The following is a 57,671-nucleotide window of genomic DNA, read 5'->3' as shown; positions in this document are numbered from 1 at the left end:
CCAGGGCCTTGGCTACGGCTTGCTGCGTCAACGGGGTGAACTTCCGGCCAGTCATGGCGATGTGCTGTTCAACTACCTCGGACATGAGCAGACGCCCGAGGGCTGGTTGCGCGCCAGCAGCCTGACCCCACCGTCGGACGTGTCGCCGGCCAACCGGGTGACCCATGCTCGCGAAGTGGTGGCGTGGCTGGAGGACGGCGTGTTGCGTGTCGAATGGCACAGCGTCACGCCGGAGGCCGACAGCCGCTTGCCCGCTCGCCTGTTGGAGCACCTGCAAGCGCTGGTCGAGCACTGCCTCGATCCGCAGGCCGGCGCGCTGATGCCCTCGGACTTCCCGCTCGCCAAGGCGCTGAACCAGAAGTCCCTGGACAAACTGCTGGGCAAGCTCAAGACCAAACCGAACTCCCAAAGCCAGTGAGTGGCGCAGCCGCCGCGGGGTCACTGCCTGACCACCGCGGCGCCAGCCCGACACCCACTGTTTTCAAGCCTTTGAAATGGACCAAGCAAGCATGAACAACATCGAAGACATCTACTCCCTTTCGCCGACCCAGCACGGCCTGTTGTTTCACAGTGTCTTTGAACCGGATTCGCGGGTGTACTACCAGCAATTGAGCCTGGAAATGAACGGCCCGCTGCAACTCAACGCCTTTCGCGGTGCCTGGCAGGCGCTGATACAGCGCCACGCCGTGCTGCGCAGCGCGTTTCTCTGGGAAGAGCTGGACGACGCCTATCAGGTGGTGCAGCAGGACGTCGACCTGCCCCTGACCGAACTGGACTGGCAGGACCGCGCAGACCCACAGGCCGCCCTGGAACAACTGGGTCTGGAGCAACGGGCGCAACCCCTGGAGCTGAATGAATCGCCACTGATGCGCGTCTGCCTGGTGCGCCTGGCACCCGAGCGCTGGCACCTGATCTGGACCTTCCATCACATCCTCATGGACGGCTGGAGCGTCGGCATCGCGGTGCAGGAATGGCTGGCGCTCTACTACGAGCAAGCCCATGGCCGCCCCGCCCACCTGCCACCGACCCGCGCCTACCGCGACTACATCGCCTGGCTGGCGGAGCAGGACATGGCAGCCACCGAAGGCTTCTGGCGCGAGCAGTTGCAGGACCTCAGCGAACCGACCCCGCTGCCCAGCTTTGCCGTGCGCGAGGCCGCGCCTGCTGGAGCGCCTTTCGCCGAGCGGGAAAGCCTGCTGGATGACAGCGAAACCGAGCAGCTGTCACAGTTCGCCCGTCGCCACGACCTGACCATCAATACCTTGATCCAGGGCGCCTGGGCATTGCTGCTGGGCCAACACGCCGGACGTGACGACGTAGTCTACGGCGTCACCGTCGCCGGCCGCCCGGAGAACCTGGCCGCGGTCGACAGCACCGTCGGGCTGTTCATCAACACCCTGCCGCTGCGGGTGCAGTGGGCCGACAGCCCGGCGCTGGTGGACTGGCTGCAGCAGTTGCAGCACGCCAACAGCGACCTGCGCCACCACGCCTACCTGCCCCTGGGCAAACTCAAGGCGATGACGCGCATCGCCGCCGAGCAGGCGCTGTTCGATTCGATCCTGGTGTTCGAAAACTTCCCGGTCACCGATGCGCTGAACCAGGACACCGGCGGCTTGAGCTTCAGCGCTCCGGCCAGCGAGCAGCGGGCCGACGGCATCACCCTGACCCAGGGTCGCAACCACTTCCCGCTGTCGCTGATCGTGATGCCGGACAAACAGTTGCACTACCTGATCAGCTACGACCGCAGCCGCTTCAGCGACGCCGAGGTCGCGGTGTTGTCCGCACAGTTGCGCGCGATTCTGTTGGCGATGACGGCGCAAGCCCAGTGCCGGGTCAACGAACTCGAGTGGCTGAGCCTGGAAGAACGCCAGCAGTTGTTGGTACAAGGGCTCGGCGCGCAACTGCCGGTATCCCAGGACTGCCTGCACCAGCGTTTCGAACAGCAAGTAGCCGCATACCCCGAACAACTGGCGGTACGCGATCGCCAGGTGGCACTGACCTACCGTGAACTCGATAAACAGGCCAACCGCCTCAGCCAATACCTGCGCGCCCAGGGCATCGGCCACGACAGCGTGGTCGCCCTGGCCATGGAGCGCAGTGCCGATTTCGTCATTGCCCTGCTCGCCACCCTCAAGGCCGGCGCGGCGTATCTGCCGCTGGACATCAAGCAGCCCGCCGGCCGCCTGGCTGACGTGCTGGTAGACAGCCGCGCCGCGCTGTTGATCGGCGCCAGCCCTTCGCCGCTGCTCAAGGGCCTGGCCGAGCACACACCGACGCTATGGCTGACCGAACAGGCCCAGGCCATCGCCGCCCAGCCAGACGTGCCACCCGCCGTGGCCCACAGCCCGAGCGATGCCGCCTACGTGATCTACACCTCGGGCTCCACCGGCACGCCCAAGGGTGTGGTGGTCGAGCACCGGTCCATCGTCGACTACCTGACGGCGGTGCAAGCCGTGCTCAACCCGCCAGCGGCCGCCCGCTACGGCTTGCTGTCGAGCATCGCCGCCGACCTCGGCCATACCCAACTGTTCGGTGCGCTGTGCAGCGGCGCCAGCCTGTTGCTGGTGGATGAAGACAGCGGTTTCAGCCCACTGGCACTGGCCGAACTCTTCGACCAGCATCCGGTGGATGTGCTGAAAATCACCCCAAGCCACCTCGCCGGCCTGTTGCAGGCACTGCCCGATGCCCGCCTGCTGCCCCGCGCGCTGCTGGTGTTCGGTGGCGACGCCCTCAGCCCGGCGCTGCTGGAACAGGTGAACCGCCTGGCACCGGGCTTGAAGGTGTTCAACCACTATGGCCCGAGTGAAGCGACCGTCGGCGCCATCGCGACCGAACTGCCGGCGGGCCTGCGCAGCATCGCTCTCGGCCGGCCGCTGCCGAACCGTCAACTGCAGGTGGTCGATGGCAATGGTCGCCTGGCCGCCATCGGCGTGTCCGGTGAGCTGCTGATCAGCGGCGCCCTGGCCCGGGGTTACCTGCACCGGGACGACCTCACCGCCGAACGCTTCCATGTCGATGCGAACGAACAGCGCTGGTACCGCACCGGCGACCGCGTGCGCTGGCAAGTCGACGGTCAAATCGCGTTCCTTGGCCGAGTCGACAGCCAGGTGAAGATCCGTGGCAACCGCCTGGAGCTGGGCGAAGTCGAGGCGCAGATCAAGCGCCTGTCACCGCTGATCGAGCAGGCACTGGTGCGCGTCGTCGAACTGGACGGCAGCCCACGCCTGGTGGCCTGGCTGGTCGCCAGCCAATCGATCTCACCCGCCAAGCTGCGCAACGACCTCAGCGCCCGCGTGCCGGACTACATGGTGCCGGCGCACTTCATCACCCTCGACGAACTGCCCCTCACCCGCAATGGCAAAGTCGACGTGCAGCGCTTGCCGACACCACAGAAACCCACCGACGACAGCGCCAGCCATGTCGCCCCGCGCAACGAAGTCGAAGCACTGCTGGCCGACATCTGGCAGGACGTTCTCAAGCTTGAACGGGTGGGTGTGCACGACAACTTCTTCGCGCTGGGGGGGGACTCGATCATCAACTTGCAGATCATCGCCCGCGCCAACCAGCAGGGACTGAAGCTCACGCCTCGGCAGTTGTTCGAAAACCGCACCATCGCCGACATCGCCCGGGTACTGGGTGCCGATGCCAGCCAGGGGGTGGCGGAAAACCTTGCCAACGGTTACGAGCTGCCACTGGGCGCCGGCCAACGGGCACGCCTGCAACAGGGCCCGCTCGAGGCCACCTGGCGCTGCGTGGCGCTGGCCCAGGTCATCGACAGCGACTTGCTGGGCCAGGCGATCAGCGCCTTGCAGCAACACCACCAGGCCCTGCGCCTGGCACTCAAAGCGTTGCCCGACGGGCAATGGCAGCAACGGGTACTGGGCTCGGCCAAGGCGCCGCTGATCGCCCACGAGAAACTGGCCGAGTGCGACCCGCTGCACTTGCAAGCCCTGGCCCAGGCCGGTGTCGACGCGCTTGAACTGGATGCTGGCCAGACCTTGCATGCCTGCCTGCTGGACGTGGCTGGCAAGCCGTCCCTGTTGCTGGCCGCTCACCCGCTGTGCGTGGACGAGGCATCCTGGTCGCTGCTGCTCACCGACCTCAACCTGGCGCTGGCACAGCTGATGTATCACCGGCCGGTCCGCCTGTCCTATGCCGGCGGCGATTTCAGCCAGTGGACGCGACACCAGCAGGCACACGCCCAAAGCGATGCCCTCGACGACGCCTGGGAACATTGGCTGCAATACGCCGGCATGGAGCCGCTGCAACTGCCGGAAAGCGAGCAACCCAGCAGCGTGGTCGAACACGCCCTGCCCGCCAGCACCTCCAGCGAACTCAAACGCGTGGCCGAGGTGCTGCAACTGGACTGGAACAACCTGCTGGCCGCAGCCGTGGTCGAACAATGCCGTGAGCTGGGCGGCGACGGCCTGGTTGCACTGAGCGTTCAAGGCACCCGCCCCGCCACCGAGCGCTTGCCTGTCGATGCGCCCATCGCCGTGGCCGACCTCGAACCGGCACGCATCCTCGGCCCCCTGGATCTGGCCGTGCCGTACTTCCTCCAGACCGAAGGCGACAGCCTGCTGCAACGCGTGCAGGCCCTGGTCGCGCAGATGCGCGCCTACCCGCAACAAGGCGTTGACTACGGCGCCTTGCGCTACCTGTCGGACAACACTTACCTGCAAGAGCCCCTGCGCGATCTGCCGGCGGCAGCGGTCGCCATTCGCTGGTTGGGCAACCTCGACAGCCATCGCGAGGAGCACGGCATCCTCACCGGGGTCGAAGCGGCAAATCCACTGGCGGCGTCTGCCTGTCCGCTGACCCTCGACGCCTGGTGGCAGGACGATTGCCTGCACCTGCGCAGCCAGGGCGGCCTCGCCGCGACTTGGGCACCACGGCTCATGCAACGCTTGAGCGAACTCGCCAGGCTGCACAGCGCAACCGACCTGCGCCCTGCCAGCCAGGCCTTCCCGCTGTGCCACACGCAAGCGACGACCCTGGCGGCCGAGCCCCTGGACTGGTCGAACATCGAAGACGTCTACCCGTTGTCGTCGATGCAACAGGGCATGCTCCTGCACACCCTGCTGCAACCCCACAGCGGCATCTACCTGATGCAGCAACGCTACAGCTGGGACGGCGTGTTGCAACGCCCGGCCATGGAAGCGGCCTGGCAATTGTTCCTGCAACGGCACCCGATGATGCGCACCGCGTTCTGGTGGCAGGAAGACCACGAGCCGTTGCAATGCGTCTACCGACAGACCCACCGGGCTTTCGACTGGCAGGACCTGCGCCATCTCGATGAAGAGCAGCAGCGCCTGGCAATGGACCAGGCCCTGGAAGCGCAACGCCTGCAAGGCTTCGACATGGCCTGCGCGCCGCTGACCCATCTGCGGGTGTTCCAACTCGATGAGCGCCGCTTCGCCGTGGTGCGCAGCTTCCACCATATCCTCACCGATGCCTGGTGCTTCGGCCTGTTGATGGAGGACCTGCTGGCGATCTACCAGGCCCTGGTGCGCCAGGAGCCCGTGGCCCGTCCGCGCCTGCGTTCGTTCCGAGGCTACATGAGCTGGCTGGAGCGCCATGACATGGCCGCCGCGCACGCCTTCTGGCAAGCGGAAATGGCCGGTTTCAGCGAGCCGACGCCGCTGCATGTGGACAGCCCCGTGGCCCGCCCCGAGCAGGCACCGGAGCAAGTCGGCGACTTCGACCAGACCCTGAGCATCGCCCAGACCCAACGGTTGCAGCAGTTGTGCCAGCAATATCAACTGACCCCCAACACCTGGATCCAGGGCGCCTGGGCGCTGTTGCTGTCGCGCTACAGCGGCAACCGCGACGTACTGTTCGGCGTGACTGTGGCCGGCCGCCCGACCGATCTGGCCGGTGTGGAGGAAATGGTCGGGCTGTTCATCAACAGCCTGCCGCTGCGGGTCGACGTCGACCCCGAAGCGCCGGTCGCCGACTGGCTGCAGGCATTGCTGTCGCACAACGCGCAGCTGCGCGAGCACGAAAGCGCGTCACTGGTGGACATCCAGCGTTGCAGCGAAGTGCCCCGTGGCCAGCAGCTGTTCGACAGCCTGGTGGTGTTCGAGAACGCCCCGCTGGACATCAGCAGCGTGCAACTGGACGCCTTCAGCATCGACATCTACGAAGACCGGGTGCACACCAACTTCCCGATGACGGTGGTGCTGTACCCTGGCGATCGCCTGGGCATTCGCCTGTCCTATGACAGCCAGCGCTTCAGCACCGACACCGTGCAGCGCATGCTCGGTCATCTGGTACAACTGCTGTCGAGCATGCTCGATCAGCCGCAAGCGCCCCTGGGCAGCCTGCACATGCTCCCCGAAGCGGAGCGCCAGCAGTTGCAGATCGAGTGCAACCGCAGCGCCGTGGACTTCCCGCTGGAGCGCGGCTACGCGGCGCTGTTCGCCGATCAGGTGCAGCGCCGTGCGCAACACCTTGCCGCGGTCTGCCAGGGCCAATCGCTGACCTACGCCGAACTGGACCGCCGCGCCAACGCCATCGCCCACTCGCTGCAAGCGTCGGGCGCCGGTCCGGAAACCCTGGTGGCGCTGTTTGCCGAGCGTGGCCTGGCCTTGCTGACGATGATGATCGCCACGCTCAAGGTCGGCGCCGCATTCCAGGCCCTGGACATCCAGCAACCGCCCGCTCGCCTGGCGGAACTGCTGAACCTCGGCGAAGCCCCGCTTCTGCTGGTCTGCGAGAGCGCGGCGGCGACGCTGGACAACGTCCTGCCGCAGCTGCGCCGGCAACCCACCTGCCTGATCGCCCAAGCGCTCTGGCAAAGCGGCGCACCAGCACCGGTCAGCTACGCCCATACCCCCGACCAGCTGGCCTACGTGATCTTCACCTCGGGTTCCACCGGCACGCCGAAAGGGGTCATGGTCGAACAACGAGGAATGCTCAACAACATGTTCGGCAAGGTGCCGAGCCTGGGCCTGGGCGAACACGACCGGATTGCCCAGACGGCGTCCGCGGCGTTCGACATCTGCGTGTGGCAGTTCCTCGCCGCGCCGCTGTTCGGCGCCACCGTGCATATCCTGCCCGATGCCCAGGCCCACGACCCGGTGGCCCTGCTCGACGCCGTTCAGGAACACGGGCTGACGTTGCTGGAAACCGTGCCAGCGCTGATTCGCGGCATGCTCCAGGAGAGTCAGGCGCATCACAACCTGGCAAGCCTGCGCTGGCTGCTGCCCACTGGCGAGGCCCTGCCACCGGCCCTGGCGCGGGACTGGTTCGCACGCTTCCCGGCCATCCCGTTGATGAACGCCTACGGTCCGGCGGAATGCTCGGACGACGTTGCCTTCCACCCGATCACCGAGGCACCGACCGACGACTGCCTGCACATGCCCATCGGCAAGCCGACCGCCAACAACCAGGTGTTCGTCCTGGATTCGGAGCTGCGCATGGTGCCCCTCGGCGTTCCCGGTGAGTTGTGCATCGGCGGCGTCGGCGTGGGTCGCGGTTACCTGCGTGACCCGCAGCGCACCCAGGAAGCCTTTGTCCCGCATCCGTTCCAGGCGGACGCACGCCTGTACCGCAGCGGCGACATCGGCCGGATGCGCGCCGATGGCGTGATCGAGTACCTCGGCCGCCGTGACCAGCAAGTGAAGATCCGTGGTCACCGTATCGAACTGGGCGAGATCGAAAACCGCCTGATGCAGCACCCGGCGGTGGACAGCGCTGCCGTCCTGGCGCTGCCCGACGCCCGTGGCGCCTTGCAGCTGGTCGCCTGGTACGTGCTCGACAGCGCTGCCGACCTGGGCGGCGAATCCGCGCAACAGGTGCTGAGCGCTTATCTGGGTACGCAACTGGCGCACTACATGGTCCCGGCCCGCTGGCTGGCGCTTGAGCAATTGCCGCTGAATGCCAACGGCAAGGTCGACCGCCGTGCACTCGCTGCCAAAGGCGTGCCTCAGGCCGAGAGCGCCGATGAGCTGTGCGTGGCACCGCGCACCGCCACCGAGCAGGTATTGGCGGAACTCTGGCAGGAGATCCTCGGCCTGGACAGCGTCGGTGTGCACGATGACTTCTTCGCCATCGGCGGCCACTCGCTCCTGGCTACCCAGGTGCTGTCGCGGATTCGTCGCCGCCTGAACGTCAGCCTGCCGCTGCGCACGCTGTTCGAACGCGGCACCCTGGAGCAACTGGCCACGGCGGTCGACCGGCAACGCGACGCCCAGGTCGTGGCCGAGGGCGACAATGAAATCGCCCTGGCGCCACGTCACCAGCCGCTGCCGTTGTCCTACGCCCAACAGCGCTTGTGGTTCCTCGATCGCTTCGAAGGCCCGAGTGCCGCCTACAACATGAGTACGGTGGTGAGGTTGCGCGGGGCGCTCGACATCCCGGCGCTGCAAGCAGCATTGCAAACTGTACTGGAACGCCACGAATCGCTGCGCACCGCCTTCCACCTCAACGGTGATCAGCCCTGCCAGGTGATCAGCCCGGCACCACGGGTCGACCTGACGCCGACCGAGTTGGCTCAGTTGACCGACGAGGCGCAGGCAGACACCCTGCAACGCCTGATCGATGAGCAGGCAAGCACCCCGTTCGACTTGCAACAGGCGCCGATGCTGCGCGCCAACCTGCTGCGCCTGGGCACGGATGATCATGTGCTGCAACTGGTGCTGCATCACATCGCCACCGACGCCTGGTCCATGGGCATCCTCGTCCAGGAACTGATCATCGGCTATCAGGCGTACACCAGCGGTTCGACGCCGACCCTGCCGGTGCTACCGATCCAGTACGCCGACTATGCCCACTGGCAACGCAGCGAAGCACAGCAACACCTGCTGGCACGGGCCATCGACTACTGGCGGCGCCAACTGGACGGCGCACCGACGCTGATCCCGCTGCCGCTGGATTACCCACGCCCGGCACGTCCCGATTACCAGGGCGCGGCCCTGGAGCAACGCTTCACACCGGCCCAGACCCAGGTGCTCAAGGCGTATGCGCAAGCGCAGCGGGCGACGCTGTTCATGGTCCTGCTCAACGCTTTCAACAGCCTGATGCAGCGTGCCACCGGGGCCAACGATTTCATCGTCGGCACCGACCTGGCCAACCGCGAACACCCGGCCCTGGAACACCTGATCGGGTTTTTCGTCAACGTGCTGCCGATCCGCGCACGCCTGACCGAAGGCGACACCTTCGACGCTCGCCTGCAACGCTTGCGTGAAGATTGCCTGTCGGCCTTCCAGCATCAACAAGTGCCGTTCGACAAGCTGGTGGAGGAGCTGCAACCGCCGCGCACGCCGGGGGTGAACCCGCTGGTCCAGGTGCTGTTCGTCATGCAGAACACACCGAGCGGCAACGCCAACCTGCCGGATCTTGAGGTGGAACACCTGGTCCCGCGCCAGGAGAGCAGCAAGTTCGACCTCGCGGTGTTTGTCGAGGAAGACGAGGAGCAGGGCCTGAACGTGCGCTGGGTGTATCGCACCAGCGTGTTGCAGGAAGCGACTGTCCGGCGTTTCGAGCAAGGTTTCGAAAGCCTGGTCGAGCAGATTGCGGTCTCCGGGCAGGCGCTGGACAACTGGTCCTGGCGCCTCGAGGAAGGCCAGGGCAGCACAGCGCCCGCCCTGCCCGACTCGCCCGCCGACGACGCCACGGCCCGTAGCGCCCGCAAGCTTTCCAAGCTGAGCAAGCTCAAGCAGACCCGCGCCACCGCCGTCAGCCAGCTGGCCCACGAACAGGTGCGCAGCCGCAGCCTGATCCCTGGACAACCCCTGCCGTTGGTGATCGAACCGTTGCTGGGTGACCTGGATCCGGTGCACTGGGCGCTGCAAGCCAGGGAATGGATCAACGGGCAATTGCGCACCCACGGCGGCCTGTTGTTCCGTGGCTTCAACCTGCCGGACGCCGCCGCGTTCGAACAGTTCGCCCAGGCCATCGAACCGGACCTCTATGGGACTTACGGCGATCTGCCGAAGAACACCTCCGGCAAGAACATCTACCATTCCACGCCGTACCCGGAACAACACATGATTCTCTTCCACAACGAGAGCTCGCACCTGCCGCAATGGCCGCGCAAGCAGTGGTTCTATTGCGAGACACCGTCCCCCGTAGGCGGCTGCACGCCCATCGTCGATTGCCGTCAGGTACTGGCGCGGTTGCCGAACGACATCGTCACCCGCCTGAAAACCCACGGCCTGCTCTATGTACGCCACTTCACCGACAAGCTGGACGTACGCTGGCAGGACTTCTTCAAGACCGAACAACGCGAGGAAGTCGAACGCCAATGCCGGGCATCGGGCATGCGCTGGGAATGGCTGGGGGCCGATAACCTGCGTATCGCCCAGCACTGCCCGGCGATTGTCGAGCACCCCGAGACCGGCGAGCTGTCGTTCTTCAACCAGGTGCAACTGCACCACACCGCCTGCCTGGAGCCTGAAGTGCGCAGCAACCTGATCAATCTGTTCGGCCCGGAGCACCTGCCGCGCAACGTCTACTACGGCGATGGCAGCGTGATCGAAGATGCGGTGATGGACGTGATCGGCGCGGCATACGAGGACTGCGCCGTGCGATTTACCTGGCAAAAAGGTGACATGGTGATGCTCGACAACATGCTGGTGGCCCACGCCCGGGACCCCTTTGAAGGCGAGCGCAAGATTTGTGTTGCCATGGGCCAGATGATGCGCCGCGAAGAACTGAAGGAGCATTTGCCTGAAGCGCAGGCGCTGCCGGTGGCGGAGGTGCAGGCATGACGGCTTACGAAAAGCGTGAAGAAGCCTTCGCCCTCTCGCCGCAGCAGCGCAGCCAATGGCTGGGCGGGTTGCCGCCGGTACGGCTGGAGCTGGAGATTCGCGGTGCGCTGGCGCTGGAGCGCCTGCAACAACGGCTCGCCGCGTTGAGTGCTTGCCATGAGGCCCTGCGCTTGCGGGTGCGGCCGGAGCCGGGGTTGCTGACGCCGTTGCAGGTCATTGAGTCCACCGTCACCGCAGCCGATGGGATCACCGTCGAAGTCCAATCGGTGGATGCCGACCGGCACCGGGTCGTGCTGCAACTGCAGGCGCTGAGCGCGGACCGCGGGACCTTGCTGCGCCTGGTGCAGGCACTGGCATCAGCGCAGGCACCGGTGCTCGACGACGAAGCCATGACCTACACCCAATACAGTGCCTGGCTCTACGAATTGCAGGCTGACGACGATGCCGAGCAGGGCCGGCGCTTCTGGGCTACCCAGGCGCTGGACGATTCGGCCGGCGAGTTGCTCTACCGCCAGGTACGCAGCGATCGCGCCGATGCGCCGGTGACCACCCGCCTGATTGCAAACCCGCAATTGGGCATGGCCCTGGACCGTTTTTGCCAGCGTCACGGGGCCTCCCACGAGCAGGTGCTGATGGCGGCCTGGGGCGTCCTGTTGCAGCGCTTGAGCAGCGGCGACAGCCCGGCGCTGACCCTGAACTGGGTGCATGACTGCCGTGACGACTACGAAGAACTCGCCGACTGCTGGGGGCTGTTCGCCAAGCCCCTGCCTTTGCGCTGGGAAGCGGCTCCCGAGCATTCCTTTGCCCAGGCGCTGGCAAAGCTGCAGACGCTCTGCGAACACGCCACCGAATGGCAGGAGTATTGCGGCGCCGGCACCGCCCAGGTGGTCGAAACCGCGCATTACGGCTTTCAATGGGGTGCTCGCCTGCCTGGGCCACTCGGAGTCTTCGGTAGCAGCGCATCGACGCTTGCCGTGCTGGACCTCCAAGCTGTCCCGTCGGGCATGGAACTGCTGCTGGTGGCCGAAACCCTCGGCGGCGACTATCGCCTGAACCTGTCTCACCCGCCGAGCCGCTACAGCGAACAGGCCGCCACGACACTGCTGGAACAGTTGCAGTCGCTGCTGCTCGACGCCCTCGCCTACCCGGACAAACCGCTGTCGGAACTGTCGTTGCAGGCCCCGGGCTTCGCGGCGACGCTGGCTGCCGTGCAGGCCCCGCTCGACGTGCCGCCGGCGTTTACCAGCGTGCCGGCGCGCTTTCGCGAATGTGCCGCACAATTCCCTGGGCACCTGGCCCTGCGCGATCACAACGGGCACTTGAGCTACGCCGAACTGGACGCACGCAGCAACCAACTGGCCCATTACCTGCGCGCCCAGGGTATCGGCCGCGAGGACCGTGTGGCGTTGTACCTGGACCGCTCGGTGCAAATGGTGCTGGCCATGCTCGCCGTGCTCAAGAGCGGCGCAGCGTTCATCCCGCTGGATGCCCAACAGCCCGCGCAACGCTCCCTGGCGATCCTGCAGCAGGCGCAACCGGCCTTCGTCCTCAGCGGCGCGGCCGGCAGCGCACCCGCCCTGCCGTCCGTCGTCAGCCTCGACCTGCGTAATGAAGCCGCCTGGCAACAAGGGCCGACGAGCGCACCGGACTTCGACATCCAACCCCAGGACGCAGCCTACGTGCTGTTCACCTCGGGCAGCACCGGCACGCCCAAAGGCGTCATCGTTGAACACCGGCAGCTTGGCAGCTATGTCGCCAGCGTTTCCCAGCGCCTGAAACTCATGGCGGGCGAGCGCAGCGCAGTGGTTACGTCGCTGGCGGCCGACCTCGGTTACACCCTGCTGTTCCCGGCGCTGCTCAGCGGCGGCGAATTGCACCTGTTGGACAAGGAAACCGCCATGGACGCCCAGGCCTGGGCTGCGTGGCAGACGCAATACCCGATCGATCACTTGAAGATCGTGCCATCGCTGCTCGACGCTTGGTTGATCCATGCCCAAAGCGCTGCCGTGCTGCCGCGCAAGCAATTGATCCTCGGCGGTGAAAGCTGCTCGCGACGCCTGTTGCAGAGCATTCGCAGCCATGCGCCGGCACTGACGATCTTCAACCATTACGGCCCTACCGAAACCACGGTCGGAGTGGTGATGCACGCTGTCGAAGCGGCGGTGGACTATCGTCGCCTGCCCCTCAGCGACCGTCTCGACGGCATGCGCCTGTACTTGCTCGACGACCAGCAGGCCCTGGCCGCTCCCGGCCAAAGCGCCGAGCTGTATATCGGCGGCCCGCAACTGGCACGGGGCTATCTGGACCCACAACAAAGCGCCGACCGCTTTATCGAACTGCCACAATGGCCAGGCGAGCGCCTGTATCGCACCGGCGACATGGCCCGTTATCTTCATGACGGCAGCCTGGAAATCACCGGGCGCGCGGATCGCCAGGTGAAGATCCGCGGCTTTCGCGTGGAACTCGACGAGATACAGGCACAATTGACCCGCCTGCCCGGCGTGGCCCAAGCCGCCGTGGAATGCATCCCTCGGGGCGAACTCGGCCAGCAACTGTTCGCCTTCATGACCCTGGCGCCCGGGCATTCGACCACCGTCGCCCGGCTGCACGGCCAGGCCCAGGATTGCCTGCCGGACTACATGCTGCCGACCCTGCGGATTGTCGAGGCGCTGCCGCTGATGGGTAATGGCAAGCTCGACCGCAAGACCTTACAGCAATGGGCGGACAAAGTGCTCGACACGGTCGGCAGTGCCTTGCCACGCACACCATTGGAAGCCCTGCTCGCCGACGTCTGGGCGCAAGTGCTGGGCCTGGAGCGGGTGGGCATCGACGATGACTTCTTCGAGCTGGGCGGCCACTCCCTGGCGGCGGTGACGCTTGCCAGTCGCCTGCAGACCGCGTTGTCGGCACCGGTGACGGTCAATGCGGTGTTCAACGCCCCCAGCGTCTCGGCCTTTGCGGCGCTGGTGCAGGCCGAGCTCAAGCTCTCGCCCCTGGTCAGGTTGTCGGCGCTCAATGCCGAGGCCGCCAATCTGTTCTGCTTCCACCCGTCCACCGGCCATGTGCAGGACTACCGCACGCTGCTGGCTCCCCTGCAATCCTGGAACCTCTGGGGTTTGCAGGCGGCCTACCTGGCCGAGGACAGCACCACGCTGGACGGTGATATCGAAAGCCTCGCCGCACTCTACGTCGAGCACCTGCGCCAACAGCAGCCCCAAGGCCCCTATCACCTGCTGGGCTTTTCCCTCGGCGGACTGCTGGCGATTGCCGCAGCCGCGCGCCTGGAAAGCCAGGGCGAGCAAGTGGCCTTTCTCGGCATCATCGACTCGCAGTACCAGCATCAGGCACCGGAAGACAGTGTCGAGGCGCTGCTGGAGTCGGCTGCGCAGGCGCTGACCCTGGACAGCCAGGTGCTGATGCGTCAGTTGCCGCCACCCGTCATCGCCGCGTTGACCGAGCAACTGGGCGCCCTGCCCCCTGCGGCACGCCTGGCGGAACTGGTGCAATGGGCCCGCCAGCAAGGCCTGCAACTCGATGGCGACAGTTGGGACCACTTGCAAACGCGGCTGCGCTACCAGCAACACACTCAGCGCCTGCTGGCCAGCTTCAAGCCTGCACGGTTAAGCTGCCCGGTTCATGTCTGGTGGGCCAGCGACACCCTGGCCCAGGCCGAATTCGTCGACCCGCATTGGGAACGCCTGAGCAGCGGGCCGCTGACCCGCGAAGTCGTCCAGGCGCAACACCTCACCATCCTCGAGCAAGGCGTCCTGCATCAGCAATTGGCGGCGCGTCTCGAGACATTTGCGACACACGGAGCGGTTTGAAATGGATCTGTTGTTACTCATGGCTAAACGCTCATGGCGCGCACTGCTGGTGGCGACCCTGACGGGCCTGATCTGCGGCCTCGCCGCGGCCGGGTTGATCGCCAACATCAACCACAGCCTGACGGTGTTCGATCAGTTGCGTCCGGTGGATGGCCTGTATTTCGGTGGGCTGGTGGTGCTGGTGGCGATATCGCGGGTGATCTCCGACATCAGCCTGCTGCGCCTGGGCCAGGGGGCGGTCAACGACATGCGCCTGCACTTGAGCGCCAAGCTGATCGACACGCCCTATGCGCAGTTGCAACGCCTGGGCAAGCACCGCCTGCTGGCGATGCTGACCGACGACACCCAGACCATCAGCCAGGCAGTGGAGCTGGTGCCGATCCTGTTGGTCAATGCCGGTATCATCGCCGCATGCCTGGCTTACCTGGGCTGGCTGAGCCTGCCGTTGCTCGGTTTGACGATGCTGTTGATTGCCCTGGGCAGCCTCAGTTTCAACTGGCCGCAGCGCCGGGCCTTGACCTCGATCTCCCGTGCGCGGGAGCTCAAGGACCAGTTGTTCGACCAATACCGCCTGCTCACCGACGGCAGCAAGGAGCTGCAACTCAACCACCCGCGCCGGCAGCACTTCTTCACCCGCCTGCTGATACCGGTGAGCCAGCAGTACCGCCGGGACTTTGTACGGGGCATGAGCATCTATGCCCTCGTGCTGAACTGGGGCAATGCAGTGTTCTACTTGCTGATCGGCGTGGTGCTGTTCGCGGCGCCGCAGTTCATTGACCTGAGCGCCAGCCTGGTGACCGGCTATATCCTGGCGATCCTGTACATGATCACGCCGCTGTCGGAACTGATGCACGCCTTGCCGACCCTGGGCCGGGCCAGCGTCGCGCTGAACAAGATCCGCGCCCTGGAAGGTGAGATGCAAACCGCTGAGGAAGCCGTCGGGACGATCTCGCCGACCCAGGTTCGCAGCCTGGTGTGCCGGCAGGTCAGCCATACCTACTATCGCGAGCGCGAGGACGGTCATTTCACCCTTGGCCCCATCGACCTGACCCTCAATGCCGGCGAAGTGGTGTTCATCACCGGCGGCAACGGCAGCGGCAAGACCACCCTGGCCTTGTTGCTGACGGGCCTCTACCGGCCGGAAGGCGGCGACATCATGCTCGACGAGCAAGTCTCCTCAAGCAATGACAACCACCACTACCGCCAGCACTTCTCAGCGATCTTCACCGACTTCTGCCTGTTCGAGAACCTGTTCGATGGCGACGACCCGCAGTTGGTGAAGCAGGCCCAGGACTACCTGATCCACCTGCAGCTGGATCACAAGGTGCACATCGAGGAAGGCAAGCTGACGACACTGGCGCTGTCCACCGGACAACGCAAGCGCCTGGCGCTGCTCAGCGCCTATCTGGATGATCGTCCGTGCTATCTGTTCGACGAGTGGGCAGCCGACCAGGACCCGGTGTTCAAGCACTTTTTCTACACCCGGATCCTGCCGGACCTGCGCGAGCGCGGCAAACTGCTGATCGTCATTTCCCATGACGATGCCTACTTCGGCCTGGCGGACCGGCTGATTCGTATCGAGCATGGCCAGCTCAGCGAAATCGCGCCCCAGACCATTGTGAAAACGCCGGCCATGCTCTCCTGAAGCAGTCGATAGACCTGTGGCGAGGGGATTCATCCCCGCTGGGCTGCAAAGCAGCCCCAAAGCCCTGGTACTCGATATCAAGTGGATTGAGTCACCTATGTTGGGGCTGCTGCGCAGCCCAGCGGGGATAAATCCCCTCGCCACAGGTTCATCGTTCTTCTTAGGTGAACAGCATTACCCCCTAACGGGGCTCACGCTTCTTCATAGATGTAATGCAGGTAGCTCACCTGCTCCGCCAGGGGCAGGCGATGCAGTTTGGGGCAGGACTCGCAGAGCACCGGCGGCTGGCCTTCGACGGGTTCGTGCAGTTGGTAATGCAGGCAGCAATGCCGGCGCAAGGGCAAACACGGGCAGATCTGCGGCGCGGGTGATTCGACCATGCGTTGCAGGCCCCGCAACTTCAGGCGCCCGTCATTCACCGTGACCGGTTCCAGCCACTGGTGCGCCTCGGCAAACCCATCCCGGGACAGGTCGGGGTCCATTCGCGCGAACGCACCATCCCAGATGGCAACCATGTTGCCCCACAGTATCTTCGGTGCCAGGCCCCCGGCGGCGGCCAGGGTCGCGAACAGCGGTGCCAGGTGCTCGTGGACCAACCGTGACCAGTAGGCCGCGTGCTCGTCCGGGCCCAAAGCCGGTAGTCGGCTTGCCAGCCCCAGGGCCGAAGGCTGACCGTCATCGTGCAACAGCACCGCCTCTTCGCCCCAGAAATCGATGGCGCTGTGGCGGGTCAACACACAGGCCAGGGTCGCTGGCAGGACGATGCTCATGTAGTTCATCGACCATTGCGACGCCACGGCGGCGCGATTCACCCCCGGATAACGCAGGGCAAAGCGGGCCAGCAGCGGTTGCAGCACCTCAGGGTCGGCAAGTCGGCTCAACGCAACGGAGGGCTGCTCGCCAGCCCCCTGCCGGATCACCCGCTGTATCGGCGGCCAGGCCTGATTGAGCCATTCTGGAAATTCGATGGCGGGTCTCCCTTTCCCTAATTAATGCAAACGATTAGCATTGGCTGATCCTATCCTTCCTCATCTGCAAACTCAACGTCGTCAGCGACCGGGCTTACCAAGACCACATGCACACACTCCGCACTTTCTGGCGTCTCGCGCGGCCGTTCTGGACATCCGAGGAAAAATACCCGGCCCTGTTGCTGTTGTTGGGCACTGTGTTGATGACCCTGTGCCTGGTGGGCATCAACATTCTCAACAATTTCTGGAACCTGCATTTCTACAACGCGTTGCAGGCCCTGGACTATCACGGCTTTCTCGTCGGCAGCCTGCAATTCATCCTGCTGCAAGTCGGCATGGCCGGGTTTACCGTGGGCGCGTTCCACTTCCAGCAGAAGCTGACCATACGCTGGCGCCGTTGGGCCACCCGGAACATGCTCGACCAATGGCTGGGCAGCCAGCGCTACCAGAAGCTGAGGCTGAGCGAGACCGAGGTCGATAACCCCGACCAGCGGATCGCCGAGGACATCGACCTTTTTATCGTCAAGTCGCTGAAATTGAGCCTGGGGCTGTTGACGTCGGTGGTGTCGCTGTTCTCCTTCCTGAATATTCTCTGGCAGGCGTCGAACCTGGTCAGCGTGCCGTTCGATGACCAATCGGTGGTCATTCCAGGGCTGCTGGTGTGGATCGCACTGGTGTATGCGTTGCTGGGCACCGGCCTGGCGTTCTGGCTGGGGCGCGCATTGCCAAGCCTCAACTTCATGCAACAACGGCGTGAAGCGGATTTCCGCTTCTCTCTCATCCGCCTGCGGGAAAACGCCGACTCGGTGGCCCAATACCGCGGCGAAGCGGTGGAGAACGAGCGCTTCAACCAACGCCTGGAGGCGGCGCTGGAGAACTTCTGGGAGCTGGTCAAGAAGCAGAAGCTGATCATGGGTTACTCGACCTTCTACCTGCGCAGCGCCACGGTCATCCCCATGTTCATCATGGCGCCGCAGTTTTTTGCCGGCGCGTTCCCCTTGGGTCGCCTGACACAGATCAGCGCAGCCTTCGGCGAAGTCCATGCGGCCATCGCCTACCTGGTCAGCGTGTTTCCGGAACTGTCGGAATGGAAGTCGGTGATCGACCGTTTGAACGGCTTCCAGGAGCGCCTGGATCACCTCGAAATCAAGTCCGAGGTCCGGCTCGAACAACAGGCCAGTGGCCTCGATATCAAGGACCTGGACGTCTGGCTGCCCAGCGGCCGGCAATTGTTCAAGGGCTTCAACCTGTCGCTCAAGCCCGGCGACAGCCTCATGATCAGTGCGCCGTCCGGCTACGGCAAATCGACTTTGCTTCGCACCATCAGCGGGCTTTGGCCCCATGCTCGCGGCACCAGCCGCTACGACCGTGAGCAGGCACTGACACTCTCGCAAAAACCCTATCTGCCGCTAGGCTGCCTGCGCGAAGCGCTCTGGTACCCCAACCCGCCACGGCGCGAAGAAGATGCCGCGCTGCGCCAGGTGATGGAACAGGTTGGCCTGCAACACCTGGGCGACCAACTGGATGAAGAACGGGATTGGACCCAGACCCTCAGCGTCGGCGAGCAGCAACGCTGTGCTTTCGTCCGCGCCCTGCTGGCCCGCCCGGCGGTGCTGTTCCTCGACGAAAGCAGCTCGGCACTGGATGCGGTCAACGAGCTGCGTTGTTATCAGTTGCTCAAGCAGACGCTGCCGCAGACGATCCTGATCAGCGTCGGGCACAACGCTTCGTTGGAGCATATTCACTGGCAGGTCCTGGAACTCAAGGACGGGGCGCGGTGGGTGCATCGCAAGGTTCAGCAGGCGGCCGTCAGCTAGCCGGGCTGCCGTCATCGCGAGCAGGCTCGCTCCCACAGGGCTTTCGGACGATTGCAAGATCTGTGGGAGCGAGCCTGCTCGCGATGGCGCCAGCGCACGCCACACCGACCCAAACTGACCCGCCGCTTTCGCGATGACCGCCAGTCCCCGCACCGCAAGATCTCTCTGAACTTCCATCCGGCATCTTCCCTCTGCCCTTTACCAGCACACTAATCAGAGAGAGGCAGGACATCATGAGAGCACTCACTTACCACGGTGCGCACACTGTAAAAGTCGACACGGTCCCGGACCCGATCCTGATGGACAGCGATGACATCATCCTGCGCGTCACGGCGACCGCCATCTGTGGTTCGGACCTGCACCTCTATCGCGGCAAGATCCCCTCGGTGGAACATGGCGACATCTTCGGCCACGAGTTCATGGGAATCGTCGAAGAGACAGGTCCCGCAGTCACCGCCGTTCAACCCGGCGACCGCGTGGTGATCCCGTTCGTGATTGCTTGCGGCAGTTGCTTTTTCTGCCAGATGGACCTGTTCGCGGCCTGCGAAACGACCAACACCGGTCGCGGCGCCATCCTCAACAAGAAAGCCATCCCACCCGGCGCAGCGCTGTTCGGCTTCAGCCACTTGTATGGCGGCGTACCCGGTGGGCAGGCCGAATATGTACGGGTGCCGAAGGCCAACACCGGCCCCTTCAAAGTGCCTGGGACCCTTTTGGACGAAAAGGTGCTGTTTCTTTCGGACATCCTGCCCACCGCGTTCCAAGCGGTCACCAATGCAGGGATCGGCAACGGCTCGAGTATCGCCATCTACGGCGCAGGGCCGGTCGGTTTGTTGAGTGCCGCATGCGCCAGGATGCTGGGCGCCGAGCAGATCTTCATGGTCGATCACCACCCCTATCGCCTCGCCTACGCACAGCGCACCTATGGCGTGATTCCGATCAACTTCGATGAAGACGACGACCCCGCCGACACGATCATTCGCCAGACCAAAGGCATGCGCGGTGTCGACGGCGTGGTCGATGCGGTGGGCTTCGAGGCCAAAGGCAGCACCACCGAGACGGTGCTCGCCACGCTCAAGCTTGAAGGCAGCAGCGGCAAAGCCCTGCGCCAGTGCATCGCGGCCGTCCGCCGTGGCGGGGTCGTGAGCGTGCCGGGGGTGTATGCCGGCTTCATCCACGGCTTCCTGTTTGGCGATGCCTTCGACAAAGGCCTGACGTTCAAGATGGGACAGACCCATGTGCAGCGCTATCTTCCCGAGTTGCTCGGCCACATCGAGACCGGTCGCCTGGCGCCAGAGGTCATCATCAGCCACCGGATGTCGCTGGAACAGGCCGCCGAGGGGTACGAGATTTTCGACAAGAAGCAGGAGGACTGCCGCAAGGTGATCCTGACGCCGGGCGACTCAGCCATCGCATTGCCGGAGGGTGACGGCCCGGCCCTGGTGCTGGGAACTTGAGTTCAGCGACCAGGGCAGCACTGGAGGCACTGGGCGAGCCCGTACGCGATAAACGGTCCGGTATTACTCCGCCTGCACCGTAACCTGGCGTTGCTCTCCCAGCCCCGTAATGCCCAGGCGCACGGTCTGCCCCGGGCGCAGGAACACTGGTTGCGGCTTGATGCCCAAGCCGACCCCGGGGGGTGTTCCCGTCGAGATCACATCCCCCGGCTGCAGGCTCATGCACCGGCTCAGGTAGGCGATCAGCTGCGGTACGCTGAAGATCAGCGTTCGCGTGTTGCCGTTCTGGTAGCGGTGCCCGTCTACTTCCAGCCATAGGTCCAGGTCATGGGGATCGTCGATTTCGTCCCGGGTGACCAGCCACGGTCCGAGGGGACCAAAGGTATCGAAGCCCTTGCCTTTGTCCCAGGTGCCGCCCCGCTCCAACTGCCACTCCCGCTCGGATACGTCGTTGATGACGCAATAGCCGGCAACATGCTCCATCGCCTTCGCTTCATCGATGTTGCGCCCGCCCTTGCCGATGACGACGCCCAACTCCACTTCCCAATCGGTCTTGAGCGAGCCGCGGGGGATCTGGATGTCGTCGTTCGGCCCGCAAATGGCGCTGGTCCATTTGCCGAAGATGATCGGCTCCTTCGGCACGTCCATATTCGACTCCGCCGCGTGATCGGCGTAGTTCAAGCCGATGCAGATGAACTTGCCGACGTCCCCGACACAGGCACCGAGCCGTGGCTGTCCGGCGACGATTGGCAGGCTGCGCGGGTCTAGGTCGGCCAGCGCTGCCAACCCCTCCGGACTCAGGACGTGCCCTGCGATGTCCGGCACGTGCCCCGAAAGGTCGCGGATCCGATTCTCGGCATCCAACAGACCGGGTTTTTCCGCGCCTTTTTCACCATAACGCAACAGTTTCATCGAGTGTTCCTCATTCAAATCCAACGTAAAGACGATTCAGAGGCTCATGCCGCCGTCGATGACATGCACAGCGCCGGTGGTATAGGTCGACGCATCGCTACCCAGGTACACCGCCAGTTGCGCGATTTCTTCGGTGCTGCCAATTCGGCCCATGGGCTGGCGCTCAAGGAACTGATGATAGATCTGTAATTCATCGACGCCCTGTTGCGCAGCCTGGGCAGCAATGCGCTGGCGCAACGAGGGCGAGTCCACCGTACCCGGACAGATCGCGTTGCAGCGAATGCCCTGGCCGACAAAGTCAATGGCGACGGCCTTCGTCAGGCCTATCACCGCGGCCTTGCTGGTCGCATAGGCGAAGCGGTTCGGCACGCCCTTGATACTCGACGCCACCGACGACATGTTGATGATCGAACCACCGCCACGGGCCAGCATGCCCGGCAGGAATGCGCGGATGGTCCGATACATCGCCGTGACGTTGAGGTCCATCGAGCGCGCCCAGGCCGATTCGTCGCACTCCAGCAGGTTGCCGCTGTGCACGTAACCGGCACAGTTGAACAACACGTCCAGGCCACCGATTCGTTCACAGGCCGTGTCGATGGCCTCGGCAGACGTAACGTCCAGTGTCATGGCTGTGACCCCTTCAATGCCCCTCAGTGCACTAATATCGATATCACTGGCGAACACCTCGGCACCGGCCCGGGCGAAGGCAATGGCGCTGGCCATGCCAATGCCCTGCCCTGCGGCCGTGACCAATACGCGCTTATTGAGCAGATTCAAGCGACCTCCAGTTTTGCTGACGTGACGGCGACCTTGGGGGTTCGGGCGAGCATCGAGACGGGGATGGCCAGGATCAGTCCACCGCTGACCAACAGACACAGGGCCAGTACATAGGTGCCGTTATTGATGTTGCCCGTGAGGGTTTCCGCTACCGCGGTGATCATCGAGCCGGTGAAGCCCGACAGGTTGCCAATGGCGTTGATCATGCCGATGCCAGCGGCTGCCGCGACGCCCGACAACAGCGTCCCAGGCAGAGTCCAGAAAATCGGCATCAGGCTGAGGATCCCCGAAGCGGCAACGCTGAGGAACAGTACGGACAGCACCAGATTGTTGGCGAAGAAAGCGCTGAGGATCAGGCCGACGCCGCCGATGAAGGCTGGAATGGCGGCGTGCAGGCGCCGCTCGCCGGTGCGGTTGGAGTGCCGCGCGTTGAGCAACATTGCCACGACGGCCACCGCGTAGGGAATCGCGGTCAGCAAGCCAATGTGCAAGCTATTGGTGATCCCGGTGCTCTTGATGATCGAGGGCATCCAGAACGCCAGGCCATAGAAGCCTGTGTTGAAGGTCAACAGGATCAGCACCAGCAACCACACCCGAGGGTTGAGGAACACCTCGCTCAAACGGCTGGCCTTGCCTTGGTTGTCTGTCTGCAGATTGGCCTTGAGCAGGTTTTTCTCCGCGACAGAGAGCCATTTTGCCTTATCGATGTTATCGGCCAGGCAGACAATCACCACGAACGCCATGATGATCGAAGGGATGCCTTCGATCAGCAGCATCCATTGCCAACCGGACAGCCCCTGCACGCCTTGCATGCTGTTCATCAGCCAACCGGAGAGGATTCCGCCCAGCGTCAGGCTGACCGGCAACGCCAACAGGAAGCCGGACATCACCCGGCTTTGCCGATGGGTCGGGAACCAGTAGTTGAGGTACAGGATCACGCCGGGGAAGAAGCCCGCTTCGCAGACACCCAACAGGAAGCGCAGCACGTAGAACATCGTGCTCGATTCGATATGGAAGAAACCCGCCAGCGGCACCGTGTAGGCCACGGCCATGGAGATCACGGCCCAACTGAGCATGATCCGGGCAATCCAGAACCGCGCGCCGAAGCGATGCAGCAGCAGATTGCTGGGGACTTCGAACAGGAAATAGCCCCAGAAGAACATACTGGCGCCCAAGGCATACACGGTGTTGCTGAACTGCAGTTCGTTGAGCATGTCGAGCTTGGCGAAACCGATGTTTACCCGGTCAAGGTAAGCCGCCATGTAACACAGGAGCAGGACGGGAAGGATGCGCCAGACGACTTTACGGTAGGTCCGGTCTTCGAAATCAAGTTCACCGGTTTGCGCCTGGGCAGGTAAATGCTCGGAGACGGTTTGCATGTGATAACCCCTGGGCACGTGGACATGCCTGATTGTTTTTATCGGATGGGAGCTGGGGCTCACTCTACGACCGTGAAACGATTCTTTCCCAATGGCATTTTTTGATTAAGCGATAACGTTCCGTTATCGCAGCAGTCGCCGCTTTCCAGTTATTCAATTGGCGGGACCGTCGTCCAGGCGAGCGTGGTCCTTGAGGATTTGTGCAAACTCCAGCGCCGCGCCCATCAATGGCTCGCCTCTGCGCGTGAGGATGCCATAATCCTGCGGCACCAGGTGCAGCGGGGTGTCGAGGGTCTTCAACTGGCCGCTCTCGAGCAATGGATCGACCATGGCATTGGGCAACATCCCGATCATCGGACCGCGCTGCAGGACCTGGAGAAAGGTCTGCATTGAAATGGTATCGACAGTGTTGCGCGGCATGCCTACCCCAGCCTCGGCGAAAGCCAGTTCCATGCGCGCGCGAATGGGTGTGCCGACCGGATAGAGAATCCACGGCAGATCCACCAACTGCCGCAAGGACGTCGGCCCGGCGTCGGCCAGGGGATGGCGGCTGTTGACCACAATGCAGAATGGTTCCGGGGCCAGGGGCTGGAAGTCATAACGCTGCTGCTGGCTTTGATCGGTAAAACGGGCTACCGCCAGATCGAGCTTCTTCTCTTCGAGCATCTCCATCAGGTGGTTACTGGTCTGCTCCACTACCTCAATCGACAGCAACGGCCAACGCTGCTTGATCTGCAAAATTGCCTCGGGCAGAGCCACCGCCGTCGCGGCAAAAATCCCGCCGACCTTGAGGTAGCCATGCCCTCCCTCGCGCAGGCTGCTGATTTGCTCGACGAACGAACGCGCGTCATTCAAGGCAATCTGCGCATACCGCAACACATGCTCGCCCAACGCCGTGGGCGGCATGCTGCGCGGTCGCCGCTCGAACAAGGCAAAGCCGAGCAGGCTCTCGATTTCCTTGAGCATCTTGCTGATGGCCGGCTGGCTGAGGTTCATCTGCTGGGCCGCCAGGTGCATGTTGCAAGTGCGGCCCAAAGTATCGATCAGCAGCAGATGACGGAATTTCAGCCAGCCGCAGAAGCTGGAAAAGGATACATCTGACATGGGCGATTTCCTCGAGCCTGCAATAACCGTTCGTTATCGATTACTGAATATATCTCATTGGAGTTTATCGTCCGCCCACCCTAGCGTGAAAACAATCACGAACCAGGAAGAACTGCCATGTCGCTATTGCTTACGCCCGAGAATACATTGCCCTCCGACGGCCTGGCCGGAACGCTGATTGGCCGCGCCTGGGTGCCCGGGCGAATCGCCGGGCCCTCGCCGATTGTGTTGCGCAACGACGGTGTGTTCGATCTGTCGGAGCATTTCGCGACCTTGAGCGACCTGCTGGAAACCGAGTCGCCCTTGACAGCCGTGAGGCAAACGCCAGGCACCTTCATCGCCAGCATTGAAGCCCTGCTCGCCAACACGGGTCCTGAGTCCGATCCCTCCAGGCCTTCGTTGTTGCCACCGTTGGATCTGCAAGTGATCAAGGCCGCCGGCGTGACGTTCGCCGCCAGCATGATCGAGCGGGTGATCGAGGAAAAGGCCGGCGGTGATCCGGAAAAAGCCGATGCCGTGCGAGCCACCGTGCGCAGTGTGATCGGCGACAACCTGCGCTCGGTGGTACCGGGCTCCGAACAGGCCATGCGCCTGAAAGCGCTGCTGATCGAGCAAGGCATGTGGTCGCAATACCTGGAAGTCGGCATCGGCCCAGACGCGGAAATCTTCACCAAGGCCCCGGTACTCGCCGCCGTGGGCAGCGGTAGCTACATCGGTATCCACCCCGGCTCCCAGTGGAACAATCCTGAGCCCGAAGTGGTGCTGGCGGTGAACAGCCGTGGCCAGGTCCATGGCGCCACCCTGGGCAACGATGTCAATCTGCGGGATTTCGAGGGACGCAGCGCGTTGCTGTTGAGCAAGGCCAAGGACAACAATGCCTCCTGTGCCATCGGCCCTTTCATTCGCCTGTTCGATGAGCACTTCAGCCTGGACGACGTGCGCGCCTGCGTGGTCGACCTGGAAGTCCAGGGCGAGGACGGTTATCGGATGCAGGGGTCGAGCTCCATGAGCCAGATCAGCCGGGATCCGCTGGACCTGGCGACCCAGACACTCAACGCCAATCACCAGTACCCGGACGGGTTCCTGCTGTTCCTGGGTACCCTGTTTGCCCCGACCGAAGACCGAGACACCGTCGGCAGCGGTTTCACCCATAAACCGGGTGACCGGGTCCGGATCAGCAGCCCATTGCTCGGTAGCCTGCATAACCGCGTGACCTACAGCTGTGAAGCCGCTCCCTGGACGTTTGGCTTGAGCGCGCTGTTGCGCAATCTTGCCGCGCGTGGATTGCTAGTACGCTGACACCGGTGCGGTTTGTCGATTCATCCAACAATAAGAGAGACAAGCATCATGAGTGACACGCCCAAACGCCGCCTGCGCAGCGAACAGTGGTTCAACGACCCGGCCCACGCGGACATGACGGCCTTGTACGTCGAGCGCTACATGAATTACGGGATGACCCGCGAAGAGCTGCAATCGGGACGCCCGATCATCGGCATCGCCCAGACCGGCAGCGACCTGACACCCTGCAACCGTCATCACCTGGAGCTGGCGCAACGGGTCAAGGCCGGTATTCGCGATGCAGGCGGCATTCCCATGGAGTTCCCGGTGCATCCGATTGCCGAGCAATCGCGTCGGCCCACCGCAGCACTGGACCGCAACCTGGCCTATCTGGGGTTGGTGGAAATCCTCCACGGCTACCCCTTGGACGGCGTGGTGCTCACCACGGGTTGCGACAAGACGACCCCGGCCTGCCTGATGGCGGCCGCGACCACCGACCTGCCGGCCATCGTCCTGTCCGGCGGGCCGATGCTCGACGGTCACTACAAGGGCGATCTGATCGGCTCAGGCACCGTACTCTGGCATGCGCGCAACCTGATGGCCGCCGGCGAAATCGACTATGAAGGCTTCATGGAAATGACCACCGCGGCGTCGCCTTCGGTGGGCCACTGCAACACCATGGGCACTGCCCTGTCGATGAATGCCTTGGCCGAAGCCCTGGGCATGTCGCTGCCGGGCTGCGCGAGCATTCCGGCGCCCTACCGCGAGCGCGGACAAATGGCCTATGCCACGGGCAAGCGCATCTGCGAGTTGGTCCGACAAGACATTCGTCCCTCGCAAATCATGACCCGCCAGGCCTTCGAAAATGCCATCGCCGTCGCTTCGGCATTGGGCGCTTCAAGCAACTGCCCACCGCACCTGATAGCCATTGCCCGGCACATGGGTGTCGAGTTGAGCCTGGATGATTGGCAACGGATTGGCGAAGACGTACCGCTGCTGGTCAATTGCATGCCGGCGGGCAAGTACCTGGGTGAAGGCTTCCACCGGGCTGGAGGCGTGCCCTCGGTCATGCATGAGCTGCAAAAAGCCGGGCGCCTGCACGAAGACTGCGCCACGGTCAGCGGCCGAACCATCGGCGAAATCGTGGGCAGCAGCCGGACCAGCGACGTCGACGTCATCCACCCCTTCGATACACCACTCAAGCACCGCGCCGGGTTCATCGTGCTCAGTGGCAATTTCTTCGACAGTGCGATCATGAAGATGTCGGTGGTGGGCGAGGCCTTTCGCAAGACGTATCTGTCCGAACCCGGTGCCGAGAACAGTTTCGAAGCCCGGGCCATAGTGTTCGAAGGCCCGGAGGACTATCACGCACGCATCGACGACCCGGCGCTGGACATCGACGAACGCTGTATCCTCGTCGTCCGCGGTGTCGGCACCGTGGGCTATCCCGGCAGCGCCGAAGTGGTGAACATGGCACCGCCGGCGGCCCTGATCAAACGCGGCATCGACTCGCTGCCGTGCCTGGGCGACGGACGCCAGAGCGGCACCTCAGCGAGCCCGTCGATTCTCAACATGTCCCCGGAAGCCGCCGTAGGCGGTGGCCTGGCGTTGCTCAAGACCAACGATCGCCTGAAAGTGGACTTGAACACCCGTACCGTCAATCTGTTGATCGACGAGGCGGAGATGGAGCGGCGCCGACGGGAATGGGTACCGCAGATGCCTCCCTCACAGACACCCTGGCAGGAGCTCTACCGGCAACTGGTGGGACAACTTTCCACCGGGGGCTGCCTGGAACCCGCCACCTTGCATCTGCGGGTGATTGCCCGTAGCGGTGAACCGCGGCATTCGCATTGAAGTATCGCTTCTCAGATATTCGCCAGGATTGACGAACGGACTGAACCATTGAGTCTCTGGACTGGACATCATCCAGTCCACAGGCTCACTCCTTCTCGCTCAACATCCCGATAGCCTCATACGGCGTCTGCAGATCACGCTCGGGAATCTCCCAGATCAGCAGCTTGGGGGGCGTATCCCGAAAAGCCGGGTTGCTGAAGTACTGATTGGCGCCACCGGAGAATTCGCCACCGTCCTTGGCGAAACTTCCCACAGGAGCTCCCAGTGCAAGTTCGAGAAACCCCAAGAAGTTGGAGTTGCGCGAGAACGAGGTGCCGATCAACGCTACATTGGGCAGGCCGCCGTCGCCGAACAGATCATCGAGGTTGTCGCCTCCGTCCTGAACGGCTTGCTGCTGCTCGCTGACTTGCGTGGCCGCTACGGTTTCCGGCGTGGGTTGCCAATTCAGCGGCAGCCAGTCGATGCCGGCCAGGTGCACGAGATCACCCGCACGCAAGGCCGCCGCGCTGGAGTGGGTGGCAAAGGTTTTTTGTGGCGTGGCGCGAATGCCCATTGCCTGTACCTGTTGCGCAATTGCCCGTGCCGCCGCATTGGAGCCGATCTCGCTCCAGTGTGTGTCGGTACGCAGGTAAGCCGATGCAGCCAACGGCTGCAACGTCGACGCAAGGTTCAGCGCCGACACCCCTGCCTGGTTCAGTGTCGCGGTCCATTCCTCCACCCGAGGGGCCAGTTCGGCCGGACGATCCAGGCCACACAACTGCGCGGCAGCAATACGGCTCTTGTCCGGCACCACCGCCACGAGCAATTGAATGCCACGTTGGCTCAGCCGTCGTTGTACGTCGATCACTGCCTGCGCCTTGGCCTCGGCGTTGGCCCGGGCGTGGTGGTTGATGCGCATCTCATCGGTCAGAAACAGCCAGCCCTGACAGCCCGGACGAACCCGGGGCCCGGTGTCATGGAACAGCAGCCAACTGGCGCCGCGCTCCAGATTGGCGGCCTGTTCGGGAAACCAGGCGTTGGACAGCTGCTTGGCGATACGGTGGGTGACGTCGCCATGCATCGCCGCATCGCGGGTCAGGTTGGGCGGCAACATTTGCACCTTGCCGCTGAACAGTAGCCAACCACAGGAAATCAAGCCGACACCGAGCAAGCCGATCAGTGTGTAGCCGGAGACTTTGCTGGTTCGGGTCACCAGGTCGCTGGGGGGCGTCGGTGCGCTGGGCGGAGACTTCTTTGGCGTCGTCATCAGAACTGAAAGTACAGGAAAGGCACGGCTTCACGGCTGGCGATCAGAGCGAACGACAGCAGGAAACCGGCTACGGGCCAAAAGGCGACAGCCAATGCATACAACGCATTGCCCGCCATTCGTCTTTCAAAACGTACCTGCCAGATCGGCAGGATCACGCACACCACGCCCAGCACCGCCGCCAGGCCCTGCACCGGCCGCAACGTCACCGCCAGCGCATCGCCGAGGGCAAACCCGTGCAGACCGAACTGCCCGGCGTACAGGGTCATGGCCGAGTGGAAGTCCGGGGCGCGGAACAGTGTCCACGCCAGGCAAACGAACAACAGCGTCAACACATGCGCCAGCACACGCGGGACAGCAGGCAGGCTCGAACGCGACCATGCCCGGTCGACACACAACGCCACGCCATGGGCCGAACCCCACAGCAAGTAGTTCCAACTATCGCCGCCATGCCACAGCCCGGCAATGGCCATGGTCAGGAACAGGTTGCGATAGGTTTTCCAGACGCCATGACGATTACCGCCCAGGCCGATGTACAGGTAATCGCGCAACCAACTGGACAGCGACAAGTGCCAGCGCCGCCAGAAGTCCTGGATACTGCTGGCCAGGTACGGCCGGTTGAAGTTTTCCGGGAAATGAAACCCCAGCATCAGCCCCAGGCCGATCGCCATGGCGCTGTAGCCGGCGAAGTCGAAGAACAGCTGCAACGAGTACGCCAGGCAACCGATCCAGGCGTCCACGAATGACGGGTTTTCCAGATGGAAGGCCACGTCCACCAACGGCGACAGGGTGTCGGCCACCAGCACTTTCATGCACATGCCGACCATGAAGCGGCGGGCACCCAGGGTGAAGTTCTGCCAGTTGAACCAGCGATCCACCAGCTCACGGCGGACCCAGTCATAACGAATGATGGGGCCGGCAATCGAGTGGCCGAACATGGAAATGTAGGTGGCGTAGTTGATGAAACTGCGCTCCACCGGAACCGTGTGGCGATGCACGTCCACCAGGTAAGAAATCGCCTGCAACACGATGAACGACAACCCGGCCGGCAACGCGACCTTCTGCCACTCAAGCGGCATGGCGCCGTAGTGGGTCATCAGCTCGCTCCATGTGCCAGCGAGGATGTTCGCGTACTTGTACCAGCACAGCACGGCGGTGTTGAACACGATCAACGCGACCAGCAGCCGCAGGCGTCCACGGGAGTCCTCGCGGCAACGGTCGACCAGCAGGCCGCCGACCCAGGCAACGATGGTCAGCACGACATGCAACGACAGGAACAGCGGGCTCAGCCAGCCGTAGAACAACCAACTGCCCGCCAGCAGCACCCCGTTGCGCCAGCCGTGGGGAACCAGGGCGTAGATCAACAGGAAGGCCGGCAGGAACAGCGTCAGGAACTCGAGCGAGGCGAAAACCATGGCGACAGCGCAATCCGATCAGTGGGACAACGTGTCCGTGGCGGCCAGGAGTCGAGGTCCGGTGGCGGTCGGCAACAGCAATACGCTGTAGCGCTCGCCCGCCTTCAGTTCACCCAGATCCAGCGCGGGGCCGACATTGGCATTGGCGCAGACCAGTTGCACGGACAACTTCACCGGGTTGATCGAGCGACGTTGCAGGTTGCCTTCGGTCACGCCTTTGAACAGGTCGGCGGTGCGACCTGCGGGGCGCAGGCTGGCGTCGACACAGCTGCTGTCCAGGTTGAAGAAGCCCAGCGAAGCCTTGAGGCCATTGAAATCGTCCGGGATGTCATGCACGGTCACTTGCCTGAGCCCCTTGCCATCCGGAAGCGCGACCACGGTCGCGAACTCGCCCGGCTCGGCCTTGACGTCCAGCGCCAGGCGCTGCTGGCCGCTGACCAGGGTGCCTTTGATAGCGCTGCTGGCCGTGACCGGGAAAAACAGCGAAGCCGGCTGCGCCGCATCCAGTTTCAGCGGCGGTTGGCCTTCCTGGGCAATGACCTGCATCGGCTCGGCGCTGCCGTTGACGAAGCGAATGAACGCAGCATCTTCGGCGGGACCGGTCGGGTACAGCGGGATGTCCGCCGCCACCACGCTCAAGCTCGACAACAGCAGCGCAGCCGCACTCAGGACCTTGGCGTTGATCATTTTTTCGCCCCTTTGCTGCTCAACGCTTCAGGCGGCAACTTGCCCAGTGCGGCGCCGATTGCAGTGCCCCAGGCCTTGTAACCTGCGACCGTGAAATGCTGACCGTCGGTGGTGACCCATTGGCCCGGCTTGGAGAAGGTCAGCGAATCGATATAGGTGCAAGGCGCGACGTTGCTGGCCAGAAATTGCGACATCAATTGGGTACGCGGATCATTTTTCTGGTACATGCCCCCCGCCTTACCCCACGCTGGGCCGACCCAGGCACATTTGGTGCCGGTCGCGGCGATGGCCTTGGTCAGGCTGGTCACGCTCTGCCAGGCCCAGGCCTTGGGAAACGCCGGTTTGTCGTAGGACGCCATGGTATCGCCGATGACCAGTACCACCAGGTCGGGCTTGTCCTTGGCGATCAGCTCGGCGATAGGCGTGGTGGTAGCGTCACGGCCCTTGATCTCGATCTTGGCGGTGCCCTTTTGCTCGGCACCACAATCGACTTTCTTGGTGATCAACCAGTCGCCAGCGCTGGCACCACAGGCGCCGATGGAATGAACGATCGCTCCCTGGCGGGTGAGATCGGCGTTGAGCGGCTCCATCAGGTGGTCCGCAAGGCTCATATGGCTTTCGCCAAGCACCAGAAGGGTCAGGCCGGCAAGGGCAGAGGCTGGCATAGATATCTCCGGGAATCAGTTCGAATAAGGAGAGCGGTAAGGGCTGACCGGGAGCGCCATCGGGCTGCCGGTCATGTCCTCGAACATGTAGCGCGCATACAGGCCACCATTGAATTGCTGATAATCGCTGGCGTTATCCATGCCGATCGTGGCGCCAAGGAAGAAGCGCGAACCGAACTTGTATTCGCCGGCTGCCGCCAGGCTGTAGCCCACGCCGGTTTTGCTCTGTCCTGAGTAGCGCGAATCGTTGGCCGCCTGACGGTCGCTGTCGTTCGGGAAGAAATCGGCGCCGTCCTGCTGGAAGTGCTGGATGCCCACCGAACTCTTGACCTGATAGGTAAAGCGCTCGGTGCGCTGCTGCCAGGTCACCGGCACGCCCAGGGCGAAATAGCTCTGGGGACTGAAGTAGCCACCATGCCCGTAGGTGAAGAAGTCCTGGTTGTTCTCGTAGCCCAGCGCCGTGGCGCTGAGGCCAACGGTGAGCGAGTGGTCCTGCATGTTGTCCAGGTACCAATAGACGCCACCGCCCAGTTCACCCCGGGTGTTGGATTCGACATTGTGTCCCACCAGTTCGTGCACGGAGCCATACCCGTAGGCACCGACCTGCGAGTTGTCGTAGCTCATTTCGCCACGTACACCGTTGGCGGTCACCCCGCCCCACGATCCACCGCCAGCACGCTTGTCGGTGGTGCCGGCAAACGACGTCAGGCTGTCGGTGACCGCGCGACGCGACGCCGCGACGCGGTAACGGAAATTGCCGTTATCGCTCAGTGGGCGATCGACACTCACGCCCCCCACCGCCGTCGTGTATTTGAAACCGATCGGCGTGGTCCCGACATCGGCCTTGATGCCTTCATCGGGACGCTCGTACGCCACCCCAAGACCGACGCCCTCGGCACGTTGCGAACCGATACCGGAGGTCGCGCTGGAGCCGCTACCGAAACGACTGGCGGCCTCGCCCTTCACACTGCCGGCCGTGAGCGCTACCGGGGTGATACGCACGGCCACACGGTTGTCACCAGCCGGCACGTTCACTTCGAACGGCGTTTCAACGTCCGTCAGTTTGCTCAGGCCCGATTCGCTGTTGTTGCTGCGAACGCTCAAGCCTTGGGCAACGTAACCGCTGCGCTCCTGCAGAATATCGTTGAGCGCGCGCTGAGCGGAGCTTGTCGAATCGACGACGGTCAGTACCGTTCGAGGTTGCGGCTGGGCATTGAAGGGATTGCTCTGCGCGACCGCGGCACCCCGCACAGAGGCCGTTTGACCGTTGCTTCGCGGCTGGCCTGGATAGGCATCGGCAGGCACGCCATCGGCACTGGCGAGCATGACGCCGCCGTTGAGAATGGCCTCTGCCGGTGGCGGAATGGCCGACGCCGGCGCGCGCAAGACCTGCCGACGCTGCCCCGCCCCACCTGCGAACGGATTCGCCGCCACATTCATCGCACCAGGCTGGGCGGCCAGGCTGCGTTGCTTCTCGCTCTGCTCGATGGCTACCGCTTTGCGCAGCACTTCAGTCGCCTTGCCGCTGTTGCCCATCGCCCGGTAGATGCGTGCGACTTCAGTCAACGATTCTGGATCGTAGTTCTGCAACGCCATGAACTGTTCCAGCGCATTTTCCGCATAGCCGTTGTCGTGGGCGAGCACGGCAGCATCGGCCGCGTTCAACAACACCAACGGGTCGTTCGGGTTGCGCTTGAGCAAGGGTTTGTACAGGTCGAAGGCCTTGGCGTTGTCGCCATTGGCGGTGTACATCCTGGCCAGGGCCGAGGTCGCGGCGACATCGCCCGGACGTTGGGCCAACGCCGGCGCCAACGTGTCATAAGCCGCGGCCAGGTCACCGCCCTCGCGCAAGCGGTCGGCCTGACGGATACGGTACAGGTACAGCACATCGTCGTAACGCTTGCGGGTCGCGACGCTCAGCGGCTGGTTCTGCAAGCTGTTCAGGATCGAATTAACCTGGGCATCATCCCCCGTCTTGAGCAGCAGGGATGCGTATTGCAGCATCAGATCGGCCGACGGCGCGCTGCTTTGGGTCAGCAACGAACGCATCATCGACAGCGCCTGCTCGACATCCCCGGCGTCGACATAAGCCGACGCCAAGGTCGCCGTGCGCTCGGGGCTACGAGCGGCCATCGGTTGCAGGCGATCCAGCAAAGCCAGGGCTTCCTGACGCTGTCCGCGCTTGGCCATGGCCGCCGCCAGATTGATCTGCGTGGTCAACGTGACCCGGTCCGCCAGCTCGTTCATGTCCGCAGTGCGGCGGTCGACGGGAATCCGGTTGATGGTGACCTGGGCGTCTTTCCACTGCTCCATTTCCACCGACAGCAAGGCACTGGTGTACAGCGCATCGACGTTGTCCGGGTGGCTTTTGAGAAAGGCGTCGATCAGATCGCGAGCCTTTTTCGATTCGCCGGTTTTCAGATACAGGCGCGCGAGGCTGAAGCGCGTCCAGACGTTATCCGGGTCGCTGTTCACGGCATCGAGCAACGCATTCTGGGCACTGCGGATATCGCCACGCTGCTCGGCCACACTGGCCATCTGGGTGGCGCGCAAGGCACGCAACTGGCCAGTATTGCCGAGCTTGGCCTGTTCAGCGGCCGGCAGGCTGTCCAACAGGCTCAAGGCTTCATCGGCATGCCCGGTTTGCGACAACACATTGACCAGGCCACGTATGGCCTGTGGGTTGCCAGGCTGGCTCGCCAGTACCTGACGGTAGCTGGCGGCTGCGCTGTCGAACTGGCCGGCCTGGGCCTGGATATCGGCCAGGGTAAGACGAGCGTCGACCCCATTGGGGTTCCAGCGCATGGCCTGGGCGACGGCCTCGGTTGCCTTGGCGGTCTGCCCTTTGGCCTGCAAGTCGCGGCCCTGTTGCAACAGCGCCCAATAGCGAACGCCGTTCAATGCGGTTTTCCAGCGGGTACCACCGGTGTTGATCGCACGGGTCAGCAGTTGTTCGGCTTCCGAGAAACGCCCCTGTTGCTGACGGACCACACCCAGACCGCCCAGGGCATCGCTATCATCCGGACGGGTCTTGAGGCGCGTCTGGAACGCCTTCTCCGCGCCGGCCTGATCGCCGTTCTCCAAGGCACGCAAGCCGCTGGCCACCAATGGGTCCTGCTGCCAGGTGGAACCGCCGGCGGTAGCCGCTTTTTGGCGACCCTTGTTCATCTGGTCACGGATGTCCTGATCATCCGGGTGAGCCCTCAGGAACTCCTCGAACAGCGGCACCTGAGCAGCATTCGGCGGACCGATCCAGACCAGCGCCAAGCGCCAGCTTTCATCGGCGTCGCCGGCGATTTCCACGCGTTTGGTCAACTTGGCGAGCACGCGAGCGCCCTCGGCACGGCTATCTTCGTGACGAATCAGTTGCTTGCCATAAAACAGCGCCAGGATCGCATCGTCGGGGGTTTCACGCAGCAAACGCTCCATGCCCTGACGTGCCTCGGACCAGCCGTCGGCGTTGAAGGCCAGGTTGTTGTAGTACTCACGCCCAACCGTGCCCTCCGGGGTCAGGCCGTTGAACATCCGGCGAAACACCTCGGTCGCCTTGTCACGCTCACCTGCGTCGACCAGGCGACGGGCCTCATCCAGTTGCGCCTTGTTCTCCGGCTTGGCCAACGCAATGTCCTGCTCCAGCTGGCGAGCCATCCAGGGTTGCGGTGACAACGCCTGCAGGCGCGTCAGGTATTCCTGGGCCTGTTGCGGCTTGTTCTGCTTGACGCCGATCAAGCCCATGCCATAGAGGGCATCGACCTGATTCGGATCCAGGCGCAGGACTTTCTGCCAGATCTCGGCAGAGCGCGACGCATTCGAGCGGGCTTGCCAGTACTGACCTTGTTCGACCAGTTGGGCCTGGATGTCCGTGCCTTCGGCATGAGCACCGGAAGCGATCAGCGCAATGAAAACTGCAACAGCTAGCGTAGAGCGGCGCGGGCGCATGACGTCTCCCAGGACAAAGTGAGCGTTCCGTCATCACGGAACTGGTAACGCTTCTCTGCCCAACCCAACCCGAACAGGCTTAGCATGACGTTGTAATAAAGAGGATCGGCACCTTGGTCGCTGCCTTTAGCGAAGGCCGCATCAATACCGTCCTGGGCGCGACGTTGCTGTTGCTCGGCCAACCATGGGTGCCCCTTGGCGATGAAATACGGCACCAGCGCCGCCGAATAGCCGAACGGCCCTGCACCATCGAGCGCAGCGGAAACCACCTGGGCTTTTTCTGGCGGGACACCGCCAGACGCCGTGCTTTGGGTCATGCCATCCAGCGCTTCCAGAAGCTTTGGATTCGCGGGATCGGTCTTGGGTGTCATCCCTGCCCACAGGTAAACGCGGATCGCATCGTAACTGCCCAAGCCGCCCTTGATCGGATCGATCACGAACAGGCCGGACTGCGCGGAAGTCCCGCGATAGCCCACCCAATCCGCGACATAGCCTTTGGGGCTGGCGCTGCGGATCAGCTTGACGGTGTTGTCCGCGATTTCTTTCCACGGCCCCTTCGGTTGTTCCTTGGCCAGCCGCAGGAGCAATGGCCGAGGCAGATAGCTCGGGTTCAGGCGCCACAGATGGTCTGGCTGAACGAAACCTTCGGGGCCAGGCAGCAGCATTTTGCCGAGGCCCGGCAACGTGACGACCAGCTTCGACTCAATGGTCTTGAGCAACTGCAACGCATCGACACGGTACTCGGGACGCTGCCACAGCCGCGCGGCTTCGAGCAGCGAGTAGACGATCCACAGGTCGGCATCGGAGGCCGAATTCGCATCCTGAAGCTGCCATTGCCCATCCTTGCCCTGCCCCCACAGCCAGCCCGGCAGACGGGTCGAGGGATCCGAACCGAGCATGTTGGCACGGGTCCAGGCCCACAGATGCTCGAAGCGCGCCGGATCGTTACCGATCAACGCGAAGAGCATGCCGTAGGACTGCCCCTCCGAGGTGCTGTGGTTGGCCTCCATGCTGGAAGACAACATCCGGCCATCGTCCTGGACATAGCGAGTGGCCCAGGACTCCCACAAAGGCCAATCCCGAGTCCCACACGCCGACTCCGTTGCGAACGACGGCAGGCACGTCAATGACGCGAGGGAGGCCAGCACTGCGCAGGCAGCGCCACGCAGCCAACCGCCGGATAGAGCGCGACGCACGTTCATCGATACGGTCTCATGGTCACGCTCAGACACTCAGTCGCTTCCTGGCCTTGGAACGCAACCCCAGGTAGGCCAGGCCGCTCAGCAACAGCACACCCAGTGCGGTCATCAGTAGCGTCCAGCCCACATGGCGCGACATCAGCCACTGCACGTACTTGACCGGTGACAGACTGCCGACGAAATACTGTTCGTCAGCCACCAGCGGCTCGATGGACTTGCCACGGATGACCACCAGGCTGCCCTGAATGGAACCTGCGCCCTGGTCCGTACGGGCCAATGCTTCAGTGGCCTGGGCCAGACCGACAGCATCCCCGCCGGCAATGACCACGACACTGCGGCCATTCTTGAGCGGCGATTCGAAGCCGGTCAGATAGGTGTTTGGCTGGCCACCGGAGAACGCCATGGCCAGACGGCTTTTGCGCAGGTTCGCTTCAGGATCGGAGCTGAGCCAGTCCTGTATGCGCAGGGTCAGGTCAGACACTTCAAAACGTTGCTGCTGACCGGTACCGGCCGCTGGCAGACGATCCGCCCATTGGCTCAGCAAGGGTTGGTTGTCACCGGACGCCATCACCAACAGGTCCTTGTCGGCAAAGGACGGAGCCTGTGCGGCCTGGATGACCGTCACGCCGGTCGCGGGGTAACCGGTGGAGTCACCGAAGCGGCCCAATACGTTCAGGTAAGCGCTTACGTCACCCGTGCCGGCGTGGTCCGGCAGCACCACCGCGGTCTGCGACAGGTCAGCCATGCGGGTGAACGGGAAGCCGGCGTCCTTGAACACGCCCAGGTTGGGCATGGCCATGAAATGGTCGTAATCGGTCAGGTCCAGCGTCGACTCAGGGTCGATGCTGCCGCGCATGTTGTCGATGATGATGTCGCGGCATTCCCCCTCCTTGATGTAGTCGTACATGTAGCGCAGTTGCAGGCGCGACTTCAGCGCAACGGAATTGAGCGGCAGCAACACGCGCATGTCACGCACCAGGGTATCGTCCTTGATCGCGCTCAATAGGCTCTTGTCCAGACGCTCCACCGAAGGCAGGGTCTCGGACTTGATCAGACCATCGTTGAAGCTGACGATGAAGGATGAATTGACGGATTTCGGCTGCGGCGTATAGCGATACTTCAGGTTCAGCGGTGCGCCATCCTGGTGCCAGTTGAACAGATCCGGCGGGAAGTTCAGCGGTACAGTGATGTCGCCCGGGTTGTACCCGGAAACGTTCAGTTGTTTGCTCGCGATCAGCTCACCCAACTTGACCGGGCGATCGGTAGGTAGCCAGTTCGGTGCATCGTAAGGCTTACGGGGCTTGAGGGTATCGAGCTTGTTGATGACCACCGTACTGCCCGACAGCGCCTGGCCACCGACCGTCAGCGCGATGGCGGCCAGCTTGAGCTCTTCGGTATTGCGCCCCGCCACCACCAGCAACTTGCCGTTGGCGTCGTTCGGGTTGGTCAGGATGCTCAGGGTCGGGCCCTTTGGCGCGGGAATCGACAATCCGCCAATCTGCGCAGGCGCGTCGCCGCTGAGCACGATCACACCGTTGCCCTGGGCGGGCAGCGTATTGAGCTGGACCCGGAAGGTCGCCCCGCGATAGCTCGCCAGGGCCCCGAACCAGGACGACAGCGCCCCCGCAGCCTCAAGGGTGCCGTTGTCCGGCGCGGCGCTGAAGATGATCGGCAGATCCAGGGGGCGGGCATCGCGCCGATCGAAGAACGGCACGGGTATCAGTGAAAGATCGTTCGGCAAGGCCAGCGGCGAGGTCTGGATCTGCAGCGAAGAATCGTTGCTGACCTTGGCCCACAGACTCGAGTGCTGAGGATCCTCACAGCTCATGGTGTAGTGGCCGATGAACTGCACGCTCAGGCGATTGAACTCGGTGATCAACTGCGGGGGAATCTCCACCGTCTGCTTCTGCAGCGTGCCGGCGTTTTCCTTGGGCAGCGGCACACTCGCCGCGACTTCGTCGTTGACCATGATGTTGATCTGCGACAGATCGGGCAGCAGCGCCGGCGAATAACTGTATTGCAGCGTCAGGTGCGCGCCGGTCACCACCTGATCGGCACGCACGTCAAAGTTGACGCTATCGGTCGCTTCGACCCCGTGCAGGTTCATCGGATAGGCGCGCCCCAACTGCTTGAGGGTCAGGTTGTAGCCATTGCCCATGTCCGCCGGCGCCGTATCGGCGAACGCCGCGCCACCACTCAAAGCCAGCAACGTTGAAGCCAAAATGCCTGAAAAATGCTTAGCGCTCATTGCTTGTCCATAAGGTTTTCGAGTGGTTGGGAAGACGGCGGCCGGCGGGCAGAAAGGAATCTTTGCAGCTCGGCGAGGGTGGCCTTGAACAATTCGTAGATACCCCCCAGGCCGATGAAAGCGACGTCGCGCAATGCAGCCAACGGCGTGTCCACCTGCCGACCGCCCCAGGTCGATGCCCAGGTGTCGGCGCGCGAGAACGTCAGGCGCACCAGCTCGCTCTGCTGACGCAGGCTCAGCGGGTCGAACTGAGCCCCCAGGAGAGTGCCGCGACTGAACATCACGGTCCCGGGGAACACACTGGCCTGCTGGTTGCGAAACAACGTCATGCGGATGCGTTCGCCCTGGGCGATTTCAACGCCGTCCGGCAGACGGAAACCAAGCCCCTTCTGCGAGAAGTCCTGGGTGATGCCGTCAAACGTGCGCCCATCCGCCAGCTCAATGCGCACCGGCAGTTCAGCGGCAACCCGCGGCTCGCTGCGCACCTGGCGCGTTTCACTGGCTACGGCCACCGATGCGCTGGTAATGACAACGTTGTAGAGCGTCCAGGCCATGTTGATAAGGATCGTGGTCATCGCGCCCTCCTCGCCCTGGAACAATTGCCAGAGGCCGAAGGCAATACCCGCGACATTGAGGGTCAACAAAACGATGTAGGGACGCGCCAGCTTCCACTCGAAAAACTTGCGGTCGATGATCCCGCCCTTGTCGGTCACGTTGAAACCGCCGAACTTGGGGTTCACCAGCGCCATGAGCACCGGCCCCATGATGTACCAGGCCAGTACCGTCTCGTAGACCTCGTTCCAGAACGAGTGCCGGAAACGGCCCTGGATCCGTGAGTTGGTCAAGCTGGCGTGCAAGATGTGCGGCAGCACGTAAGCGGTGATCATCAATGCCGAGGCGTGGAAAATCTGCGCCCCGAAAAACAGATAGGCCAAGGGTGCCGTCAGAAATGCGAGACGCGGCAGACCATAGAAGAAGTGCAACATGGCGTTGAGGTAACACAGCCGCTGCCCCAGTTTCAGGCCGCGACCCATCAACGGGTTGTCGGTTCGGAAGATCTGCGCCATGCCGCGTGCCCAGCGAATGCGCTGGCTGATGTGACGCGAAAGGCTTTCGGTAGCCAGGCCTGCCGCCTGCGGAATGGCCAGGTAAGCGGTGTTGTAGCCGGCGCGGTTCATCTTCAGGGCGGTGTGCGCATCCTCGGTCACGGTTTCCACCGCGACGCCGCCCACTTCCAGCAGCGCGGTACGGCGCATCACGGCGCAGGAACCGCAGAAGAACGTGGCGTTCCACAAGTCGTTGCCGTCCTGGACCAGGCCATAGAACAGCTCGCCTTCGTTCGGGACGGAGCGGAACGTGTTGAGGTTTTTCTCGAACGGATCCGGCGAAAAGAAGAAGTGCGGCGTCTGCAACATCGCCAGTTTTGGATCCTTGGCGAACCAGCCCAGGCAGATCTGCAGGAAAGAACGGGTCGGTACGTGGTCGGCGTCGAAGATCGCGACGAACTCTCCCTCCGTGACTTTCAGCGCTTCATTGAGGTTACCGGCCTTGGCATGGCGATTGTTGTCACGGGCCAGATAGTTCACGCCAATGCTGTCGCAGAAGATCCGGAAGTCTTCACGACGTCCATCGTCCAGCACGTGCACGCGCAGCTTGTCCTTCGGCCAGTCGATCGCCTGGGCGGCGAAGATTGTCACCTTCACAATATCCAACGCTTCGTTATACGTCGGAATGAACACGTCCACCACCGGCCATTCGGAAGGCGGCGTACTCATCAGCACCGGTTGGCGCCGCAGGGGCCAGGCGGTTTGCAGGTAACCGAAGATCAGTACGATCAGCGCGTAGAGTTCCGCCGCCAGCAAGCCATAGCCGAACAGTATGTCGAGCCAATCGTCGAAGCCCAGGGTCGAGGTGATCCGCCAGTACATGTAGCGCAGCGAAGCTGTCAGCGACAGACCGATCAGCAGCACCACCGGGAATCGGCCGGATTGTTTGCGCAGTATCAGCGCGACGACAAAACAGCCTGCGGCGAAATAGCATTGTGACTGGAGATCGAAAGGCACTGTGATAATGAACAGCGCCAATAGAAGCGAGACCAGCAGAATACCGATCTGCAGGGTGCGGCGAACACCTTGCGAAAGACGGTCAAACCCGTCCGCTAGAGTCTGGGCCCAGCGTTGCAGGCGGCCGGGCGCTTCATGTTGCTCGTTGGGTTGACTCATGATGCGCGACTACCTGCCAATGCAGAGGTCCGGACAGGCGACTTCAGCGCATCGGCAATGGCCAGGATTTCCTGCCGCGCAGATGAGTCATCGTCTTCCAGTAATGGGTTGACGCCAAAAGCGAGGCCTTCGCTGATGGCGTGATCGAGCGGCAGGACACCGATCAGCTGTTTGCCGAAACGGCGCTTGAGCACTTCCAGCATGTCCTGGCAGAACGTGCGCGAGGCATCGTACTGGTTGACGATGTAGTGACAGTCACGCTGCGAAGCCTGATTGGCACGCCCTTCGAGCAATCGATCGATCGAGTCCAACGTCATGAACGAGGCCGCGTCCGGCGTGATGACGACGATCACCTGATCGGCGACATCGAGCACCTGCTCCAGATACAGGGTGCGGCCAGGGGGGGTATCGAGAATGACGACATCGTCGGCCACCAGATCCATGCGCGACAACTGCCGCGCCAGCCAATGGGCGTCGTCCTCAAGGAAACGCTCAAGCGCTCGACGCTCTTGCTCGGAGACCGAACCAAAGGGCAGAACGCGCGTTCCGCCAATGCCATCGAGCAGCAGCCCGCTCCAGCACTCGCCGGTCAGGCTTGCGCGGGCCATGCCGGCGACATCCGGACTGACACCCAGGTGGTGTTGCAAAGCGTTCTGCGGATCCAGATCGATGGCCAGCCTGCGTCCCTTGGCACCTAGCGCGCCAGCCAGCGCCGCGCAGAGCGTGCTTTTGCCCACGCCACCTTTTGGCGATACCAGGGCAATGACCCGAGCCGGGGTGGCCGCCGCCGGGCCGTTCGGCATCGACCGGCGTAACGCCTCCTCGTTCTGCGCACGCGCTTCTGCCTGGCGCTCAAGGGCGACTTCAGTCAGCAGCGAACGTAGAGAACAAGCAGTCGCAGGAGTTGATACAGGTTCGGGTACTGCATCGCCGGTCGACGCAGTCTCAGGCAAATCATCCAGCACCGGCTCGACTCGTCGCTCCAGCGGATGAACTGTCTTCACCACCGTCTCAGACAGCGGGTGCACAGTTTCGACCGACTCGGGAGCAACAGCCGCAGCCGATTTTTCCGTTCCCACGAAAGCGCCAGGCGCAGCAAGTACCGGAGATTCTGGCAATTCCTTGTAATTAAAGGAATTATCCATCTCGATATAGCTGGCCGCACTCTCTCCGAACCTGCTCATCAGGTTATCAATATCATTTGTCCGATTCATAAGCCCTTCACTGCGAGGGATAAGAAGCATTCGGGCTCGTATAACGGCAAACGACTGCATTCGCATGGCCAAATGATATCGTCAATATTTTGATGATAACAAGCGTTTTTATTGGATCCAATTGGGTAAAAGACGAACGGATGCCAAAAAATTGGCGACGGCTTTTTTTGCGGACTCAACCCCTCAAACACCAGGCAATGCTGGGGCTTTGCGTTGCATAAACATTCAAGTGGCACAACGCTGTTGGGCCACTGCGCTTGTTATTTGGCGAAAAGCTGGCTCATATCCTTGAATGCCTTGAACTCTAGGGCGTTGCCGCATGGATCGAACAGGAACATGGTGGCCTGCTCACCCACCTGCCCTTTGAAACGGATGTACGGTTCGATCACGAACTCAATGCCAAAGGACTTCAAGCGCTCCGCCAGCGCCTCCCACTCTTCCCAACCCAGGACAACGCCGAAATGCGGAACGGGAACATCGTGTCCGTCGACCGGATTGCTGTGAACGTCTTCCTGCGAAGCCGTCTTGGGATGCTCGTGAATGACCAGTTGGTGGCCATAGAAGTTGAAGTCGACCCACTGGGGGCTGGAACGCCCCTCTTCCAGGCCAAAGATTTCGCCATAGAAGGATCGTGCGGCTGCCAGGTCGTAAACAGGAATCGCGAGGTGGAAAGGCGAAAGGCTCATCAGCACTCCATTATTTGATATTTGTGGATGAACGTGGAGCGTAAGCCGGAAAATCATCAAGAAAAATCAATATAATTTTTTCAGAAGCACAATTAATATTTGTGAATGATTAAAGAACTCAAGACACTTGTCGCCGTGGCCCGGGAAGGTACGTTCGCCGCTGCGGGAAACAGGATCGGCCTCACCCAGGCAGCGGTCAGTGCCCAGATCCAGCGCCTGGAGGCAGAGCTCGGCTTCGAGATTTTCGACAGGAAAGGCCGTTCGGCCCACCTCAACCGGATGGGCCATCAGATACTCCTGCAGGCGCAAGAGCTGCTTCGCCTTTACGACAACCTGGGCTCCGCCACCGTGGGACTGCCGGCCAGTACCCTGGTGAATATCGGCGCCATCGCATCCGTCCAGCGCTCTTACTTGCCCGACGCGCTGGCCCGGTTCCACCAACAATGCCCGCAATGCCGGACGCGAGTCATTCCGGGCTTGTCGATGGAGCTGGTCAACCTTGTGGATGCCGGCGAAATCGACATGGCGGTGATCATTCGCCCACCCTTCTCTCTCCAGAGTGATCTGCGCTGGACCACCTTGGCGCTGGAGCCCTATCGCCTGATCGTGCCCCGTGATGTCCCGGGAGGAGACTGGTCGGAGCTGCTCTCCAACCACCCCTTCGTTCGGTACGACCGTTCGTCCTTTGGCGGCAGGCAGGTCGATCGTTTCCTGCGGCAGATGCATTTCACCCTGCGTGAAGTCTGTGAGCTGGATGAACTGGAGGCCATCATCAGGCTGGTGGAAAATGGCGTAGGCGTAGCCCTCGTGCCACAGACCGTGTCCCATCGGCAATGGCCAGCGGGCATACGCGCACTCGATCTCGGACCCCATACGTTCCATCGTGAAATCGGATTGGTGCATCGACCTCGACAGGCCTTGACCGAACCGGTGCAGATCCTGGCCCAGCTTATAAGCGATCGAGTAAAGGGCAGTTCCGAACTCCCTCAGCCCTGAAAAAGCCACTCGAATCGAGTGGCCGTCAGGGGTCAGATCGCGCCCACGTTCATTTTCGAACCATCGGTCAAGCGCGAGAGACGGTAGGGTTTGGGATCGACACAGGGGGTATCGTTGGCGACCAGCTCAGCGGCCAGATAGCCGATCCCCGGCCCCAGGCCGAACCCATGCCCGGAACAGCCCGCCGCAAGGACGAAACCTGACAGCCCCTCCACGGCAGAGATCACCGGCACGGCATCGGGCGTGAAGTCCACGTAGCCTCCCCAGGTTTCAGCCACTTCAATGTTCGCCAGGGCCGGGAAGCGCGTCCTGACCCGCTTCAGGATCTCGGCAATAGCCTCGGGCCTGGCCTCGGGATCGAGTACACGGTTGCGCTCGAATGCCAGGGGTTTGTCCGCGCTCCAGCCCGCCAGCCCTTCGGGGCCATGGATAAAGGCCTTGCCAATGCCGAACTCCATGGCGGCCAGCCGCTTGATGAACATGGGCAGAAAAGCCTTCCCATGGCGCAGGCCCTGCGGCGTGATATCAAGCCGGGCCTTGCCACTGATGGCGATCGTATAACTGCCATCCAGACGGCGAGTGAGCGCGAAATCCGGCGTGTAGATCGCATCCCCGAGGTTCGGCGCCGGACGCGTACGCAGCGCAGTCTGGCGCACGCTCGCCTGGGGGAAATTCAACCCGTGTCGTCGGCAGAACGCCGAGGCCCAGGCGCCGGCGGCACAGAGGACCGCCTGGGTGCGGATCAGGCCTTTTTCGGTGATCACCCCGGTCACTGCGCCATTGGTGATATCCAGACCGTAGGCGGCGCAGTCCTGGTGGATGCTGGCGCCAAGGGCACGCGCGCCCTCGGCGATCCCCGGCGCTGCGATAGCCGGTTCTGCCTTGCCGTCATCGACGGAATGCACGCCTCCCAGCCATTGCCGACCGACAGCCGGAATCGCGGACGTCGCCTCCCCGGGGCTCAGTATCCGCGTCTTGATGTCGAACTGGCGCGCGATATCCAGCCACGCTTCCCATTCGGCGAGCTGCTTGGCGTCGTCGGTCGCGTACTTGAGGCCGCAGCGGCGAAATCCGAGATCGGTGCCAATCTGCGCCGTGAGTTCATCCCACAGCCGCAAGGCGATACCAGAGAGAGGCAGCTCGCGGGCGTCGCGATTCTGCTGGCGGCACCAGCCCCAGTTGCGGCTCGACTGTTCGCCGCCGACATAGCCCTTCTCGACCAGCGCCACCGAGAGTCCCCGTTTCGCCAGGAAATAGGCGGCAGTCGCGCCGATGATCCCGCCGCCAATGATCACCACATCGGCATGGGAAGGAAGCTTTTCATCGCTGGGAATGCGTTTTATCGAGGGTGACATGCCAAGAGTCTCATCTGGATGGGGGTTATCAAGCCGGGCAATGCAGGCCGTTTTTCCAACAACCTGATGGTGATCATTACGCCATGCACCGCCTGCAGAGCTGTCTCGTTTTCATCGCATTAAATCGCAGAAAAACTTGTTTTGGGGGCATGTGCAGCACAATCTGCCACGGCCTCCATGTGTCACCCTTATCGACTCATTCGGCACAGCGTCTGGCGATTTCCCCCATCAGTAACGACGGGCTTGCCAATACCGGAAATTTCAACTCTGCCGCGAGCAGGTCGCGCAGATGCGCCAGCGATGCCTGGGCGAGCACCAGCACATCCACCTCGTTGGAAACCCCGGTGGCCGCTTCCAGGAGAATCCCGTCATGCCGCGCCCGATCGCCCGCCATCAGCGCCTGGTAGGCGTCGGGGCACAGCACCGTCTTAATTGTGATGTCGCGCCCTTGCGCTGCGGCATGGGCGTGCAACAGCGCGCGGCTCGGTTCTACCGTACTGGTCGCCGTGCAAAGCAGGCCAATGCGCGCGCCACGGCGCACCGCTTCCGAGGCCATCGGGTCGTCGATCTTCAGGATCGGCTGCGACACGACGCTCCGCGCGATGTCGACAGCCGGAGACGTCGATGAACAGGTGACGACGATCAGGTCAGGTTGCGCTCGCGCCGCCAGCACAATCTGATCAACCACGCGCTGGTAGACCTGCGGCTGCGGTACGCCGCGCAACAGGTCCTGCAGCAGGCTTTCGTCAAGGACATGGAAGCAATCGGCGGTGGGCATCTCGGCACGCATACGCGCCCGGAACTCCTCGACCAGGAAACCGACGGTATGGATGAAAGCGATCCGCTGGGTCATGGCATTCTCCTACGCGTTGGCCTTGTTCAAGGGCACGGATTTCGTGTCATCCATTACCGCACGCATCGCAAGTAACGCCGTCTCGTTTTCAGGCAATGAAATCGCAGGAAAAATTTTGTTGAAGGCTTTATGCAGCACAATCTGTCTGTCCAGCGGCGGGTCAGCTTGCAGGGATATTGATTGTGCCGACGTCTTCGCGAGCAGGCTCGCTCCCACACTCCGGGGTGCTCATTAAAGTTCTGTACATACAGCCCTCTGTGGGAGCGAGCCTGCTCGCGATAGCCATCCATTGTCATCCCACACCCATCAGCCTCCACCCGGAACGTGACAATCCCTCCAGACCTCACGCATCCACTGCTTCAACATCAACGCCTCCTCCCAGCGATCACTGACATCGCGCCCATCGGCCCCGGTGATCGCATAGGGTGGCGGGCCGAGTTCGCAGGTGAAGGACAGGCTGGCAGGGCTGTTCGGCCGAGCCAGCCAATCCTCGATTCCGTAGCGCCACCAGCCGAGGAAGCGCTCCAGCCAGGATCGGTGCTGGGCGAAACTCAAGGGCACCTGGACTTGTTCGCCATTGCTGACACGTCCATGAAAACCCCAACTGTGACGCAGGATGCGATGGATGTAATCGTCGTCTTCAGCGGCGACCGGTTCTGGCATCTCGCGCCCCACGACATAGTGAGACAGGTCCGCCAATAGCTTCAGGTCGGGCATCTCCTCAAGCAAGTCCAACGTGAACAACAGGTCATTGCTCAGGCGATAACGATGGGTCTCAAGGAGAATCGGAAAATCCACCTCTTCGGCCAGGCGTTGCCAACCCTCGACCAGTGCGATCGCCTGCCTCAGCGTGCGTGGTCGGACGTCGGCCTGCAGCGTGAGATGGTGACAGCCATGGCGAGCAGCGACATCGAGGGCGGCCGCCAGATCATCCACAGTACGGGGAAAGAGCTGACCTTCGATTTGCAGACCGAACGCCTTGGCGGCGGCGTGCAGACGCGCAGCGTGGGAAGCCTCCCAGAAATGATCGGTGATGCCATCGAAGCCAGCGGCAGCAATTTTTTCCAGCTGCGCTTCGAGGGGAAGCGCGCATTGGCCGCAGTGATCCTGCATGGCCCAGAGCGATTGAAAAATCAGGAACTCGCGCATGTCAGCTTCTCAGTAATTGTTTGAGCGACACATCGGGATCGGCCAAAGCGTCCACGGCGAGGCGGTTTTGGTTGGCGATCAGCCGCTCACACAGTTTGATGTCCTTGGCGACGCTGTTGCCCTGCCCCCAGCCGCAGGCGCCTTGCAGGCGATGCTCGACATCGAGGTAGAGCATCAGGAAACCGTCATTTGCGAGGGGCCGGTTCGCTGTCGGTTGCGTATTTGAAATCACGCCCACGGTCTGAAGTCCCCAGTCGTACTGGTCGGACCAGAAGCCGGGGATCACCTCGAAGGGCAGCTCGTGGCCCAGCAGGTTGAGGGCTGCATGCCGCCCCTGGTTTTCGGCGTTGCGCCAGGTCTCCTGGCGCTGAAAAACGCCCCCCGGATGCAAGCGAAACTCGCAGACATCTCCTGCGGCGAAGATGTCCGGCGTACTGGTGCGCAGCTGGGCATCGACACGGATGCCCTGACCGACGACCAGTCCGGCGGACGCGGCCAATTCGATGTTGGGTTGCATGCCGATGCCAACGACGACCAGGTCGCAAGGCAGCAACTCGCCGTCGACCAGTTGCACTGACTCGGCGCGAGTGTCGCCCTGCACCGCCTCGATGGCGACGTTCAGCCGTACGTCCACGCCCTGGCTGCGGTGCAATGTCAGCAGCGCGTGGGACAGTCGCTCCGGCAGGATGCGGCCCGCCAGACGCGGCCCTGCTTCAAGCACAGTGACGGTGCAGCCCAAGGCGCGCGCGGTGGCGGCCACTTCGAGGCCGATGAAGCCTCCACCGATGACGACCAATCGTTTGCCGGGTTGCAGCGAAGCACGCAACCTCAGCGCTTCGTCATGGGTGCGCAGATAAAGCACATTGGCTAGACGCTCGGGCACCGAGGGCAATCGCCGCGCCCTGCCCCCGGTCGCCAGCAACAGCCGTGCATAGTGCAGCTCACGACCATCGGCCAACTGCAGCCGGTGTCGTTGCGGGTCGAGGCTCTCCACCGGATTGCCAGCCCAGTGCTCGATGCCCAGTTCGGTGAGCCGGTCGCTGTCACACAGGCTGAATCCCCCCAGTTCAGCCGTGCCTTGCAACAGCCCTTTGGACAGTGGCGGACGTTCATAGGGTGGATGGGCTTCATCGCCGATCAGAATCAAGCTCCCCCTATAACCTTCCTCGCGCAGGGTCAACGCCGCACGGCCGCCAGCATGTCCGGCGCCGACGATGACCAAGGGAGCGTTGTCAGCTTTCATGGCACAACCTCCACGTCGTTAAACGTCAATACCGAGCAGGACCCGCCCCGCCTCGACCCGGACCGGATAGGTCTTGAGGTTGACGCACACCGGCGCGCCAAGGGCTTTGCCGGAGCGGTAATCGAAGCGCCCGTTGTGCTTGGGGCATTCAATGACATGGTCCATCACCAGACCGTCGGCCAAGTGGATGGATTCATGGGTGCACAGGCCGGCGGTGGCAAAGAATTCATCGTCAGCGGAGCGGTAGACAGCGTAGGTCTGCGGACCGTGGTCGAAACGAATGACATCCTCTTCGTTTATTTCGCCCACGGCGCAAACGTCGATCCATTGATTGGTCATGGCGCGTTCTCTTGTAGTGGTAAAACGGGAAGGGTCAGGCCGGTGTCGCTTCAGCCTGGGTGCTGGCGGTCGGCGCCGTGCGTGGCGGCAAAGGGCGACGGACGAAATAGCTCGGGTCTTTGCGCTGCTTCCAGATGGTCGGGAGGATTTCCTTGAACGCCTCCAACAGGCTGGTATAGGGCGGCGGGCAGTCGTGGCGGATCTCTTCGTGAAGCTGCGCCAGTGCATGAAACGGCACCATCGGATACATGTGATGTTCGAGGTGATAGTTCATGTCCAGGTAGAGGAAACGCAGCACCGGATTCATGTAGATGGTGCGGCAGTTGCTGCGATGATCGAGCACGTCTTCAGCCAGGCCGACATGCTGGGACAGGCCGAACACGTAGGACAGCCAGCCGCCATAGAGCGTCGGCAGGCCGATGAACATCAGCGGCAACCAGCTCTGCAGGTACAGTGCCGCCGCCACGGTCAATCCATAGATCATCAGCCAGACGCGCGCCGCCAGGAAGATCTTCGGCCACTCGGACTCGGGGATGAAGGTCTGCTCTTCTTCCGCCATCCGCCCGGTCGCATGCCGGCAGACCGACCCCATGGTCTTGATCGCGTAAGGCATCCTGATCAGGCTCAGCACCATGCTGATCAGGCTTGGCGGGCGCGGCTCGACGATCTCCGGATCGCGCCCGACGATGATGGTGTCGGTATGGTGCCGAGCATGGCTCCAGCGCCACACATGGGGCTCGAACATGAACATGAAGCTCGACACCTGGTAGACCACGTCATTCATCCAGCGGGTCTTGAATGCGGTGCCGTGACCGGTTTCGTGCCAACGGGCATTCGACGCCGTGCCGTAGAGCAGCCCATAGGCGAAGAAGAACGGCACGCAGGCCCAGGATCCCCAGAACCAGTAACCACCGAAACCGGTGACGATCATTGACAGCAACCAGATCGCAGTGTCCCGCAGTGCCGGGCCGTCGCGGCGCTGCATCAATTCCTTCATGCGTTTACGCGAGATCGGCGACTGGTACCAGCTGGCGGACACCAGGCCTTTTTGCGCCGCTTTGGCGGCTTCGGGACCGAGCAGTGAATAGTCTCGGCGTGCGGGTTTATCGCGGTGGCCGGAGGCTGCGTTTTGTTCAGACATTTTATTGTTCTCCGCAAGCTTGATGGTGTTGAACCCTTGCTCGATGCAGGTTCGCATCGTTGGAGAAACCATAGAGAGCGCGCCGATTAGCCTCAAGCCCTTGAATTGATTCCCTATCAAGCTATCATCCAGGCCCATCGAAGCTTGATAGTTTTCTATCAAGACGCTGCGGGGCCTGCCATGACCAACACCACCAAACGCCCAACCATTGCCACCGTCGCCCAGTACGCGGGGTTGAGTGTCGCGACCGTGGACCGGGTGCTCAACGCCCGGGCGCCGGTCACCCCGGCCACCGCCGAGCAGGTGTTCCAGGCCGCCGAAAAGGTCGGCTATTTCGCCGCCCGACTGATCGGCCAACGGATCCGTGAGCGCCGTCCCAGCTACCGTTTCGGCATTCTCCTGCTCGGCACCGCCCAGGCGTTCTACGGCAATGTGGCCGCCGCTATCACAGAAGCGGCGCAACGTCATGCCGGCGCCAACCTGAGCATTCAATTCGAGTACGTTTTCGATCGGACACCCAGCGCGATCATCGCCCAGATCGAACAATTGGCGGTGCAGTGCGACGGCCTGGCAGTGGTCAGCTTCGCGCACCCGTTGATCAACGCCAGCATCGCCCAGATCAGGGCCGCCGGCGTGCCGGTGATCGCGCTGCTGTCCGACATATGTGAAACGGCCGATGAGCCTTACGTCGGCCAGGACAACCATGCAGTCGGGCGCACCATGGGTTGGCTGATGGCCCACACCTGCGGAACCCGTGAAGGCAGTGTCGGGGTGTTGCTCGGTGGCCATCGTTTCCTCGGCCACCAGGCCCGGATCGACGGGCTGCGCAGCTACCTGGCCGAGCATGCTCCCGGCCTGCGACCGCTGGAGGCGTTAATCAACCTGGACAACGACGACATCACCGAAGAGGCGACCCTGGACCTGCTGGCGCGGCATGACGACTTGCGTGGCTTGTGTGTGGTCGGTGGTGGCGGCGACGGCATTATCAGCGCCCTGTCGCAACTGCCGAGTCGGCCGTCGCTGTGCTGCATCTTGCAGGAGTCCACCGAGCTGTCGCGCCAGGCTCTTGCACAGGGCCTGATCAGCCTGGTCATCGATTCCCAGCCGCGGTTGCTGGCTCAAGCGCTGGTTGATCTACTGGTGGAGCTGCAGACCGCGCCAGCCTTCGATCCGGTGCGACATCGCATCCATATCCCGTTGCAGATCATGACCTCGGAGAATGCTCGTCCCTGAGTGCAATGCTGTTGATTCAAGACTCGCCCGGTTCATTGTGGCGAGGGGATTCATCCCCGCTGGGCTGCGTAGCAGCCCCAAAATCTTAGGGCCGCTTCGCGCCCCAGCGGGGATGAATCCCCTCGCCACAGGTTCATCTACTGACTTGAGTGAGCAGCCTTACCCCCCGGAACGAAACGTTTCCGCCCTCAACCCGTACCGACTCATCTTGTTGTACAGCCCACCCCGAGAAACGTTCAGTTGCTGGGCAGTCAGGCGGATGTTGCCCCGGGTGGCCTCGAGGGCGGCGACAATTGCGTTCATTTCATGGGCGTCGAGGCCCAGGGCTGCCGGTCGCTCAGGCATATTCCCTGGCGATGACGGCCGCAGGCCCTGCCTGATTTCCAGCGGTAGATCATCCGGCTGCAGCTGTTCGCTGACCGCCAGATTGGTCGCACGCTCGATGATATTTTCCAGCTCACGCACGTTGCCTGGCCAGTGGTAGGCCGACAGCACGTCGAGCGCCTGGGGCGAGATGCCGCGCACCGATTTGCGCAGTGAGCGAGCGCAACGAGAGAGGAAATGGTGCGCCAGCAACGGTACGTCCTCCCGGCGCATGCGCAGCGGCGGGACCGTCAGATTCAGCACGTTGAGCCGGTAGTAAAGATCCTCGCGAAACGCGCCGTCAGCCACCGCTTGGCTCAGGTTGCGATGGGTGGCGGCGATGATGCGCACGTTCACTCGCTGGGATTTCTTCGCCCCCACGCGAGTGACTTCGCCTTCCTGCAAGACCCGCAAAAGGCTGACCTGGGCCCCGAACGACATGTCACCGATTTCGTCGAGGAAGATTGTGCCGCCATCGGCCAACTCGAACTTGCCGGCGGATCCGCCGCGAGCCGAACCGGTGAAGGCCCCCTCGACATGCCCGAACAATTCGCTCTGCACCAGATCTCGTGGGATCGCCCCGCAATTGACCGCCACGAATGGGCCACTGCGACGCTCACTGGCGTTGTGGATCGCCTGGGCGAACAGCTCCTTGCCGGTACCGCTTTCGCCGAGGATCAACGTGGTGGAGTCGCTGCGACTGGCGATTCGTCCAAGGTGCAACGCGTCCTGGATGGCCCGGGAGCTGCCCTGGATGGTGTCGAAGGTGTAGCTGGCCTGGGTGCCGATGATCCGCCGGGTGATTTCGCGGATGCGCCGGTTTTCCCGCAGCGAAACGATGCGCCCGCCCTGCTCCAGTGAGCACACCGACACCAGGCAGGCCAGGTGACTGCGATCATGCAATTCGAAGGTGCAATCCAGATCCCGCAGCCCTTCCCCGCCACGCAGCAGGATCTCATCGGTCAGCTCACTCTGGCCCAAGCGCTGGAACGGCTGGCCCAGCAGGTCGCGCCCGACGCGAAACAACTGTCGTGCATAACCGTTGATGGCCCTGATGCAGCCGCGGTCGTCCAGCACGACCAGGCCTTCGTTGAGCACTTCAAGCATCGTCTGTTGTTCTTCCAGCAAGGCCTGCAGCGCCATTTGCCGTGATACGGCTTCGGCCGCGGCTTGCACGGTGCCCAACGTGTGGAAATGAAACCAGCCCGGCTCGGCGGTCAGGGTCAGGATCGCCAGCGTCCGTCCCCGGGCATCGCGAATCGGTGCGGCGGCGCAATGCATGCGTCGCTTGCGCAAGCCGACGCCGAAGTTCTCTTCGGCCAGCACATAGACCAGCCGGTCTTCAGCCAATGCCAACCCCGTACAGTTGGTGCCCTGCACCGACTCCAGCAAGCGGCTGCCCACCGGGGTGAGATCGCTGCCGCAGAAATACAGAGTGGTCCCTTCGGCGTCGGTCAGGTTGATATGGCCCCTGGGGTTGTAGGCCAACAACCCGCCCATGACCTCGGCCGCCACTGCGATCATCACGCGATGGGCGGCCAGCGTTGCGGCCAGGTCGGCTGGATCGACAAAACGATACGCGCCGTCCTCGGGGTCAAGGCCGGCCTCGACGCTGCGCAACCAGGAGTTCCAGATCACCTGCCGGACCCCATCAGGCCGCTCGATACATCCGTCCAGGCAAGCCAGCCAGGCCTGCTCCAAAGCGCCAATCGGTCCGTCACTCAACGACGCCGGACCGAGTGACGCGATGTAGTCGAGGTCTTGCTCGCTGACAGCGATGGGTGCCGGGATCACGAAAAGCTCCAATGTTCATTTTATGTACATGTGCAGTATAGGCATGTCATGAGAATTAACACTTATTTTGCTAGATAAGGAATAAATTCTTACTTATCAATAAGATATGCATTGGCACAGGCTTTGCTCCCCTGCCTGTACAGCGAAAACAATCCTGCTGATAACAAAAAAAGGGGAAGTGCGTTTCATGAATACATCCAAGATCATCCGCCTCGGTCTCATTGGCGCCGGCCGCATGGGCAGCTTTCACGGCCTGACGGCAGCCCGACACATTCCCGGCGCCTGCCTGGCTGCCATCGCCGACCCGACACCGGGCCAAGCCGCCCGCCTGGCGGCACAGTTGGGGGTGGAGCGGGTCTACACCGACCCACAGCAATTGCTCGACGACCCCGAGATCGACGGCGTACTGATTGCCGCTCCGGCCCGCAGCCACGCCGAGCTGGTCATCAGCGCAGCCCGCACTGGCAAAAGTGTGTTCTGTGAAAAACCCATGGCGATCACCCTCGACGAAGCGGACCGCGCCATCGCCGCTGCCGCCGATGCCCGGGTCACCTTGCAGGTCGGCTTCAACCGCCGCTTCGCCAAGAGTTTTCGCACTGCGCACCTGGACGTGGTCGCCGGCCGCATCGGCACCCCGCAACTGCTGCGGTCGCTGACCCGCGACCCGGCGCTGAACAATCCGGCCAACTCCCCGCAGTGGGTGATCTTCCTCGAAACCCTGATCCACGACTTCGACACCTTGCGTTACCTCAATCCTGGGGCCGAGGTCGTCGAAGTCTTCGTGATGGCCGATGCCCTGATCGCGCCAGACTTCAAGGACAAGGGTTTCCTCGACACCGCCATGGTGACCCTGCGTTTCGACAACGGCGCCCTCGCCACCGCCGAGGCGAATTTCCAGGCGGTGTATGGCTACGATGTCCGGGGCGAAGTGTTCGGCAGCGCCGGCATGTTGACCATGGGCGCCGTCAATGACTCCGACCTGGTTCGCTACCTGGCCGATGGCATCCAGGCCGACACACAGCGCCTGGACACCGACCTGCTACGGGATGCCTATGTGGCCGAGCTCAACCATTTTGTGAGTTGCCTGCGCACCGGCGAAAAGCCCCTCGCCAGCGGTGAAGACGCCCGCGCTGCCCTGGCCATTGCCCGCGCCTGCATCGAGTCGTTCCAGCAAGGCCAGCCCGTGCGCGTGCAAGGAGGCCGACCATGAGCTTCACTCCGTTCAAACTGGCGATCAGCGCCGAGATGGTTTTCCTCGACCTGCCGTTCACCGAGCGGGTCAAACGGATTCACGCACTGGGCTTCAGCGCCGAAATCTGGGACTGGACGAAGAAGGACATTGCCGCCCTGGTCGCCACCGGCGCCGACTTCACCTCGATGACCGGCTACATCGCGGGCAACCTGACCGACCCCGAGGACATCCAGCACCTGCTCGACAGCGCACGGGAATCCCTGGCCGTCGCCGCCCGGTTGAACTGCCCGAGCCTCAACCTGCATGGCACAGGCCTGGGCGACAAAGGCTTGCCGGTCAAACCGGTGGCCCTCACCACCGGCCGCATGTGGTTGAACGCCTGCAAGACCCTGGAAAAAATCGCGCGCCTGGGTGAAGACGCCGGCCGGGTGTTCCTGCTGGAAAACCTCAACACCGAGGTAGACCATCCTGGCACGCCGTTCGCTCGCGCCGATGACACCCTGGCGCTGATCGAGGCCGTGGGCAGCCCTCATCTGAAGCTGAACCTGGACCTCTACCACGCACAGATCGGTGAAGGAAACCTGATAGAACTGATCCAGCGCGCCGGCAGCGCCATCGGCGAAATCCAAGTGGCCGACGTCCCTGGCCGCATGGAACCGGGGACCGGCGAAATCCACTACCCGGCCATTGCCAAAGCCTTGTTCGACATGGGATACACCGGTGTCGTCGGCCTTGAGGGCTGGGCCAGCGGCGACAGCGAGGCGGCACTTCAACGCTTCCGGCAAGCGTTTAGTCTGGATCGATGAAACGGCGGCGCCCTTGGGCATGAATCGAGGTGCGCCGACAACCTTCACGCCTGATCGACTCATAACAACAAAAGGAATATCACCATGCGTCGTTGCACACTGCTTATTGCCACGCTGCTCTTCGCCTTCAGCCAATGGGCCACCGCCAGTTATCGCATCGGCGTCAGCATCGCCAGGGTTGACGACAACTTCATGACCTATGTACGCAGCGGCCTGGAAGACGCCGCAAAGAAAGACAGCGTCCAGATCCAGTTCGAGGATGCCCAGGGCGATGTCGTGCGCCAGCTCAACCAAGTCCAGGGCTTCATCAACCAGAAGGTCGATGCGGTCATCGTCTTGCCCGTGGACACCGCCGCCACCACCAACATGACCCGCGCCGCCGTCGAGGCGAAGGTGCCGCTGGTCTACGTCAACCGGCACCCGGACGAACGCGTCCTGCCCAAGGGCGTGGTCACCGTGGCCTCGAACGACATCGAGGCCGGCCAGTTGCAAATGCACTACCTGGCGGAAAAGCTGAATGGCAAAGGCACCCTCGCGATCATCATGGGTGACCTTGCGCAAAACGCTACGCACGACCGCACCGAAGGGGTCAAACAGGTGCTCAAGGATTACCCCGGGATCAAGATCGTCGAACAGCAAAGCGCCGAGTGGCAACGGGCCAAGGGGATGGACTTGACCAGCAACTGGCTGCTGGCCGGTACCTCGTTCGACGCCATTGTCGCCAACAACGACGAAATGGCCATCGGCGCGGCCATGGCCCTGCAACAAGCGGGAAAAGCCAAGGGCGAAATCGCGATTGTCGGCATCGATGGCCTGCCCGACGGGCTGGCGGCAATCAAGCGCGGGATGCTGGTCGCCTCGGTGTTTCAGGACCCCAAGGCCCAGGCGACCGCCGCGCTGCAAGCCGCCGTCAAAATGATCAAGGGCGAGCCGGTCGACGCGGAAGTCTGGGTGCCTTTTCAGCTGATCAAGCCGGAACAGGTGGCTGTGTTCGAGCAGCATTACAAATAGCCGCTAGGCTTTGTACGACATTACCCCGCAAGGATCATGCTTCGCTGAAAACAGGCGCGCGCGAGTCCCCTCGCTCATCGCCTGTTTTCGCTCTGCCGGATCGCCTCGCGACTTTTCGTACAACCCCTAGCTGACTGACCAAGGTGGCTGCCGATGTCTGTTCCCCCAGATGAACTCGATCGACTGATGACATATTTCAGCAGGAGGCGTGCTCCCAGGTTGCCGCTGAAATATGCTGAGTCAAGACCGGATCGGGAGGTGCTGTACAGGCGAATGGCGCAAAAAGAATGGGATGATGCTTCAGGTTCAATACGCGGATCACGCGAAGGCGAGTCGACATTCGACTTTGAGAAAGCCTTTGAAACCTACCAGACCGGAACCTATGCAAGAGTCTGGACATCGACCGAATTAGCGAAGGTTCGTGGTTTTGAAAACGAAGCGGGGGGAGCAACAGGTTATGTCAATGTCCAGTTCGTATTCGATGAAGATCTGACCAGCCTGTTCAAGGGGAAAATCCTGCCGCAGAAAATGACAGGCGCTCAACACATGAACGATTTTGTCCTCATGCATCGCGAAGGATATGAGCCGTATCTTCACGGTTCAAAAGAGATAAAAATGTTTACGACCACTGAAGAAGTCGAAGTAACCATTGCACGCCACAAGGCTTTCGATCTGGGATTTACAAAAGCGCAGGCGGTTGTGCTGAACAAACATTTGAAGTTCGCGCGCTTGATACCGGATTAACGACTGGCGGCGGATCAACCATCGCAGCGGCTCCCATCGTGCCAGGACCTTATCTGGCGCTGGCGGCAGAGTTCTTCGCCGTTATATGAACAACAGCAGATTCTCGGTCAAGACCGTCAGCCTCCATCTCCCGTCGCCAATCAGAAACAACCCCGGCGCGCACCCATCATTCGTCACACATCGAAGTGAAAGACCTGTCGC

37 protein-coding genes (1 of these 37 only partly in view) are annotated in these 57,671 nt (G+C 62.7%); 14 read left to right on the top strand and 23 right to left on the bottom strand.

The genetic code is table 11. The features are described from left to right. The 4 genes from FGE05_RS05780 to FGE05_RS05765 all read left to right on the top strand — a co-directional run. A protein-coding gene (locus tag FGE05_RS05780; RefSeq protein WP_139642328.1) for a non-ribosomal peptide synthase/polyketide synthase crosses the window boundary here: on the top strand, nt 1–418 show its 3' portion. The gene continues 13,532 nt to the left of window position 1, outside the view; only the last 418 of its 13,950 coding nucleotides appear in the window; its start codon lies off the left edge, out of view; its stop codon occupies nt 416–418. A gap of 91 nt (nt 419–509) precedes the next feature. Continuing rightward, on the top strand, nt 510–10,715 hold the full coding sequence (locus FGE05_RS05775; protein WP_139642326.1) for a non-ribosomal peptide synthetase: 10,206 nt from the start codon (nt 510–512) through the stop codon (nt 10,713–10,715). Continuing rightward, on the top strand, nt 10,712–14,539 hold the full coding sequence (locus FGE05_RS05770) for a non-ribosomal peptide synthetase (RefSeq protein ID WP_139642324.1): 3,828 nt from the start codon (nt 10,712–10,714) through the stop codon (nt 14,537–14,539). The genes FGE05_RS05775 and FGE05_RS05770 overlap by 4 nt, the downstream gene beginning before the upstream one ends. A 1-nt stretch (nt 14,540) precedes the next feature. Next, entirely contained in the window at nt 14,541–16,184 is a 1,644-nt protein-coding gene (locus FGE05_RS05765; RefSeq protein WP_139642322.1) for a cyclic peptide export ABC transporter, read from the top strand. 191 nt (nt 16,185–16,375) lie between these two features. On the opposite strand, the gene fhuF is transcribed toward FGE05_RS05765, so the two are convergent. Beyond that, on the bottom strand, nt 16,376–17,065 hold the full coding sequence (gene fhuF, locus FGE05_RS05760) for a siderophore-iron reductase FhuF (protein ID WP_139642320.1): 690 nt from the start codon (nt 17,063–17,065) through the stop codon (nt 16,376–16,378). A 194-nt stretch (nt 17,066–17,259) separates the two neighbouring features. Here fhuF and FGE05_RS05755 point away from each other — a divergent pair, with 194 nt between their 5' ends. Both FGE05_RS05755 and FGE05_RS05750 read left to right on the top strand, forming a co-directional pair. Beyond that, entirely contained in the window at nt 17,260–18,969 is a 1,710-nt protein-coding gene (locus FGE05_RS05755) for an ABC transporter ATP-binding protein/permease (RefSeq protein ID WP_139642318.1), read from the top strand. A 233-nt stretch (nt 18,970–19,202) separates the two neighbouring features. After that, complete coding sequence (locus tag FGE05_RS05750) at nt 19,203–20,426, top strand: zinc-dependent alcohol dehydrogenase (protein WP_139642316.1); 1,224 nt, start codon at nt 19,203–19,205, stop codon at nt 20,424–20,426. A 63-nt stretch (nt 20,427–20,489) separates the two neighbouring features. Here the strand turns inward: FGE05_RS05750 and FGE05_RS05745 are convergent, their stop codons facing one another. The 4 genes from FGE05_RS05745 to FGE05_RS05730 all read right to left on the bottom strand — a co-directional run bounded on the left by FGE05_RS05745 (nt 20,490) and on the right by FGE05_RS05730 (nt 24,598). Further along, nucleotides 20,490–21,338, bottom strand: coding sequence for an ureidoglycolate lyase (locus tag FGE05_RS05745; protein WP_139642313.1), 849 nt, complete (start codon nt 21,336–21,338; stop codon nt 20,490–20,492). Between the two features lie 36 nt (nt 21,339–21,374). Next, nucleotides 21,375–22,115, bottom strand: a complete 741-nt coding sequence (locus tag FGE05_RS05740) for an SDR family oxidoreductase (RefSeq protein ID WP_139642311.1) — start codon at nt 22,113–22,115, stop codon at nt 21,375–21,377. Next, nucleotides 22,112–23,494, bottom strand: coding sequence for an MFS transporter (locus FGE05_RS05735; RefSeq protein ID WP_139642309.1), 1,383 nt, complete (start codon nt 23,492–23,494; stop codon nt 22,112–22,114). Before FGE05_RS05735 ends, FGE05_RS05740 begins: the two co-directional genes overlap by 4 nt. A 153-nt stretch (nt 23,495–23,647) precedes the next feature. Beyond that, nucleotides 23,648–24,598 carry a LysR family transcriptional regulator gene (locus tag FGE05_RS05730; RefSeq protein ID WP_139642307.1) on the bottom strand — a complete coding sequence of 317 codons (951 nt, stop codon included), beginning with the start codon at nt 24,596–24,598 and terminating at the stop codon, nt 23,648–23,650. 117 nt (nt 24,599–24,715) lie between these two features. Between FGE05_RS05730 and FGE05_RS05725 the strand changes: the two genes are divergently transcribed. Further along, the gene (locus tag FGE05_RS05725) at nt 24,716–25,897 is read left to right on the top strand and encodes a fumarylacetoacetate hydrolase family protein (RefSeq protein WP_139642304.1); all 1,182 of its coding nucleotides are present in this window, start codon (nt 24,716–24,718) and stop codon (nt 25,895–25,897) included. A 48-nt stretch (nt 25,898–25,945) separates the two neighbouring features. Continuing rightward, entirely contained in the window at nt 25,946–27,730 is a 1,785-nt protein-coding gene (locus FGE05_RS05720) for an IlvD/Edd family dehydratase (RefSeq protein WP_139642302.1), read from the top strand. Nucleotides 27,731–27,815: 85 nt separating this feature from the next. On the opposite strand, the gene FGE05_RS05715 is transcribed toward FGE05_RS05720, so the two are convergent. The 10 genes from FGE05_RS05715 to FGE05_RS05670 form a co-directional block, all read right to left on the bottom strand. Continuing rightward, the gene (locus FGE05_RS05715) at nt 27,816–28,976 is read right to left on the bottom strand and encodes a cell division protein FtsQ (protein ID WP_139642300.1); all 1,161 of its coding nucleotides are present in this window, start codon (nt 28,974–28,976) and stop codon (nt 27,816–27,818) included. After that, nucleotides 28,976–30,391, bottom strand: coding sequence for an MBOAT family protein (locus tag FGE05_RS05710; RefSeq protein ID WP_139642298.1), 1,416 nt, complete (start codon nt 30,389–30,391; stop codon nt 28,976–28,978). Before FGE05_RS05710 ends, FGE05_RS05715 begins: the two co-directional genes overlap by 1 nt. Before the next feature lie 18 nt (nt 30,392–30,409). After that, nucleotides 30,410–31,078: an alginate O-acetyltransferase AlgF gene (locus FGE05_RS05705; RefSeq protein WP_139642296.1), complete on the bottom strand. Its 669-nt coding sequence runs from the start codon at nt 31,076–31,078 to the stop codon at nt 30,410–30,412. Further along, nucleotides 31,075–31,743: an SGNH/GDSL hydrolase family protein gene (locus tag FGE05_RS05700; protein ID WP_139642294.1), complete on the bottom strand. Its 669-nt coding sequence runs from the start codon at nt 31,741–31,743 to the stop codon at nt 31,075–31,077. Before FGE05_RS05700 ends, FGE05_RS05705 begins: the two co-directional genes overlap by 4 nt. Before the next feature lie 15 nt (nt 31,744–31,758). Beyond that, nucleotides 31,759–35,682 carry a cellulose biosynthesis protein BcsC gene (locus tag FGE05_RS05695; RefSeq protein ID WP_139642291.1) on the bottom strand — a complete coding sequence of 1,308 codons (3,924 nt, stop codon included), beginning with the start codon at nt 35,680–35,682 and terminating at the stop codon, nt 31,759–31,761. Further along, complete coding sequence (gene bcsZ, locus FGE05_RS05690; protein WP_139642540.1) at nt 35,658–36,884, bottom strand: cellulose synthase complex periplasmic endoglucanase BcsZ; 1,227 nt, start codon at nt 36,882–36,884, stop codon at nt 35,658–35,660. Before bcsZ ends, FGE05_RS05695 begins: the two co-directional genes overlap by 25 nt. A gap of 22 nt (nt 36,885–36,906) precedes the next feature. Then, the gene (gene bcsB, locus FGE05_RS05685; protein ID WP_241801684.1) at nt 36,907–39,039 is read right to left on the bottom strand and encodes a cellulose biosynthesis cyclic di-GMP-binding regulatory protein BcsB; all 2,133 of its coding nucleotides are present in this window, start codon (nt 39,037–39,039) and stop codon (nt 36,907–36,909) included. Between the two features lie 86 nt (nt 39,040–39,125). After that, a complete protein-coding gene (gene bcsA / locus FGE05_RS05680; protein ID WP_139642287.1) occupies nt 39,126–41,351 on the bottom strand; it encodes a UDP-forming cellulose synthase catalytic subunit in 2,226 nt (741 codons plus the stop codon). Continuing rightward, entirely contained in the window at nt 41,348–42,595 is a 1,248-nt protein-coding gene (gene bcsQ, locus FGE05_RS05675) for a cellulose biosynthesis protein BcsQ (RefSeq protein ID WP_257225596.1), read from the bottom strand. Before bcsQ ends, bcsA begins: the two co-directional genes overlap by 4 nt. Nucleotides 42,596–42,825: 230 nt before the next feature. Continuing rightward, nucleotides 42,826–43,251 (bottom strand): VOC family protein, encoded by a 426-nt coding sequence (locus FGE05_RS05670; protein ID WP_139642285.1) that lies wholly within the window; start codon nt 43,249–43,251, stop codon nt 42,826–42,828. Between the two features lie 105 nt (nt 43,252–43,356). On the opposite strand from FGE05_RS05670, the gene FGE05_RS05665 reads away from it, so the two are divergent. Further along, nucleotides 43,357–44,247 carry a LysR substrate-binding domain-containing protein gene (locus tag FGE05_RS05665; RefSeq protein WP_139642283.1) on the top strand — a complete coding sequence of 297 codons (891 nt, stop codon included), beginning with the start codon at nt 43,357–43,359 and terminating at the stop codon, nt 44,245–44,247. A gap of 32 nt (nt 44,248–44,279) precedes the next feature. On the opposite strand, the gene FGE05_RS05660 is transcribed toward FGE05_RS05665, so the two are convergent. From FGE05_RS05660 to FGE05_RS05630, 7 genes are all read right to left on the bottom strand, one after another. Then, a complete protein-coding gene (locus tag FGE05_RS05660; RefSeq protein WP_139642281.1) occupies nt 44,280–45,602 on the bottom strand; it encodes an FAD-binding oxidoreductase in 1,323 nt (440 codons plus the stop codon). A gap of 196 nt (nt 45,603–45,798) precedes the next feature. Beyond that, the gene (locus FGE05_RS05655; protein ID WP_139642279.1) at nt 45,799–46,455 is read right to left on the bottom strand and encodes an aspartate/glutamate racemase family protein; all 657 of its coding nucleotides are present in this window, start codon (nt 46,453–46,455) and stop codon (nt 45,799–45,801) included. Between the two features lie 9 nt (nt 46,456–46,464). After that, on the bottom strand, nt 46,465–46,671 hold the full coding sequence (locus FGE05_RS05650; RefSeq protein WP_139642278.1) for a hypothetical protein: 207 nt from the start codon (nt 46,669–46,671) through the stop codon (nt 46,465–46,467). Between the two features lie 90 nt (nt 46,672–46,761). Continuing rightward, nucleotides 46,762–47,604 (bottom strand): sugar phosphate isomerase/epimerase, encoded by an 843-nt coding sequence (locus tag FGE05_RS05645; protein WP_139642274.1) that lies wholly within the window; start codon nt 47,602–47,604, stop codon nt 46,762–46,764. Between the two features lies 1 nt (nt 47,605). Then, nucleotides 47,606–48,847 (bottom strand): NAD(P)/FAD-dependent oxidoreductase, encoded by a 1,242-nt coding sequence (locus FGE05_RS05640; RefSeq protein ID WP_139642272.1) that lies wholly within the window; start codon nt 48,845–48,847, stop codon nt 47,606–47,608. Nucleotides 48,848–48,865: 18 nt separating this feature from the next. Continuing rightward, nucleotides 48,866–49,186: a MocE family 2Fe-2S type ferredoxin gene (locus tag FGE05_RS05635; protein ID WP_139642270.1), complete on the bottom strand. Its 321-nt coding sequence runs from the start codon at nt 49,184–49,186 to the stop codon at nt 48,866–48,868. A gap of 34 nt (nt 49,187–49,220) precedes the next feature. Continuing rightward, nucleotides 49,221–50,327, bottom strand: coding sequence for a fatty acid desaturase family protein (locus FGE05_RS05630; RefSeq protein WP_139642268.1), 1,107 nt, complete (start codon nt 50,325–50,327; stop codon nt 49,221–49,223). Between the two features lie 180 nt (nt 50,328–50,507). Here FGE05_RS05630 and FGE05_RS05625 point away from each other — a divergent pair, with 180 nt between their 5' ends. Continuing rightward, nucleotides 50,508–51,560, top strand: a complete 1,053-nt coding sequence (locus FGE05_RS05625) for a substrate-binding domain-containing protein (RefSeq protein WP_139642266.1) — start codon at nt 50,508–50,510, stop codon at nt 51,558–51,560. Nucleotides 51,561–51,719: 159 nt separating this feature from the next. Here the strand turns inward: FGE05_RS05625 and FGE05_RS05615 are convergent, their stop codons facing one another. Next, nucleotides 51,720–53,717 carry a sigma-54-dependent Fis family transcriptional regulator gene (locus tag FGE05_RS05615; protein WP_139642262.1) on the bottom strand — a complete coding sequence of 666 codons (1,998 nt, stop codon included), beginning with the start codon at nt 53,715–53,717 and terminating at the stop codon, nt 51,720–51,722. Nucleotides 53,718–53,904: 187 nt separating this feature from the next. Between FGE05_RS05615 and FGE05_RS05610 the strand changes: the two genes are divergently transcribed. From FGE05_RS05610 to FGE05_RS05595, 4 genes are all read left to right on the top strand, one after another. Continuing rightward, the gene (locus tag FGE05_RS05610) at nt 53,905–54,927 is read left to right on the top strand and encodes a Gfo/Idh/MocA family oxidoreductase (protein ID WP_139642260.1); all 1,023 of its coding nucleotides are present in this window, start codon (nt 53,905–53,907) and stop codon (nt 54,925–54,927) included. After that, nucleotides 54,924–55,715, top strand: coding sequence for a TIM barrel protein (locus tag FGE05_RS05605; protein ID WP_041021745.1), 792 nt, complete (start codon nt 54,924–54,926; stop codon nt 55,713–55,715). The genes FGE05_RS05610 and FGE05_RS05605 overlap by 4 nt, the downstream gene beginning before the upstream one ends. A gap of 84 nt (nt 55,716–55,799) precedes the next feature. Beyond that, complete coding sequence (locus tag FGE05_RS05600; RefSeq protein ID WP_139642257.1) at nt 55,800–56,726, top strand: sugar ABC transporter substrate-binding protein; 927 nt, start codon at nt 55,800–55,802, stop codon at nt 56,724–56,726. A gap of 153 nt (nt 56,727–56,879) precedes the next feature. Next, nucleotides 56,880–57,470, top strand: a complete 591-nt coding sequence (locus FGE05_RS05595; RefSeq protein ID WP_139642255.1) for a hypothetical protein — start codon at nt 56,880–56,882, stop codon at nt 57,468–57,470. Nucleotides 57,471–57,671 lie beyond the last annotated feature (201 nt).

Origin of the sequence: Pseudomonas sp. ICMP22404 (genome assembly GCF_006227205.1) — a bacterium.
Taxonomy (GTDB): domain Bacteria; phylum Pseudomonadota; class Gammaproteobacteria; order Pseudomonadales; family Pseudomonadaceae; genus Aquipseudomonas.
Note: the sequence above shows the minus strand (reverse complement) of the source record. Positions and strands in the feature narration are given on the sequence as shown.

Coding starts and splice junctions, on each gene's coding strand:
- FGE05_RS05775 (WP_139642326.1), top strand. CDS start 510: ATGAACAACATCGAAGACATCTACTCCCTTTCGCCGACCCAGCACGGC.
- FGE05_RS05770 (WP_139642324.1), top strand. CDS start 10,712: ATGACGGCTTACGAAAAGCGTGAAGAAGCCTTCGCCCTCTCGCCGCAG.
- FGE05_RS05765 (WP_139642322.1), top strand. CDS start 14,541: ATGGATCTGTTGTTACTCATGGCTAAACGCTCATGGCGCGCACTGCTG.
- FGE05_RS05755 (WP_139642318.1), top strand. CDS start 17,260: ATGCACACACTCCGCACTTTCTGGCGTCTCGCGCGGCCGTTCTGGACA.
- FGE05_RS05750 (WP_139642316.1), top strand. CDS start 19,203: ATGAGAGCACTCACTTACCACGGTGCGCACACTGTAAAAGTCGACACG.
- FGE05_RS05745 (WP_139642313.1), bottom strand. CDS start 21,338: ATGAAACTGTTGCGTTATGGTGAAAAAGGCGCGGAAAAACCCGGTCTG.
- FGE05_RS05735 (WP_139642309.1), bottom strand. CDS start 23,494: ATGCAAACCGTCTCCGAGCATTTACCTGCCCAGGCGCAAACCGGTGAA.
- FGE05_RS05730 (WP_139642307.1), bottom strand. CDS start 24,598: ATGTCAGATGTATCCTTTTCCAGCTTCTGCGGCTGGCTGAAATTCCGT.
- FGE05_RS05725 (WP_139642304.1), top strand. CDS start 24,716: ATGTCGCTATTGCTTACGCCCGAGAATACATTGCCCTCCGACGGCCTG.
- FGE05_RS05720 (WP_139642302.1), top strand. CDS start 25,946: ATGAGTGACACGCCCAAACGCCGCCTGCGCAGCGAACAGTGGTTCAAC.
- FGE05_RS05715 (WP_139642300.1), bottom strand. CDS start 28,976: ATGACGACGCCAAAGAAGTCTCCGCCCAGCGCACCGACGCCCCCCAGC.
- FGE05_RS05710 (WP_139642298.1), bottom strand. CDS start 30,391: ATGGTTTTCGCCTCGCTCGAGTTCCTGACGCTGTTCCTGCCGGCCTTC.
- FGE05_RS05705 (WP_139642296.1), bottom strand. CDS start 31,078: ATGATCAACGCCAAGGTCCTGAGTGCGGCTGCGCTGCTGTTGTCGAGC.
- FGE05_RS05700 (WP_139642294.1), bottom strand. CDS start 31,743: ATGCCAGCCTCTGCCCTTGCCGGCCTGACCCTTCTGGTGCTTGGCGAA.
- FGE05_RS05695 (WP_139642291.1), bottom strand. CDS start 35,682: ATGCGCCCGCGCCGCTCTACGCTAGCTGTTGCAGTTTTCATTGCGCTG.
- bcsZ (WP_139642540.1), bottom strand. CDS start 36,884: ATGAACGTGCGTCGCGCTCTATCCGGCGGTTGGCTGCGTGGCGCTGCC.
- bcsB (WP_241801684.1), bottom strand. CDS start 39,039: ATGGGCAATGGCTACAACCTGACCCTCAAGCAGTTGGGGCGCGCCTAT.
- bcsA (WP_139642287.1), bottom strand. CDS start 41,351: ATGAGTCAACCCAACGAGCAACATGAAGCGCCCGGCCGCCTGCAACGC.
- bcsQ (WP_257225596.1), bottom strand. CDS start 42,595: ATGCTTCTTATCCCTCGCAGTGAAGGGCTTATGAATCGGACAAATGAT.
- FGE05_RS05670 (WP_139642285.1), bottom strand. CDS start 43,251: ATGAGCCTTTCGCCTTTCCACCTCGCGATTCCTGTTTACGACCTGGCA.
- FGE05_RS05665 (WP_139642283.1), top strand. CDS start 43,357: ATGATTAAAGAACTCAAGACACTTGTCGCCGTGGCCCGGGAAGGTACG.
- FGE05_RS05660 (WP_139642281.1), bottom strand. CDS start 45,602: ATGTCACCCTCGATAAAACGCATTCCCAGCGATGAAAAGCTTCCTTCC.
- FGE05_RS05655 (WP_139642279.1), bottom strand. CDS start 46,455: ATGACCCAGCGGATCGCTTTCATCCATACCGTCGGTTTCCTGGTCGAG.
- FGE05_RS05645 (WP_139642274.1), bottom strand. CDS start 47,604: ATGCGCGAGTTCCTGATTTTTCAATCGCTCTGGGCCATGCAGGATCAC.
- FGE05_RS05640 (WP_139642272.1), bottom strand. CDS start 48,847: ATGAAAGCTGACAACGCTCCCTTGGTCATCGTCGGCGCCGGACATGCT.
- FGE05_RS05635 (WP_139642270.1), bottom strand. CDS start 49,186: ATGACCAATCAATGGATCGACGTTTGCGCCGTGGGCGAAATAAACGAA.
- FGE05_RS05630 (WP_139642268.1), bottom strand. CDS start 50,327: ATGTCTGAACAAAACGCAGCCTCCGGCCACCGCGATAAACCCGCACGC.
- FGE05_RS05625 (WP_139642266.1), top strand. CDS start 50,508: ATGACCAACACCACCAAACGCCCAACCATTGCCACCGTCGCCCAGTAC.
- FGE05_RS05610 (WP_139642260.1), top strand. CDS start 53,905: ATGAATACATCCAAGATCATCCGCCTCGGTCTCATTGGCGCCGGCCGC.
- FGE05_RS05605 (WP_041021745.1), top strand. CDS start 54,924: ATGAGCTTCACTCCGTTCAAACTGGCGATCAGCGCCGAGATGGTTTTC.
- FGE05_RS05600 (WP_139642257.1), top strand. CDS start 55,800: ATGCGTCGTTGCACACTGCTTATTGCCACGCTGCTCTTCGCCTTCAGC.
- FGE05_RS05595 (WP_139642255.1), top strand. CDS start 56,880: ATGTCTGTTCCCCCAGATGAACTCGATCGACTGATGACATATTTCAGC.